Origin of the sequence: Pseudomonas sp. PDM21 (genome assembly GCF_014852505.2) — a bacterium.
GTDB lineage: Bacteria > Pseudomonadota > Gammaproteobacteria > Pseudomonadales > Pseudomonadaceae > Pseudomonas.
This window is the reverse complement of record NZ_CM181223.1, coordinates 840,417-896,425: the sequence shown is the minus strand read 5'-3', so window position 1 is coordinate 896,425 and position 56,009 is coordinate 840,417. Positions and strand designations below refer to the sequence as shown.

Below are 56,009 nucleotides of genomic sequence, written 5' to 3'. Positions count from 1 at the left end.
GGAGTCGGGGAATTGCCGTCACTGAAGGCTATTCCATCCCGTAAGGTGCATAACGCCGCAAGCGTTATCCGCCATGCCGGATAACGGCGGATAAAGCGCTCCGCTTTATCCGCCCTACGCGCTGGCCACCGCGCGGCGGCGCCACAGCGAAGTCGGCAGTACCGTCACGGCCAGGCCGACGAAGACCAGTACGCACGCCATCCAGTCCTGGGTGGTGAGGTCTTCGCCAAGGAACAGCCAACCCGACAGCAGGCCCGACACCGGTACCGCCAGGGCGAAAGGCGTGACCTGGCTGGCCGGATAGCGGCGCAGCAGGAAGCTCCACAGGCCGAAGCCGACGGTGGTGGCGAGGAAAGCGATGTAGAGCAGCGCTCCCGCGCCGGTCCAGTTGATGTTCAGCACGGCGTGCTCGATGGCTTCCTGGCCTTCAAATATCCACGAGAGGACCAGTAGCGGCAGTGGCGGGATCAGGCTGACCCAACTGATCAGGCGCAGCATGTCGCTGGCGCCGGATCGCTTGGTGGCGATGTTGGAGAAGGCCCAGGCCAGCGCGGCGGCAATCACCAGCAGGAAGGCTACCAGGCTGTCGCCCAGGGGGCGCTCCAGGCCGATCAGCAGCAGACCGCCGGCAGCCAGCGCCAGGCCGATCAGTGCGCGCGGGCTGGGACGCTCGCCGAGGAAGGCGGCGGCGATCAGCACGGTGAAGAACACCTGGCTCTGCAGCACCAGCGACGACAGGCCGGCGGGCATGCCGATGTGCATGCCGACAAACAGCAGGCCGAACTTGACCACACCCAGCAGCACGCCGATCTGCACGATACGCCAGAACGGTGCCGGCAGCGGGCCGCGCAGGAAGATCAGCGGCAGCGCCGCCAGGGCGAAGCGCAAGGCGCAGAACAGCAGCGGCGGGAAGTCGTGCAGGCCGACCTTGATCACGACGAAGTTGACGCCCCAGATCAGGGTGACCAGCAGGGCGAGGAGAACATGGCGGAGGGGCATGGCAGAGCGCTCGGGGTGGGATGAGGCAAAACTAACAGCCCACGTCTGAAATGTATGGATACAGTTGTGGGCTTACAGTTCTTTCGCAGGACCAGACGGGAATCCAGACAGTCCGTACCCAGCCCCAAGAAGGAACCGTGAGTAGGATGGTGTGGAGCGAAGCGATATCCATCAATCCCGGGAAACCATCAGCACGGGTATCGCTGCGCGCCACCCATCCTACGCAGAGCATGACGGCGATTTCGGCGAAAAGGCTTTACAGGGTCTCGATACGCAGCTTCGGCCAGCGCGCCGGCCAGTTCTTCGCGGCGAGACGCTCGCGGTAGAGGTGCGGTTTGGCGCGGAAATGCTCGGTCGGCCGGACCCGCAGCGCCCAGAGGTCATCGATCCCCAACGGCGCCAGCAGCTCCAGGGAATCCCCCCGCAGTCGCAGCGCTACCGCCGTGCAGACCTCCGGCCAGCGGCACATCGCATCGGCGCAATCCCTGTAGGGCGCATCGCCATTGCGCAGGTGCATGCGCGCCTGGTTGCGCACCGACCAGGGCTGGTCCGGGCAGGCCTCCAGCAGCCGGAGCTCCCAGGCGCAGTCCGCTTCGGGCTCCAGGTTGTCGGCCGCGAAGTACAACACATCGATATCGCTGAGCGGCGTGGGCTCGTCATAGCCCTGCAAGGCGTCCCACACCGCGTTGCGCACGAAACCGGCAGCGACCCAGGCGCCTTGCGGGCCGTGATCGCGCACCACGCGCAGCAGGTGCAGGCGTTCAGGTTGCCCGGCGATCAGTGCAAGCAGCTCAGATTCGCCGGGCAATGGGTTCAGGCCTGCTCCCACGGCGGAGGCGGAGGCTCGTCGCGTTGCTGCGGGGCATCCTGGGCGGCGCGGCCGGCTTCACGGCGCTCCTGCTCGCGCATGGCCTCGGCAATCTCACGCAGCACCGAATCCACGTCCGCCTCGTCTTCCGGATCGTCGAAGTGCCCGGTCAGCGGGGTGTCCGGCTGCAGCTTGCCGTCCTCGTAGAGGGCCCACATTTCCTTGGCGTAGTGGGTGTACTTGAGCTCCGGGGCGAAGCGGCCGAAGTAGGCGGCCATGTTGCCCACGTCGCGCTCGAGCATGCGGAAGGCGTGGTTGTTGCCGGCGGCGTCCACGGCCTGCGGCAGGTCGATGATCACCGGGCCGTCCGGGCCGACCAGCACGTTGAATTCCGACAGGTCGCCATGCACGAGGCCCGCGCAGAGCATCATGACGATCTGGCGGATGAGGAATTCGTGGAAGTCACGGGCCAGTTCAGGCTCCATCACCACGTCGTTCAGGCGCGGCGCGGCATCGCCCTCTTCGTCGGCGACCATCTCCATCAGCAGCACGCCGTCGAGGAAATCGTACGGCTTGGGGACGCGCACCCCGGCGTTGGCCAGGCGGAACAGCGCGGCCACCTCGGCGTTCTGCCAGGCGTCTTCCTGCTCCTTGCGGCCGTACTTGGTGCCCTTGGCCATGGCGCGGGCCTGGCGGCTGTTGCGCACCTTGCGGCCTTCCTGGTACTCGGCGGCCTGGCGGAAGCTGCGCTTGTTGGCTTCCTTGTAGACCTTGGCGCAGCGCAGCTCGGCGCCGCAGCGCACCACGTAGACCGCTGCTTCCTTGCCGCTCATCAGCGGGCGCAATACTTCATCGATCAGGCCGTCTTCGATCAACGGCTCCAGGCGTTTCGGGGTTTTCATCAGGCTTCCTGGCGTACCTCTCTGGGGCGCTGCGCTCCTTATACGGCAATCCTCGACAACCGCCCAGCGCGATCAGGGTTCAGGCGGCGTCAGCTCGATGCTTTCCACCACCGCGTCTTCCAGCCGCTGCAGCTCCAGCCCCAGCGCCTCGTCGCTGTCGGCGTAGCGCTGGGCGATGTTGGCGAAGCCTTCGGCGACCTCGCTGAAGGCCTCGGCCACGCGCGGGTCGAACTGCTTGCCGGCGCCCGCCTTGATGCGCCCGGCGGCTTCCTCCGGGGTCAGCGAGGTGCGGTAGGCGTGGCGGCAGGTGAGTTCGTCGTAGCAGTCGATCAGCGAGAGCATCCGCGCGCCCAGCGGAATCTGCTCGCCGGCCAGCCCCTCGGGGAAGCCGCTGCCGTCCCAGTGTTCATGATGGCTGTAAGCGATCTCCTTGGCGTACCGCAGGAATTCCGCCGGGGAGCCCAGCTTGCGCTCGGCCGCCTCGAGGGCGTCACGTCCGACGGTGGTGTGGCTTTCGAGGATCAGCCGGTCGGCCTCTTCCAGTTGGCCGGGGCTGTGCAGGATGCGGTCGGGCACGGCGACCTTGCCGATATCGTGCAGTTGCGCCGAGCGCACCAGCAACTCGATGTTCTCCACCGACAGTTCGGTGGAGTACTCGTGGTGCAGGGACAGCGAGCTGCCCAGCAGTCGCATGTAGTGTTCGATGCGCACCAGGTGGTTGCTGTGTGGGTTGTCGCGCAGGTCGCAGAGGGTCGCCATGGCTTCCAGGGTGGCGTCCTGGATGGCCTGCAGCTCGCGGGCGCGACGGCGCACCTCGAGTTCCAGGTACTCACTCTTGTCGCGCAGGAAGTCGGCGTTGGCCTTGAGGCTCAGGTGCGCGCGGATGCGCGCCAGGGTCACCGGCGGGCTGATCGGCTTGGTCAGGTAGTCCACCGCGCCCAGGTCCAGGCCCTTCTGCTCATCGGCGGCGCTGACCATGCCGGTGAGGAAGATCACCGGGATGTCGCGGGTCAGCGGGTCGGCCTTGAGCTGGCGGCAGACTTCGTAGCCGTCCATCTCCGGCATCATGATGTCGAGCAGCACCAGGTCCGGGCGCGGGTCGCTCTGCATCAGGCGCAGCGCCTTCGGCCCGCTGGAGGCGACGCGCACCTGATAGCGGTCCATGAGCAGCTCGCTCATGAGCATCAGGTTGTCGGGCTGATCGTCCACCACCAGGATCATCTCCTGCTCCGGCCGGTCCAGCATGCTATCCATCGCAACTCCTCGCATCGGTCAGATTCGTGACATGCCATGGGTGATCGGACCACGGCCCTGTCCGCGTGTTCCTGTCGCACCTTTCTTGTCTATCCGCCCCGTCAGATCCGGATGTCGCGCTCCCTCGCGAGATTCACCAGACTTTCCAGGGCCCGCTCGAATTCGAAACGCCGCACGCTCGTGGCAATGCCTTCGTAGCCCTCATTGAAGACGCTGCGCAGCAGGCTTGCACGTTCGCCGAGCAACCGTCCGGCGCGCGGGTCGTCCGCCGCCAGCAGGTGCGCCAGGCGCCGGCAGACCTGCTCGACTTCGGCGACATTGCCGCTCTCCAGCAGCGCCGGAGCAGCCGAGGCCGCCGGCAACATGGGCACCGGCAGCGGTTCGTGGCTGATGTTCTGCAGGCTCAGGCTGACCGAGTCGTCCACCCGGCCCATGGGCAGCCGGCACCAGAACAGGCTGCCGCGATTCGGCTCGCTTTCCACCCCGACGCTGCCGCCCATCGCCTCCGCCAGTTTCTTGCAGATCGCCAGGCCCAGGCCGGAGCCGCCATAACGGCGGGTGATCGAGCTGTCCGCCTGCTGGAAGGATTCGAACAGGCGCTCCTGCTGCGGCTCGGTGATGCCGATGCCGGTGTCGCGGAAGGCGAAGTAGAGCTGCAGGCTGTCTTCGTCCTCGTCTTCCAGGCGGACGATCAGCACCACCTCGCCCTGCTCGGTGAACTTCAGCGCGTTGTTGCCATAGTTCATCAGGATCTGCCGCAGGCGCAGCGAATCGCCCACCACCTGGGCGGGCACCCGTGGGTCGATCTCGCAGCGCACCGCCAGGCCCTTGCTCGCCGCACGGATGTTGAACAGGTCGAACAGTTCGCCGAGCAGGCGCTCAAGGTCGAAGCCGATGTGTTCGAACTCCAGCTTGCCGGCCTCCACACGGGACAGGTCGAGGATGTCGCTGATCAGCTCCAGCAGGTACTGGCCCGACCCCTGGATCTTGCCCAGGTAGTCCACCTGCTGCGGGTCCAGGGTGGTTTCCTGGAGCAGGTGCGCCAGGCCGATGATGATGTTCAGCGGCGTGCGGATCTCATGGCTCATGTTGGCCAGGAAGTCGCTCTTGAGCTGCGCGGCCTCTTCGGCCAGGTCACGGGCCTCCGCCAGTGCCAGCTCGGTGGACTTGCGCGCGGTAACGTCACGGCTGACGCCCACCAGCCCGAGCAACCGGCCCTGATCGTCATGAAAGGCGCTGCGCAGGGTATCGAAGAGCACCCGCCGGCCATCGGGATAGACCACCCAGCCTTCGCTGGCGTAGGGCTCGCGCTCGGTCAGCGCCTGGCGGTCGCGCTCCTGGCGTCCGGTGCCGGCGGCACGGCTGAACATTTGCTGGTCGCTGCGCCCGACTATGTCCTCCGGCGCGCGCCCCAGACAGTCGGCGAACGCCTGGTTGACTCCCAGGTAGCGGCCCTGGGTGTCCTTGAACCAGATCGGATCGGGGATCGAGTTGATCAGTGCCAGCAGCGTGCTGCGCTGGCGCCGCTCCTCCGCCTCGGCGCGGGCGCGCTCGGTCACCTGGATCGACAGCCGGCGGTTCCACACCAGAACGAAGGTCAGCAGGGCGAGGAAACCCACCACCCACGGCCAGGCGATCTGCAGCAGGTTCATCCAGTCGAAGACATCCAGCGACGGCAGCCAGCGCGCCTGGATCGCCTCCTGCTCGTTGCGGGTGATGTTGCCCAGCGCGCGGTCCAGCAGCGGCACCAGCGGCTCCAGCGCCTTGCGCGTGGCGAAGCGCACCTGGCTGTTGCCCAGCCCGCTGTCGCCGCGCACCTCCATGTTGGAAAGGCTGAGCTGCTCGATCAGGAAGGTGGTGGTGATGAGGTTGCCGACATAGGCATCGGCGCGCCCGGTGGAGACCGCCTTGAGCGCGCTGGGGGAGTCCTCCACCAGCACGAAGTCGATCCCCGGCACAGCCTTGGTCAGCAGTTCATGGACGGCATAGCCCTGCTCAACGGCCACGCGGCGGCCGGACAGGTCGTCCAGCGTACGGATGGTGCTGTCGCGCCGGGCAAAGATCAGGCTGCTGGTGGTGACGTAGGGCTGGGTGAAACTCAGGAAATGCTGGCGTTCCTCGGTAGCCGCCATGGACGGCAGCAGATCCACCTCGCCAGCCTTCACCGCTGCCAGCACCTCCTCCCAGGTGTTGTAGAGCACCGGCTGGACCTTCATCCCCAGGCGCTCGGACAGCAACTGCAGGTAATCGGCGCTGATGCCGTGGAACTGGTCGAACTCGTCGATCACCTCGAACGGCGGCCAGCCGGCGCGGAACAGGCCGACGCGGATCGGCTCGTGGGCTGAAATGAAGGCTCGCTCCTGCTCGCTCAGCGCCAGGCTCGCGGCACGGGCCTGGGCGCTCAGCGCGAGCAGCAGCAGAAGGCAGCACAGGCAGAATCGGCGCAAGGACATGGGGTCTTCTTCAGGGAATACCCAGCAAGCGTAGCCCCTGCCGCCGCGCTTCGAGTTTGAAAACGCGATGCGGATTGCTGCACTTCGTGTCGGGACGGACAATCGCCCCAACAGCCATTGCCCCGGAGAGCTGCCATGACGATCACCCGACTTGACCCCGAGCGCTGCTGGCAGGCGGTCTGCGAGCGCGATGAACGCTACGAGGGGCGCTTCGTCTTCAGCGTGCGCTCCACCGGTGTCTACTGTCGGCCGAACTGTCCGGCCCGCCGGCCATCAAGGGAAAACGTGGCCTTCCACGCCGCGCCCGAAGCGGCCGAGGCCGCCGGCTTCCGCCCCTGCAAGCGTTGTTCGCCACGCGGCCCGAGCCCGCGCGAACAACTGGATGCGCTGGTCGCCGCGGCCTGCGCGCTGCTCGACAAGGCCGAGAAGCCGCTGACGCTGGAGGAGCTCGCCGGGCGCATCGGCCTGTCCGCCTCGCACCTGGCCCGCGCCTTCAAGGCCCGCACCGGCCTCACGCCACGGGCCTGGGCGGAATCCCGCCGCGAGCAGCGCCTGGCCGCTGTCCTGCCGCAAGCGCGCTCGGTGCTCGACGCTGCACTTGAGGCCGGCTACTCCGGCACCCGCGCCCTGTATGAAAGCGCCACGCCGCTGAGCCCCGCGCAACGCCGTCAGAAAGGCGCCGGCGAGCGCCTGCGCTACGCCATCGCGCCCTGCGCGCTCGGGCTGGTGCTGCTGGCGGCCACCGACAAGGGCGTGTGCGCCCTGCTCTTCGCCGATGAGGCCGACGAACTGGAGCGCCAGCTGGCCGAGCGCTTCAGCGCCGCCGAACGCAGCCGCGACGACGCCGGCCTGGGCGACTGGTTGCGCGAGGTAATTACCCAGCTGGAGGAACCCGAACAGGCCGCGCACCTGCCGCTTGACCTGCACGGCAGCGCCTTCCAGCTGCGCGTCTGGCGCGCCCTCACGCGCATTCCCAGCGGCGAGACGCGGCGCTATGGCGAACTGGCCGAACAGTTGGGCACGCACCCACGCGCCATCGCCCGTGCCTGCGCCAGCAATAATGTCGGCCTGCTGGTGCCCTGCCACCGCGTGGTCGGCGGCGCCGGCGAAGGTGGTTATCGCTGGGGTCTGCCGCGCAAGCGCGAACTGCTGCGCCGCGAGGGTCACTCAGGCGACGCCGGCGAACTCCGCCACCGAGCCGATCACGATCAGCACCCAGAGTAGACCGCCGAGGATCAGGAATGGCAGGTTGTAGCGGGTGATCGAAGCATTGCCCTGGCCCAGCGGATCACCGCTGGCCTCATTGGCGCGGCGCTGGATGTTCGTCAGCGGAATGAGCGGCACCAGCCCCAGGACGATGAACGGCAGGCTGTAGTGGCTGAGCTCGGGAATGCGGCTGGTCAGTTTGTCGGCGACATTGGAGACGATCAGCAGCACGACCGCCCAGGTGGCATCGCTGCTGTAGCTCCAGCCCTTGCGCTGCTCTTCGGGCAAGGCCTCATGCACACGCCGGGCGAGGGAGTGGATATAGAAGATCATGAACAGGCTGCGCAGCGGCGGGTTGATCTTGCCCGGCATGTGCGGTTTCTGGATCGACCAGTGCTTGTACATCCAGTACAGGTTGAACAGCCCCAGCGTCGCCACGTAGAGCACGATCATCTTGGTGATGGAGATGACGAAGAATCGATTGGCCTGCTCGGCGCCGGCACGCTCCTCGACCAGCGGGGCTTCCGGGGCGCGGTAGGGGTTTTCCATTTCCATGGCAGGCATTCCTGAGGGCTGAGGGCTGAGGGCTGAGGGACACATTGTGGGCCAGCCCCCGGATAACGGCCAAGGGCTCATCCCGTCGCCTGGCGCCCAGTGACGGCGCCAGCCTGTGCTACCGTTGCCAACCTTCGCCCCCATCCGACGCCCCATGACCTTCTGGCCCCTGATCACCCGCCTCGGCGACAGCTCCCTGCTGGCGCCAGCCGCCGTGTTCGTCTTCTGCTGGCTGCTGTACCGCCGCGAGACCGCCAAGGCCGGGCTGTGGGCGCTGCTGTTCGGACTCTCGACCGCGCTGGTGGTGGGTTCGAAGCTGGCCTTCATGGGCTGGGGAATCGGAATTCCGAACCTGAATTTCACCGGCATCTCCGGTCACAGCATGATGGCTGGCGCGGTGCTGCCGACCCTGGCCGCGCAGCTGTTCAGCTCGCGGCGAGCCGGCCTCGCCGCTGCGGGGCTGGCGGCGTTGATTGCGGTGCTGGTGGGTCTCTCGCGGCTGGCGATCAACGTCCACTCGCCGGCCGAAGTCTACGCCGGCCTGGCGCTGGGCCTGGGCACCAGCGCAGCCTTCCTCGGCGCCACGCGCATCCACTTGCCGGCCTTCCAGCCCGCGCTTCTGCTGCTGATCATCGCGCTGGGGCTGGGCCAGGCGGTCACCGGCGTGCGCGCCCCGACGCACCAGTTACTGGAGCGCATCGCCGCGCACCTGGCCGATCGCGACCAGCCATATCGGCGCGGCCAGTGGGCCGGCCAGCCGGACGTCTGAACGGGCGACTCGTTCGGATTTCCGAACGAGAATTCCACGAATATCCGGATGACCGAACGAGGCGTTGCTTCACCACGCCCAAAGGAAAAAAATTAATCCTTATAATTCAATAAGTTACTAAAACAGGAAAAGCTTGGCACGGAGCCTGCTCTGCTCCACCTCGAACATGCGACCGGCCTGGAGTGAGCCTCGTCGGCGCAGGACTGAATAACAAACACAACCAGTCGAGGTAGTCTCCATGCGTTTCGCACCCCGTGCGTTGGGCGTCGCCATTGTCGCGGCCCTGCTCGCCACTCCCGTCGTCGCCGAAGAACTCACCGGTACCCTGAAGAAGATCAAGGACTCCGGCACCATCGTCCTCGGCCACCGTGACGCCTCCATTCCTTTCTCCTACCTCGGCAGCGATCCGCGTCAGCCGGAAGGTTATTCCCACGACCTGCAGATCAAGGTCGTCGAAGCCCTGAAGAAAGAGCTGAACGTTCCCGACCTCAAGGTCCGCTACAACCTGGTGACCTCCCAGACCCGTATCCCGCTGGTGCAGAACGGCACCGTGGACATCGAGTGCGGCTCCACCACCAACAACCTCGAACGCCAGAAGCAGGTCGACTTCTCCGTCGGCATCTTCGAGGTCGGTACCCGCCTGCTGACCAAGACCAGCTCGGGCATCAACGACTTCCCGGACCTCAAGGGCAAGAACGTGGTGACCACCGCCGGCACCACCTCCGAGCGCCTGCTCAAGCAGATGAACGCCGACCAGAAGATGGGCATGAACATCATCTCGGCCAAGGACCATGGCGAGTCCTTCCTGATGCTCGAGTCCGGCCGCGCCGTGGCCTTCATGATGGACGACGCGCTGCTCTACGGCGAAATGGCCAAGGCCAAGAAGCCCGACGACTGGCACGTGGTCGGCAAGCCGCAGTCCTACGAGATCTACGCGTGCATGGTTCGCAAGGGCGACGCACCGTTCAAGAAGGTGGTCGACAAGGCCATTTCCGACACCTTCGCCTCGGGTGAAGTGAACAAGATCTACGACAAGTGGTTCATGCAGCCCATCCCGCCGAAGAACCTGAACCTCAACTTCCCGATGAGTGATGAGCTCAAGAAGCTGATCGCCAATCCGACCGACAAGTCTGCCGAGCAGATGTAACGGTCGCGCGCGGCTGCGCCCACAAGGCGTAGCCACGCGGGGGATCGGGAGCGCAAGCCAGCGCTCCCGAGCCCACTACTCCTGATGACGATGCCGGAACACCCGCTACCCGCGGGTGGCGGGCGGCCTTGCGCCCGCGTCCGGCCCCGTAGCGTACCAAGCAACCGTGCAAAGCAATCGAGGGGAAACCCGTCATGGATTACAACTGGGACTGGGGCGTGTTCTTCAAGTCCACCGGGATTGGCGACGAACGCTACCTGGACTGGTACATCACCGGCCTTGGCTGGACCATCGCCGTCTCGCTCGCGGCCTGGGTCATCGCCCTGGCGCTCGGCTCGCTGCTGGGCGTGATGCGCACCCTGCCCAACCGCTGGTTGTCGGGCATTGCCACGGCCTACGTGGAGCTGTTCCGCAACGTGCCGCTGCTGGTGCAGCTGTTCCTCTGGTACTTCTTCGTACCCGACTACCTGCCGCAGCCGATCCAGGACTGGTTCAAGCTGGGCATCGCCCCGGAAACCTCGGCCTTCATCAGCGTCGTCGTGTGCCTGGGTCTGTTCACCGCCGCGCGGGTCTGCGAACAGGTGCGCACCGGCATCCAGGCGCTGCCCAAGGGCCAGCTCGCCGCCGCCAGCGCCGTGGGTTTCCGCCTGCCGTCGATCTACCGTCACGTGCTGTTGCCGCAGGCCTTCCGGATCATCATTCCGCCGCTGACCTCGGAATTCCTCAACGTCTTCAAGAACTCTTCGGTGGCCTCGCTGATCGGCCTGATGGAGCTGCTGGCGCAGACCAAGCAGACCGCCGAATTCAGCGCCAACCTGTTCGAGGCCTTCACCCTCGCCACCGCGATCTACTTCACCCTGAACATGAGCCTGATGCTGATCATGCGCTTCGTCGAGCGCAAGGTAGCGGTGCCGGGCCTGATCTCCGTGGGAGGTAAATGATGGACTTCAGTCAGATCGTCCCCGCCCTCCCCGGCCTCTGGGAAGGCATGCTCACCACCCTGCAGCTGATGGTGCTGGGTGTGCTGGGCGGCGTGGTGCTGGGCACCATCCTCGCGCTGATGCGGCTGTCCAACAGCAAGCTGCTGTCGAACATCGCCGGCTTCTACGTGAACTACTTCCGTTCGATCCCGCTGCTGCTGGTGATCACCTGGTTCTACTTCGCGGTGCCGTTCATCCTGCGCTGGATCACCGGTCAGGACACCCCCGTGGGCGCGTTCACCTCGTGCCTGGTGGCCTTCATGATGTTCGAGGCGGCGTACTACTGCGAGATCGTCCGCGCCGGCATCCAGGCCATCCCCAAGGGCCAGATCGGCGCGTCCTACGCGCTGGGCATGACCTACGGCCAGTCCATGCGCCTGATCATCCTGCCCCAGGCATTCCGCAAGATGACCCCGCTGCTGCTGCAGCAGAGCATCATCCTGTTCCAGGACACCTCGCTGGTCTACAGCGTCGGCCTGATGGACTTCCTCAACGCCGCCCGCTCCCGTGGCGACATCATCGGCCAACCCCATGAGTTCCTGATCTTCGCCGGACTCGTCTACTTCGTCATCAGCTTCGCCGCGTCCTTCGGCGTGAAGCGCCTGCAGAAAAGGTTAACCGTATGATCTCCATCGATAACGTCAGCAAGTGGTACGGCGACTTCCAGGTGCTCACCGACTGCAACACCAAGGTGTCCAAGGGTGAAGTGGTGGTGGTCTGCGGGCCGTCCGGCTCGGGCAAGTCGACCCTGATCAAGTGCGTCAATGCGCTGGAGCCCTTCCAGAAGGGCGATATCACCGTCGACGGCACCTCCATCGCCAACCCGAAGACCGACCTGCCGAAACTGCGTTCGCGGGTCGGCATGGTGTTCCAGCACTTCGAGCTGTTCCCGCACCTGACCATCACCGAGAACCTCACCATCGCCCAGCGCAAGGTACTGGGGCGGAGCAAGGAAGAGGCGATGGACAAGGGCATGAAGCTGCTCGACCGCGTCGGCCTCAAGGCTCACGCGCACAAACACCCCGGCCAGCTCTCCGGCGGCCAGCAGCAGCGCGTGGCGATCGCCCGCGCGCTGGCGATGGACCCGATCGTCATGCTGTTCGACGAACCGACCTCGGCGCTCGACCCGGAGATGGTCAACGAAGTGCTCGACGTGATGGTCCAGCTCGCCCAGGAAGGCATGACCATGATGTGCGTGACCCACGAGATGGGCTTCGCGCGCAAGGTCGCCGACCGGGTGATCTTCATGGACCGCGGGCAGATCGTCGAGGACTGCCCGAAGGAGGAATTCTTCGGCGACCTGCAGAACCGCGCCGAGCGCACCCAGCAGTTCCTCGCCAAGATCCTGCCGCACTGATCCAGCCGTTCTGATTCACCCGAAGGCCCCGGTACGCCGGGGCGTTCAACCTCACCGCAAGCACAAGAATAAATAAGGAAGTTCCATGCGCGTGTTCCACTTCAGCAAGATGCCCCTGGGCGTCGCGATCCTCGCGGCGAGTTCTTCGGTGTTCGCCGTCACTCTCGACGGCGGCGCGGTCGCATCCCCCGACCAGTACGGTGCGAAGGTCGCCGCCGAGATCCTCAAGAAAGGCGGCAATGCCGTCGACGCCGCGGTCGCCACCGCCTTCACCCTCGCGGTCACCTACCCCGAAGCCGGCAACATCGGCGGCGGCGGCTTCATGACCCTGTACGTCGACGGCAAGCCCTACTTCCTCGACTACCGCGAGATCGCCCCCAAGGCGGCGACCAAGACCATGTACCTGAACGACAAGGGCGAGGTGATCGAGAACCTCAGCCTGGTCGGCGCCAAGGCCGCCGGCGTGCCGGGTACCGTGATGGGCCTGTGGGAAGCGCACAAGCGCTTCGGCAAGCTGAAGTGGAGCGAGCTGCTGACCCCGGCCATCGGCTACGCGCAGAGCGGCTTCCGGGTCGCCGACCAGCAGTACCAGTACCGCCAGGACGCCATCGCGCTGTTCAACGGCAAGACCAACTTCGGCGACTACTTCGGCACCATGAAGCCGGGCGAGACCTTCAAGCAGCCCGAGCTCGCCAAGACCCTGGAGCGCATTGCCGACAAGGGCCCGGACGACTTCTACAAGGGCGAGACCGCCAAGCTGCTGATCGCACAGATGAAGCAGGACGGCGGCCTGATCAGCGCCGATGACCTCTCCAGCTACCAAGCCAAGTGGCGCGAACCGATGCGCATCGACTGGCAGGGCAACACCCTCTACACCGCGCCGCTGCCAAGCTCCGGCGGTATTGCCCTGGCCCAGCTGATCGGCATCAAGGAACAGCGCGCCGCCGACTTCAAGGGTGTGGAGCTGAACTCCGCCAAGTACATCCACCTGCTCGCGGAAATCGAGAAGCGCGTGTTCGCCGACCGCGCCGACTACCTGGGCGACCCGCAGTTCTCCAAGGTGCCGGTGGCCCAGCTGACCGACGCCAAGTACATCGCCAAGCGCGCCAAAGAAGTGAACCCGGACGCCATCTCGGCCACCGAGAAAGTCCGTCCCGGCCTGGAGCCGCACCAGACCACGCACTTCTCCATCGTCGACAAGGACGGCAACGCCGTCAGCAACACCTACACCCTCAACTGGGACTTCGGCAGCGGCGTGGTGGTCAAGGGCGCCGGCTTCCTGCTCAACGACGAGATGGATGACTTCAGCTCCAAGCCGGGCGTGGCCAACGCCTTCGGCGTAGTGGGCAGCGACGCCAACGCCATCGAGCCGGGCAAGCGCATGCTCTCCTCCATGAGCCCGAGCATCGTCACCCGCGACGGCCACGTCAGCCTGGTGCTGGGCACCCCCGGCGGCTCGCGGATCTTCACCTCGATCTTCCAGGTGCTGAACAACGTCTACGACTACAAGCTGCCCCTGGAAAAGGCAGTCGCCGCGCAGCGCGTGCATCACCAGCTGCTGCCCAAGGACACCATCTACTACGACGCATACGCGCCGCTCACCGGCAAGGTTGCCGACGAGCTCAAAGCCATGGGCTACACCCTGGAAGACCAGGGCTGGAACATGGGTGACATCCAGGCCATCCGTGTCAACGGCAAGGCTCTGGAAACCGCCTCCGATCCGCGCGGCCGCGGCATCGGCATGGTGGTCAAGCCCTAAGCCCCGGCGGACGCACCGTGTGGTACCCGAGCCAGTCCATCGCCGCCCCCCGGCGTTGGGCTGGTTCGGCCTCGGCGACTGTGCTGCAATGCGCTTCCAGCCCACTGCCGCCGCCGCTGACCGTGAAGCCACGCCTCGTGCGCAACTACCTGTTGCCCTTCCTCCTGCTCCTGCTCACCCTGGGCTTCGGCTATGGCGGCTACCTGATCAGCGAAGGCGCCGGCACCCGCACCCTGATCGAGACCGGCGAACGCCAGCTGGAACTGCACGCCCGTGGCGTGGAAAGCGAGATCAGCCGCTACACCTACCTGCCCAGCCTGCTGGAACTCGAAGGCAGCGTCAGCCGCCTGCTGGTGGACCCGACGCCGCTGCACCGCGACCGCGTCAACCATTACCTGGAAGGCCTCAACCGCCGCGCCGGCAGCCGCGCCGTGTACCTGCTGGACACCTCCGGCCGGGTGCTCGCCACCAGCAACTGGCAGGACGCCGACAGCTACCTGGGCGAAGACCTGTCCTTCCGCGCCTACTTCCAGGAAGCGGTGAGCGGCCGCCCCGGACGCTTCTACGGCATCGGCAGCACCACCGGCGAACCCGGTTACTACCTCGCCCATGGCCTCGTTCACGGCGGCAAGATCGTCGGCGTGGCGGTGGTCAAGGTGCGCATGGAATCCCTCGAAGAACGCTGGGAGAAGGCACGCCTGCAAGCCTTCGTCAGCGACGAGAACGGCATCATCATCCTCTCCAGCGACCCGGCCCTGCGCCTGAAGGCCGTGCGCCCGCTCAGCGACCAGGACAAGGAACGCCTCGCCCGCAGCCTGCAGTACTACTGGTGGGCGCTCAACGAATGGCAGCCGCTGGCGCGCAAACCTCTCGGTGAAGGCGTCGAGGAAATCAGCTTCCCGCCGGGCGAGCACGCCGACAGCCACAAGCCGCTCAGCTACCTGATGCAGACGCGCAGCTTGAGCGACACGCCGTGGAATTTCACCCTGCTCACCCCGCTGGCCGACCTGCGCCGCGAAGCACTGATGCACGGCGTGCTGGCCGCCGTCGGCTTCGCCCTGTTCGCCTTCCTGCTGATCGCCTGGAATGAGCGGCGCAAGGTCATCGCCACCCGCCTCGCCGCCCGTGAGGCACTGGAGCAGGCCAACAACGCCCTGGAGCGGCGTATCGCCGACCGCACCGCAGACCTGCGCGCCAGCAACCAGCACCTGCGCGAGCAGATCCGCGAACGCCGGCAGGCCGAGGACACCCTGCGCAAGGCCCAGGACCGCCTGGTCCAGGCCGGCAAGCTGGCGGTGATCGGGCAGATGTCCACCAGCATCGCCCATGAACTCAACCAGCCGCTGGCGGCGCTGCGCACCCTGTCGAGCAACAGCGTGCGCTTCCTCGAACGCGGCAAGCTGGACGTCGCCAGCAGCAACCTCGAAGCCATCGCGGAAATGGTCGACCGCATGGGCCGCATCACCGCCAGCCTGCGCGCCTTCGCCCGACGCGCCGACGACCACGGCCAGGCAACCCTGAGCAAGGCGGTGGACGCCGCCGTGATGGTGCTGCAGGGGCGGCTCTCCGAAGTGCCGGTGACCCTGCACCGCGACTACCCCGACGCGCAGCTGGCCATCGACCAGACGCGCCTGGAACAGATCCTGGTCAACCTGATCGCCAACGCCCTCGACGCCATGGGTCCGCAGGTCGACCGCCAGCTCTGGCTGGAAGGCCGCAGCGAAGGCGACGGCCACTACCGTCTGGTGGTCCGCGACAACGGCCCCGGCATCCCGCAGGATGCGCGCCAGCACCTGTTCGAACCCTTCTTCACCACCAAGCCCGGCGAACTCGGCCTGGGCCTGGGCCTGACCCTATCGGCCAGCCTCGCCACCGCCGCCGGCGGCAGCCTCGGCGTGGCCTACCCGGAGGCCGGCGGCACCGCCTTCGAGCTGAACCTGCCGCTGCTGCCCGCCATGGAGACACCCGCATGAGCGACCCTTCCCTGCGCGTATTGATCGTCGAGGACGACCCCCACGTGCGCCTCGGCTGCCAGCAGGCGCTGGCCCTGGAAGACATCGAGACCGACAGCGTGGGCAGTGCCGAGGAAGCGCTGAAGAAGGTCGGCGCCGACTTCCCCGGCATCGTCGTCAGCGACATCCGCATGCCCGGCATGGACGGCCTGCAATTGCTGGAGAAACTCAAGGAGCGCGACCCCAGCCTGCCGGTGGTGCTCATCACCGGCCACGGCGACATCGCCATGGCGGTCAAGGCCATGCGCGACGGCGCCTACGATTTCATGGAGAAACCCTTCTCCCCCGAGAAGCTGGTGGACACCGCGCGCCGCGCCCTCGCCCAGCGCGCCCTGACCCGCGAAGTCAGCCAGCTGCGGCGCCAGCTCGCCGGCAAACAGGCCCTGGAAAGCCGGCTGATCGGTCGCTCACCGGCCATGCAGGCGCTGCGCGAACTGATCGCCAACGTCGCCGACACCTCCGCCAACGTGCTCATCGAAGGCGAGACCGGCACCGGCAAGGAACTGGTCGCGCGCTGCCTGCACGACTCCAGCCGGCGCCAGCCCAAACCCTTCGTCGCGCTCAACTGCGGTGGCCTGCCGGAAAGCCTGATCGACAGCGAAATCTTCGGCCACGAGGCCCATGCCTTCACCGGCGCCGGTAAGCGGCGGATCGGCAAGATCGAGCACGCCGACGGCGGCAGCCTGTTCCTTGACGAGATCGAGAGCATGCCGCTGAACCTGCAGATCAAACTGCTGCGCGTGCTGCAGGAACAGCAGCTGGAACGCCTGGGCTCCAACGAACTGATCCGCGTGGACTGCCGGGTGATCGCCGCGACCAAATCCGACCTCGCCGCCATGGGCCGCGAAGGCAGCTTCCGCAGCGACCTCTACTACCGCCTCAACGTCATCACCCTGAACCTGCCGCCGCTGCGCGAGCGCCGCGAAGACATCCTGATGCTCTTCGAGCACTTCCTGCAGCAGTCCTCGCTGCGATTCGACCGCCCGGCGCCCCCCATCGACAACGCCACCGCCGCCACCCTGATGGCCCACGACTGGCCGGGCAACGTGCGCGAGTTGCGCAACGTCGCCGAACGCTTCGCCCTCGGCCTGCCGGTACTGGCCGGCGGCAACCTCGGCCCGGACGCCGGCGAGCCGCGCTTCGCCGAGGCCGTGGAAGCCTTCGAGAAGAGCCTGCTGTCCACCGCCCTCGAACGCCACGCCGGCAACCTCAGCCAGGCCGCGCACGCACTGGGCATGGCCAAGACCACGCTGTTCGACAAGGTGAAGAAGTACGGCCTGTGACGGCGCGCCTCGCACACGACTGACAGTCACTCGGAAAAGGATTGGCAATGACTGAAGACGCTCTGCTGCAAGACATCTGGAAGATTCTCGAACCCATCGAGATCGAGCACTTCGAAGTGGTGGCCGGCAAGGCCGAGCCCGCCGCCCTGGAGCGCTACGAAGCGGAATTGGGCTTCGCCCTGCCGGAGGCCTTCCGTCTGCTGACACTATCCAAACTTGGTGGCCTGTACATCACCGCACGGGAGGAGTCCTGGCCTGCGGCCAAGGCCTTCGACGTCGGTCCCGCCTGGACCTTCTGGTGCGGCCTGCTGGTGTTCGGGCTGGCCGAGGACATCCCTGAATGGCTGAGCCTGAGCGTGCAGCTGGCCGAAGTCCGCCGCCAGGGCATCGTGGACTTCGCGCCGGTGCTCAAGGTCCAGAGCGATCCGCGCTACTACGGCTTCCGCGCCGACGGCAGCCTCGCGCTGTACGACGGCTACGAGTTGGAAAGCTGCGAGCCGACCGATTTCCTCGACCTGCTCAAGCAGGAAGTCGACAGCCTGATCGAGCGCATGGACCAGATGCGCACCCGCATCAGCGCGCGCTGAGCGAATCGTGATGCGTCAGCACGACCTCGGTCGCGCTGACGCAGGGCGTTGATCTCTGCTCCGCCGTCCCGGACACTATCGGCCTTTGAACCGGCCGCACGAGCGGGAGCCATCATGTCCACCCAAGCCGAAACCCTCTGGAACCAGCTCTGCGCCGACGCCGGCGTCGACCCGCAGCAGCGCATGGCCTCGCGCCAGGCCATCCTCGCCGACAGCAGCGCGCTGGACGCCACCGTCTACCGCCCGGACGACAACGACCCGGACGCCGAAGAGCTGGACATGGGCGACGCCAAGGTGCTGTTCCTCGGCCCCTTCGAAGCGCCCATCGAGTGGGACGCCGCCGAGCGCGAAGACTTCTTCGACGACGCTGACCCGGCGCTGTTCTTCAGCGCCCGCATCGAGTGCGAAGCACAGCCCGGCACTTCCGCCTTCTTCGTCCCGGAAGTGGGCGACTACCTGGCGGTGATGGACGGCGGCAAGATCCAGATGTACTTCCTCCACGACTGGCGCGAAGACGAAGACGGCTGCACCTGCGTGTTGATCCGCGACGATATCCAGCTCTGAACCCACCCCTTGCCGGGCCGCGCCTGCCGCCGGCAGAGACGTAGGGCGCATAACCTGGAACAGGTTATCCGTCGAAGCCCCGCGGCGGATAACGCTGACGCGTCATGCGCCCTACGGGGCAGCACGACCGTCGGCACCGGCATCACCCTGTAGGAGCGGGCCATGCCCGCGATCACGCGCATGGCCCGCTCCTACAGGCTGCGCCGCACGCTGCCCGGTGAGACGCCGATAAAGCGCTTGAACGCCCGGCTGAACGCCGCCTCCGACTGGTAGCCGAGGCGCTCGGCCAGTTCGGCCACGGCAATCTCCCGTTCCTGCAACCAGCTCAGCGCCACATGCATGCGCCAGCGGGTGACGTAGTGCATGGCCGGCATGCCGACCTTTTCGGCGAAACGGGCGGCAAAGGCGGAGCGCGACATGGCCGCCGCGCCGGCCAGCGACGCGAGGCTCCAGTCCCGCGCCGGGTCGCGGTGGACCAGGCTCAGCGCGCGGCCCAGCTGGCGATCCTGCAAGGCGCCGAGCCAGCCGGTCTGGGCGGCCGGGTCCTGCTCGATCCAGGCGCGGATGGCCTGGATCACCAGGATGTCGGCCAGCCGGGTGATCACCGTTTCACCGCCGGGGCGCATGGCCCGTGCTTCGTTTTCCATCAACCTCAAGGTACTCATCAGCCAGTCGCGCTGGCCGGGGTCACGCACCTGCGCCTCCAGCACCCGCGGCAGCAGGCGCACCAGTTGCAGCGCGGCGGGATGATCGAAGCGCACCGCGCCACAGATCATCGCCGTCGGCGCCCCGCTTCCGCCCTGGCGCAGCACTTCGTAACGGTCGCTGGCGTAGACGCGCGGCAGGTCGAACAATGCCGTCGCCGCTTCCCCCGGCGCGCTCACCAGCCGGTGGCCCTCGCCGTGGGGCACCAGCACCAGGTCGCCCGGCGTCAGCCGGCGCGGCTCGTCGCCCTCGGCTTCAAGCCAGCATTCGCCGACAGTCAGCACATGGAACATCAGACACTGCGGCATGGCTGGCAGGTCCAGCCCCCAGGGTGCGGTGAATTCGGAGCGGCAATAGAAGGTGCCGCTCATGCGCAGGAAATGCAGGGCTTCGCCCAGAGGATCGTTGGAAACCCAGGCGTCGGTCGGGTCCTGAATGGCGGTAGGAGCGTTCATGGTCTTGAGACTGGTCCGGCAGTCCGGCGGCGTCCAGCACTCCTGGACGAATAAGCACGAAGAAGCGATTTCCAGGCATTAACCGTCCAGCTCTTTGGCAGGAAACTGAACCCGGGCCAACGAACCCACGGCGGGCGCCGCGGGACGGCCAACAGCGAGGACACCGCCATGATTACCGTAATGGGAGCCACCGGCCGCACCGGTTCGAGAATCTGCCAGACCCTGCTGGAAGCCGGCGTGCCCGTTCGCGCCCTGGGCCGCAATGCCGAACGCCTGGCGCCGCTGGCGGCCGCCGGTGCGCAGATCGCCGTGGGCGAGCCGCACGACGCCGCCTTCCTCAGCAAGGCCTTCCGCGGCTCGGAAGCGGTCTACACCCTGCTCGCCTACGGCCCGGACACCGAGGACTATCGCCAGCAGCAGGCTGCCCAGGGCGAGGCAATCCTCGCGGCGATCCGCGACAGCGGCGTGCGCCGCGTGGTGTTCCTGAGCAGCGTGGGCGCCGAGGTGCCCGCCGGCACCGGGCCGATCATCAGCATGCACGATCAGGAACAGCGCCTGCGCGAGCTGCCGCCGGAGGTGGACGTGTTGATGCTGCGTTCCGGTGCGCTGTTCGAGAACCTGTACGGCGCGCTGGAAATCGTCCGCGCCTACGACTGCTACAGCGATGCGGTGGCGCCGGATGTGCCGGTGCCGATGGTCGCCACCCAGGACGTCGCCGATGCCGCCAGTCGCGCCCTGCGGGACCGCGACTGGCAGGGCCACGTGACCCGCGAAGTGCTCGGCCAGCGCGACCTCAGCTACGCCCAGGCGACCCGGCTGCTGGGGGCGGCCATCGGCCGGCCGGACCTGCCTTATGTGCCGGTTTCGCCTCCGGAACTGGAGAGCGCACTGCGCGAAGCCGGTTGCTCCGCCAGCGTTGCCGCGTGCTACGCGGAACTGGGCGAGGCGATCAACAGCGGGCGGGTTCGGGCGCAGGAGGTGCGCTCGCCAGCCAATACCACGTCGACGCGCTTCGAAGACTTCGCCCAGGACTGGGCCGAGGCCTACCGGGCGCTGCCGTAAGACGGTGCCGTCAGTCAGCCAAAAATAAATTCCTACAAATATCCCGGAAGGTTCTGATGAATTTGGCGCTGGTCCGCTGTCTAGAGTACTCGCCCCTTTCCCAACGGCCGGACCACTGCCATGAACCTCGCTTCCGACAGTCTCTGGGTCGATGTGGAGACCTGGTCTCCCTACCGCCCGCAACGCATCCTCCACGGCCGCATCAGTCGCGAGGATTACCTCGCCCTGTGCGACGGCCGCGCGCCCTTCGAGGTGCGCCTGGGTGATTGCCAGAGCCGCCACTGCCCCACCGGCCCGGTGCAGGACCTGTTCCTCAGCGGCACGCACATCCTCAACGTCACCCCGGCCGACCGGGTCGCCTGATACGCCAGGGATAGTCCCACAGGCCATTCAGAACAACCTGACAGAGACCATTCAGGACGGACGTTAAGGTCTGCCACCTCTTTTCCCCGCCGTGGAGTGACGTGGCAATGGACAATCAGCTCAAGGTCGAAGTCGTGGTTCGCGCGCACAACCGCGAGTCCTCTGTGCTCCAGGGCTGGATCAGCCAGGGAGACTATTGCGCGCTGTGCGATGGCGAGGCGCCTTTCGTGGTGCGCATGAACGACTGTCAGTCGGACATGGGGCTGCTCCTGCGACCGGAAGACCTCTACGTGCGCAGCGCCTACATCCTCAGCATCGAGGTGCTCGACCGCCTGCCCGGGCGTCAGTCGGCCATGCCACGGTAGACGTAGGTCATCGGCCGCGGCCCCGGCAGGTAGTCCTGGATCAGTTCGCGCAGGTGGAAGCCGCCGGACTCGATCAGCGCCGGCATGTCGCGGTCCAGGTGGCAGCCGCCGGCCAGCGGCTTCCAGACCGGCGTCAGGCGGTGCTGCCAGGCCCGCACGCCGGCATCCGGCGCCAGACCATGTTCACAGAAGAGGAACTCGCCACCGGGCTTGAGTACCCGGCGCATTTCCTTCAGCGCCGCCACCGCATCGGGGATGCTGCACAGGGTGAAGGTGCAGACGATGCTGTCGAAGCTGCCGGCGTCGGCACGAATCTGCCCCAGCTCCAGCGCCACCATGTCCACCGGAATGCCGATCGCCTCGGCCCGGCTGCGGGCGAGCTTCTGCATCTGCGCCGCCGGGTCGACGCCGACAATTGTCGACACTTTCGCCGGATCGTAGAACGACAGGTTCAGGCCGGTGCCCATGCCGATCTCCAGTACCCGGCCGCGCGCACGGGGCACCAGCAGCGAGCGCTGCTTCATCACATCACCCATGCCGCAGGCGAAGTCGATCAGTCGGGGCAGCACATAGCGGTCATAGAGTTGCATGGGCAGTTCTTCCGGCGTTTCCCCCGATCCTAGCGGGCCTGCAGCGCGCCGGCACAGCAGCCGACGAGGGGATATCCGCCATTCTCGCGCATCATTCTCCCGTACAACGGCCCCCAGCGAGCCGCCCGCCTCGGCATAACCAAAGGTCCCCATTAGACGATTGTCGACAATTCATCAGATCTTGATTGACCGAAGGCTTTTCCGGGGGTAGCTTTCGCCGCACATCAAGAAGATTGTCGACACCATGAGCGATAGCCTGATTCTCCCCCCCCTGCCAGCGACGACGGCGAGACCCTGTCGGAACACGTGTTCCGCAAGATCCAGTCGGCCATCGTCAAGGGCGAGATCGCCCCCGGCAGCAAGATTTCCGAGCCGGAACTGGCGCGCACCTACGGCATCAGCCGCGGCCCGCTGCGCGAGGCAATCCACCGCCTGGAAGGCCAGAAGCTGCTGGTGCGCGTGCCGCACGTCGGTGCGCGGGTGGTTTCGCTCAGCCACGAGGAGCTGCTGGAGCTCTACGAGATCCGCGAATCCCTCGAAGGCATGGCCTGCCGCCTGGCCGCCGAGCGCATGAGCCAGGCCGAGATCGACGAGCTGCGCCGGGTGCTCGACACCCACGAGCGCGACGAGGCGTTCCAGGCCGGCCGCGGCTATTACCAGCAGGAAGGCGACTACGACTTCCACTACCGGATCATTCAGGGCAGCGGCAATCGCACCCTCACCCGCATGCTCTGCGGCGAGCTGTACCAGCTCGTGCGCATGTACCGCCTGCAGTTCTCGGCGACGCCCAACCGCCCGCGCCAGGCCTTCTCCGAGCACCACCGGATTCTCGATGCCATCGCCGATCGTGACGGCGAACTGGCCGAGTTGCTGATGCGCCGTCACATCGGCGCCTCGAAACGCAATATGGAGCGTCACTACCTGGACGCCCAAGCCAAGACAGCCAACGAACGAGGTGAACAATGAGCAACAAGACCGCCGGCCAACGTTTCCGTGAAGCCCTTGCCGAAGAAAAGCCGCTGCAGGTGATCGGCGCGATCAACGCCAACCACGCCCTGCTGGCCAAGCGCGCCGGCTTCAAGGCCATCTACCTCTCCGGTGGCGGCGTGGCGGCGGGTTCCCTCGGCCTGCCGGACCTGGGCATCAACACCCTGGACGACGTGCTCACCGACGTTCGCCGCATCACCGACGTCTGCGACCTGCCGCTGCTGGTGGACATCGACACCGGCTTCGGCCCCAGCGCCTTCAACATCGAGCGCACCGTCAAGAACCTGATCAAGGCCGGCGCCGCTGCCGCCCACATCGAAGACCAGGTTGGCGCCAAGCGCTGCGGTCACCGTCCGGGCAAGGAAATCGTCTCCGTCGAGGAAATGGCTGACCGCGTGAAGGCCGCCGCCGACGCCAAGACCGACCCGAACTTCTTCCTCATCGCCCGCACCGACGCCATCCAGGCCGAAGGCGTGGACGCCGCCATCGAGCGTTGCCTGCGCTACGTCGAGGCCGGCGCCGATGCGATCTTCGCCGAAGCCGCCTACGACCTGCCGACCTACAAGCGCTTCGTCGATGCGCTGAACGTGCCGATCCTGGCCAACATCACCGAGTTCGGCGCAACCCCGCTGTTCACCCGTGACGAGCTGGCCTCGGTCGGCGTGGCCATCCAGCTGTATCCGCTGTCCGCCTTCCGCGCCGCCAACAAGGCCGCCGAAGCCGTGTACACCGCGATCCGCCAGGAAGGTCACCAGCAGAACGTGATCGAACTGATGCAGACCCGTGCCGAGCTGTACGACCGCATCGGCTATCACGCCTTCGAGCAGAAGCTCGACGCCCTGTTTGCCGCTGGCAAGAAGTAATCCCGGCGACAACGGCGGATAACGCTTCGCGTTATTCGCCCTACTCCAGACCTGATGCACCGTAGGGCGCATAACGCCGCAGGCGTTATCCGCCAACCAGATTCGAACCGAAACCTCGGCCCATGCCGGGGGACAAGAACAAGCAACCGGATTTGATGAGGAGACACGCGATGAGCGCTACCGCAGAAACCACCACCGGCTTCAAGCCGAAGAAGTCCGTGGCCCTGAGTGGCACCGCCGCTGGCAACACCGCCCTGTGCACCGTCGGCCGTACCGGCAATGACCTGCACTACCGTGGCTATGACGTCCTGGATTTCGCCAACCGCTGCGACTTCGAGGAAATCGCCCACCTGCTGGTCCACGGCAAGCTGCCCAACGCTGCCGAACTGGCCGGCTACAAGGCCAAGCTGAAAGCCCTGCGCGGCCTGCCGGCCGGCGTCAAGGCCGCCCTGGAAACCCTGCCGCCCTCGGCCCACCCGATGGACGTGATGCGCACCGCCGTATCCGTGCTCGGTTGCCTGTCGCCGGAGAAGGACGACCACAACCACCCGGGCGCCCGCGACATCGCCGACAAGCTGATGGCTTCCCTGGGCTCCGCACTGCTCTACTGGTACCACTTCAGCCACAACGGCAAGCGCATCGACGTCGAGACCGACGACGACTCCATCGGCGGCCACTTCCTGCACCTGCTGCACGGTGAGAAGCCCCGCGAGTCGTGGGTGCGCGCCATGCACACCTCGCTCAACCTGTACGCCGAGCACGAGTTCAACGCCTCCACCTTCACCTCCCGCGTTATCGCCGGCACCGGTTCGGACATGTTCTCCTGCATCGCCGGCGCCATCGGCGCGCTGCGCGGCCCGAAACACGGCGGCGCCAACGAGGTGGCCTTCGAGATCCAGAAACGCTACGACAACCCGGACGAAGCCGAGGCCGATATCCGCGCCCGCGTCGAGAAGAAGGAAGTCGTGATCGGCTTCGGCCACCCGGTCTACACCGTGTCCGACCCGCGCAACAAGGTGATCAAGGAAGTCGCTCACCAGCTGTCGAACGAGCAGTCCAACACCAAGATGTATGACATCGCCGAGCGCCTGGAAACCATCATGTGGGACATCAAGAAGATGTTCCCCAACCTCGATTGGTTCAGCGCCGTGAGCTACCACATGATGGGCGTGCCCACCGCGATGTTCACCCCGCTGTTCGTCATCGCCCGCACCGCCGGCTGGTCCGCTCACGTCATCGAGCAACGCATCGACGGCAAGATCATCCGCCCGAGCGCCAACTACACAGGCCCTGAAGACCTGAAGTTCGTGCCGCTCAAGGACCGTAAATAACTATGAACGCCACCGTGAACAGCCAATTCCGCAAGCGCCTGCCCGGCACCGCGCTGGATTACTTCGACGCCCGCGAGGCCGTCGAAGCGATCCAGGCCGGCGCCTGGGACAAGCTCCCCTACACCTCCCGCGTGCTGGCCGAACAGCTGGTGCGCCGCTGCGAGCCGGCGGACCTGACCGCCTCCCTGGAGCAGCTGGTCTACCGCAAGCGCGACCTCGACTTCCCCTGGTACCCGGCGCGCGTGGTCTGCCACGACATCCTCGGCCAGACCGCACTGGTCGACCTCGCCGGCCTGCGTGACGCCATCGCCGAAAAAGGCGGCGACCCGTCCAAGGTCAACCCGGTGGTGCCGACCCAGCTGATCGTCGACCACTCGCTGGCCGTGGAAGCCGCAGGCTTCGACCCGGATGCGTTCGAGAAGAACCGCGCCATCGAGGACCGCCGCAACGAGGACCGCTTCCACTTCATCGACTGGACCAAGACCGCGTTCAAGAACGTCGATGTGATCCCGGCCGGCAACGGCATCATGCACCAGATCAACCTGGAGAAAATGAGCCCGGTGATCCAGGCGCGCGGTGGCGTGGCCTTCCCCGACACCTGCGTCGGCACCGACTCGCACACTCCGCACGTGGATGCCCTGGGCGTGATCGCCATCGGCGTCGGCGGCCTCGAGGCCGAGACCGTGATGCTCGGCCACCCGTCGATGATGCGCCTGCCCGACATCGTCGGCGTGAAGCTCACCGGCAAACGCAAGCCGGGCATCACCGCCACCGACATCGTCCTGGCGATCACCGAGTTCCTACGCAAGGAGCGCGTGGTCGGCGCCTACGTCGAGTTCTTCGGCGAGGGTGCGGACAGCCTCTCCATCGGCGACCGCGCGACCATCTCCAACATGTGCCCGGAATACGGCGCCACCGCCTCGATGTTCTACATCGACGGCCAGACCATCGACTACCTCAAGCTCACCGGCCGCGAGCCCGAGCAGGTAGAGCTGGTGGAGAACTACGCCAAGACCCTCGGCCTCTGGAGCACCGCTCTGGAAACCGCCGAGTACGAGCGCGTGCTGGAGTTCGACCTGGGTAGCGTCGTACGCAACATGGCCGGCCCGTCCAACCCGCACCGCCGCCTGCCGACTTCGGCACTGGCCGAGCGCGGCATCGCCGACGAAGCCAAGCTGCAGGAAGGCAAGGGGGAAGAAGCCCAGGGCCTGATGCCCGACGGCGCGGTGATCATCGCCGCCATCACCAGCTGCACCAACACCTCCAACCCGCGCAACGTCATCGCCGCCGGCCTGGTGGCGAAGAAGGCCAACGCGCTGGGCATGCTGCGCAAGCCGTGGGTGAAGACCTCCTTCGCGCCGGGTTCGAAAGTCGCCAAGCTGTACCTGGAAGAAGCCGGCCTGCTGCCAGAGCTGGAGAAGCTCGGCTTCGGCATCGTCGCCTATGCCTGCACTACCTGTAACGGCATGTCCGGCGCGCTGGACCCGGTGATCCAGAAGGAGATCATCGACCGCGACCTGTACGCCACCGCCGTGCTCTCGGGCAACCGCAACTTCGACGGGCGTATCCACCCGTACGCCAAGCAGGCCTTCCTCGCCTCGCCGCCGCTGGTGGTCGCCTACGCCATCGCCGGCACCGTGCGCTTCGATATCGAGCAGGACCCGCTGGGCACCGACAAGGACGGCAACCCCGTCACCCTGAAGGACCTCTGGCCCTCCGACGAAGAGATCGACGCCATCGTCGCCGCCAGCGTCAAGCCCGAGCAGTTCAAGCAGGTCTACATCCCGATGTTCGATCTGGGCAGCGTGCAGGAAGCGGAAAGCCCGCTGTACGACTGGCGCCCGATGTCCACCTACATACGCCGTCCGCCGTACTGGGAAGGCGCGCTGGCCGGCGAGCGCACGCTCAAGGGCATGCTGCCGCTGGCGATCCTGCCGGACAACATCACCACCGATCACCTGTCGCCGTCCAACGCCATCCTGCTGGACAGCGCGGCCGGCGAATACCTGGCGAAAATGGGCCTGCCTGAGGAAGACTTCAACTCCTACGCCACCCACCGCGGCGACCACCTGACCGCCCAGCGCGCCACCTTCGCCAACCCGCAACTGGTCAACGAAATGGCCGTGGTCAACGGTGAGGTGAAGAAGGGTTCGCTGGCCCGCGTCGAGCCCGAAGGCAAGGTGATGCGCATGTGGGAAGCCATCGAAACCTACATGAACCGCAAGCAGAACCTGATCATCGTCGCCGGTGCCGACTACGGCCAGGGCTCGTCCCGCGACTGGGCGGCCAAGGGCGTTCGCCTGGCGGGCGTGGAAGTGATCGTGGCCGAAGGCTTCGAGCGCATCCACCGCACCAACCTGGTGGGCATGGGCGTGCTGCCGGTGGAGTTCAAGCCGGGCACCACCCGCCTGACCCTGGGCCTGGACGGCACCGAGACCTACGACATCAAGGGCGACGTCTCGCCGCGCTGCGACCTGACCCTGGTGGTCAATCGCCGCAACGGTGAAGTGGTCGAAGTCCCGGTCACCTGCCGCCTGGACACCGCCGCCGAAGTGAAGGTGTACAACGCCGGCGGCGTGCTGCAGCGCTTCGCCAAGGACTTCCTCGAGTCGTCCGTGGCGTGATGTAACGGCCCCGGCTTGCCATGCGGCGGGCCGGGTTGAAAGCCCCTCTCCCCCAACCCTCTCCCTTCAGGGAGAGGGTTGGGGGAGAGGGCAGCCCACCACCGAACACCCACGGACCCGACCCATGCCCCACGTACCTCAAGTGAAGATCCCCGCCACCTACATCCGCGGCGGCACCAGCAAGGGCGTGTTCTTCCGCCTGCAGGACCTGCCCGAGCGCTGCCAGGTGCCCGGCCCAGCCCGCGACCAGCTGTTCATGCGCGTGATCGGCAGCCCCGATCCGTACAGCGCGCACATTGATGGCATGGGCGGCGCGACCTCCAGCACCAGCAAGTGCGTGATCCTGTCCAGGAGCAGCCAGCCGGACCACGACGTCGACTACCTCTACGGGCAGATTTCCATCGACAAGGCCTTCGTCGACTGGAGCGGCAACTGCGGCAACCTCTCCACCGCCGCCGGATCCTTCGCCATCCACGCCGGCCTGGTCGACCCGTCGCGCATCCCAGACAACGGCACCTGCGTGGTGCGTATCTGGCAAGCGAATATCCAGAAGACCATCATCGCCCACGTGCCCGTCACCAACGGCCAGGTGCAGGAGACCGGCGACTTCGAGCTGGACGGCGTGACCTTCCCCGCCGCCGAGATCGTGCTGGAGTTCCTCGACCCGTCCGACGACGGTGAAGACGGCGGCGCCATGTTCCCCACCGGCAACCTGGTGGACGATCTGGAAGTCCCCGGCATCGGCACCTTCAAGGCGACCATGATCACCGCCGGCATCCCGACCATCTTCGTCAACGCCCAGGACATCGGCTACACCGGCGCCGAACTGCGCGAAGCGATCAATGGCGACCCCGAGCAGCTGGCGCGTTTCGAGAAATTCCGCATCGCCGGGGCCCTGCGCATGGGCCTGATCAAGACCCCGGAAGAAGCCGCGACCCGCCAGCACACGCCGAAGATCGCCTTCGTCGCACCGGCGAAGAACTACGTCACCTCCAGCGGCAAGGAAGTCCAGGCCGGCGATGTCGACCTGCTGGTTCGCGCGCTGTCCATGGGCAAGCTGCACCACGCCATGATGGGCACCGCCGCCGTGGCCATCGGCACCGCAGCCGCCATCCCCGGCACCCTGGTGAACCTCGCCGCCGGCGGTGGCGAACGCAGCGCCGTGCGCTTCGGCCACCCCTCCGGCACCCTGCGCGTAGGCGCCGAGGCGAAACAGGTTAACGGTGAGTGGACCGTGACCAAGGCCATCATGAGCCGCAGCTCGCGCATCCTGATGGAAGGCTGGGTACGGGTGCCGGGCGATTCGTTCTGATCGCTGGATCTACCCGTGAAAGCACAAGGCCCGCGATTGCGGGCCTTGTCGTTTCTCATGGGGAAATCGTGCCTGGGCTCTTCCTCCCCCAGCGCGCCGATGTATCCCTGCAGGAGATGGCGTGTCAGGCAACGAAGTCGCCCTGCAACTGCTCCAGCAGCACCTGGATGCGCGCCAGGCGTACGGTGGGGTCGTCCATCTCCAGCAGCACCTGCTTCTGGTCGCGCTCGAAGGGCAGCAGGTAGGCGAGCTGGCAGGCCAGTGCCTGCTGGCCGTTGACCTCCCCGCCCATCTCCAGCGCGGAGACCATCGGGTGCATGGACAGCGCCTCGAGCAATGCCGCAAGGTCGTCGTGCTCCTTGGTCAGCGGCTGGTCGGGCTGCTCGTCCAGCCACTGCACTTCGGCCACCGTCAACTGGTCCGTCTGCACGTTGGCGGAGAGCACGCGGAAGCGCCGCCCACCTTCGACACGGATACCCAGCAAACCATTGGGCCGCTGCTGCCAGTCGCGGATATGCGCCTCGCAGCCGACCAGGCTGTAGCGCTCCGGCGCATCGCCGACTTCCTCGCCCTCGACGATGGCCACCACGCCGAACCCGCCGCTCTGCTTCATGCAGCGGCCGATCATGTCCAGGTAACGCGCCTCGAAGATCTGCAGGTCGAGGCGGCAGCCGGGAAACAGCACGGTGTTGAGGGGGAACAGCGGGAAACTCATGGACACTCCGTCGATTCGTCAGGCGATCAGCGCTACCGCCAACGGTAGCAGCACAGCGGTGGCCACGCCCATCAGGCTCATGGCCAGGGCGGCGAAGGCGCCGCACTCCTCGCCCTCCTGCAAGGCGCGGGAGGTGCCCACGGCGTGGGCGGTCATGCCCAGCGCCATGCCCTGCGCAGCGGGGTGATGCACGCCGAAGCGGCGCAGCAGTTCCGGGCCGAGGATGGCGCCGAGCACGCCGGTAATCAACACGAACACCGCCGCCAGCGCCGCTACGCCGCCGATCTGGCTGGCCACCAGCATGGCGATGGGCGAGGTCACCGACTTGGGCGCCAGGCTCATCAGCAATTCGTGGTCGACGCCGAACAGCCAGCCCAGGCCGATGCCCAGCGCGGTGGCGAACAGGCCGCCGACCAGCAGGGTGATCAGCGTCGGCCAGAACAGCTGGCGGATGCGCTTCAGGTTGAGGAACAGCGGCACCGCCAGCGCGACAGTAGCGGGGCCGAGGAGGATGGTCAGCACCTTGGCGCTGTTGCTGTATTCCGCGTAGTCGATGCCACAGGCCAGCAGCACCGCGATGACCATCAGCATCGACACCAGCACCGGCTGCAGGAACACCCAGCGCGTGCGCTCGTAGGCCGCCAGCGCCAGCTGGTAGGCGCCCAGGGTAACGCCGACGCAGAACAGCGGATGGTGGATGACGGAGTTCAGCGCGCCTTGCCAGTCGAACATCACGCGCCCTCCTTCTGCTTGCGCTGGCGGTCGATGAGCTTCTGCATCAGCCAGCCGGCGAACACGAAAGACACCAGCAGCGACAGCGCCAGGGCGCCGGCGATGGCCCAGAAGTCCGCGGCGATCTGCTTCGCGTAGGCCATCACGCCCACCGCCGCCGGTACCAGCAGCAACGGCAGGTAGCGCAGCAGCGAAGCGGCCGCCTCGTTCACCGGCTTGCTCACCTCGCCGTTCCACACCAGGAAGGCGAACAGCAGCACCAGCCCAATAATGGGGCCGGGAATCATGTGCAGGATGAGAGCATTCAGGCCCGTGCCGAGCAGTTGGAACAGCACCAGCCAGGTCAGGCCGCGTAGCAACATCAGGGAACATCTCCAGCGCAAGGAACCGCCATTATGCCCGCCCGGCACCCGCTATGGCTCGGCATTCGCCCAAAGCATGAATGCCACTGCGGCTTGACCGGCCGCGGACCCCATGCTGATCTGTTGGCGGACTCTCATGCAGGCCGCACTAGAAGAACAACGATATCCCCGGAGGAAACATGGCATTCGTACCCGTAAGCGCACTGAAGGACTACATCGGCAAGGACCTGGGTCATTCGCAGTGGATCACCGTCGATCAACAGCGCATCAACCAGTTCGCCGAGTGCACCGAGGACCACCAGTTCATCCACGTCGATCCGGAGAAGGCGAAGAAGACGCCCTTCGGCGGCACCATCGCCCACGGATTCCTGTCGCTGTCGCTGATCCCCAAACTCTGCGAGGGCCTGCTGGTCCTGCCGGAGAACCCCAAGATGGTGGTCAACTACGGCCTCGACAGCGTGCGCTTCATCCAGCCGGTACCGGTGGACTCGCGCGTGCGCCTGCAGGTGACCATCACCGACATCACCGAGAAGAACCCCGGCCAGTGGCTGATCAAGGCACGCTGCACCCTGGAGATCGAAGGCCTGCCCAAGCCGGCCTACATCGCCGAATCGCTGAGCCTGTGCTTCGTCTGACGGCTCTGGCACAGCGTTGAGAAAAAAGCCCGCGTCCGCGGGCTTTTTTACGTCACACTCACTCTGCGACCCACCGTCGATTCGAGAGTCCCGATGCCACGCCAACTCCTGCCCTTGAGCCTCGCCCTGCTCCTGACTGCCTGCGGCGAAGGCGAACCGCTGACACCCCCGGACGCCCGCCTGCCCGACGGCGCGCGCTACCGTGGCGAGCTGGTGAACGGCCAACTGCAGGGCCCGGGTCGGCTGGATTACAGCAATGGTTCCTGGTACGAGGGCGGCTTCGACAAGGGCCTGCAGAGCGGCCAGGGCAAGTGGAGCGACGGCAACGGCACGAGCTATGAAGGCGAGTTCCGCGACGGCCTGTTCGAAGGGCGTGGCCGCCTGCAGTACGCCGACGGCAGCTTCTACGAGGGCCAGTTCAAGCGCGGCGAGTTCGACGGCGAAGGGCGGATTTCCCAGGGCGGCACCACCTACAGCGGCGGCTTCCGCAAGGGTCGCTACGAGGGCCTGGGCAGCCTCGTACAAGCCGATGGCACCCACCACCAGGGAGCCTTCGCCCGAGGCGAAGCCAACGGCGAAGGCGCCCGCCGCGACAGCCTCGGCAACCAGTACAGCGGCCCGTTCAAGAACGGCGTGCTCGAAGGCAAGGGCATCTTCCGCGACGATGCGGGTGACCAGTACGCCGGCGAGTTCCGCAACGACCAGTTCGACGGCACCGGACGCTTCCAGAACGCCGACGGCGATGTCTGGTTCGGTCGCTTCAAGGCCGGCGCGCTGAGCGGGCCGGGCGAGTTCATCGGCACCGATGGCAGCCGCTACAAGGGCGACTTCCGCTTCTGGCGCTTCGACGGCCAGGGCACCCTGACCAAGGCCGACGGCCAGACCTACAGCGGTGGCTTCGCCCGTGGCGAGTACTCCGGTGCCGGCACCCTAACCCGCCATGACGGCACCGTGCAGAAAGGCACCTGGAGCGCCGGCCAGTTGCGCCAGGACGCCGCCGGCAAGCTGCTGCCCAACCCGCTGGAAGTCGGCTTGCTGGAACAGGGCGCCATGCTGGAGAAAGCCCTGTCCGCCATCCCGCAGTCCACCCCGGCAATCGAGCTCTACGGCGTCAGCCTGGGCGGCGACGGCAAGCAGAGCGTGTTCCTGCGAGAGGCCGACTACGTCGCCAACCTGCTCGGTGATCGCTTCGGCGCGCGCGGCGTGGTCCGTCTGGTGAACCACCGCGATCACCTCGCCGACCGTCCCATGGCCACCCGCGAAACCCTCGCCCGCACCCTGCGCACCATCGCCGAGCGCAGCGGCCCGGAAGACCTGGTGTTCATCTACCTGACCAGCCACGGCTCCCATGACCACCAGTTGGTGCTGGACATGCCGGGCCTGAAGCTCGACGACCTGCCGGCCAGCGAACTGGCCACGCTGCTCGCTCCGCTCAAGGACCGCACCAAGGTGCTGGTGATCTCCGCCTGCTACAGCGGCGGCTTCATCCCCGCGCTCAAGGACGACAAGACCCTGATCATGACCGCCGCGCGCAGCGACCGGGTGTCCTTCGGTTGCTCCGAGGAGGCTGACTTCACCTACTTCGGCGATGCGCTCTTTGCCAAGGCCTTCCAGCAGACCGACGACCTCAGGCAGGCGTTCAAGCTCGCCAGCGTCACCGTGGCCAAGCGCGAGAAGGAGGAAGAGTTCGAGCCATCGGAGCCGCAACTCTGGGCGCCGGATGCGGTCATTACTCGCTGGCAGGCCCTGCGTGCGCAACAGACGCACGGAGCCCTGGCGCTCGGCAGCAACGATGCGCAGGCAAAAGGACAGGGCGAGAACTAAGCTGGAAGGTGTGTCAGAGGGGAAACACAGATGTACTCGAAACCGACGAATATCCTGCTAGCTGGCGCCACCGGCCTGACCGGTGAGCATCTGCTCGACCGCATGCTCAACGAGCCCACGGTCAAGCGCGTCATTGCCCCGGCCCGAAGGAAGCTGGCGGAGCACCCACGCCTGGACAATCCCGTCGGCCCGCTGGCCGAACTCATCCCGCACCTGCTCCAGCCGGTGGACACGGTGTTCTGCTGCCTGGGCACCACGCTCAAGGAGGCCGGCTCCGAGGAGGCCTTCCGCAGTGTCGACTACGACCTGCCGCTGGCCCTGGGCGAGCGCGGCCTGGCCCTGGGCGCGCGGCACTACATCGTGGTCAGCGCGCTGGGTGCGGACAGCAAGTCATCGATCTTCTACAGCCGGACCAAGGGCGAGCTGGAAGATGCCCTGCGCCAGCAAGGCTGGCAGCAATTGACCATCGCCCGGCCGTCACTGCTGCTGGGGCAGCGCGAGGAAATCCGCCTCGCCGAACTGCTCGCCGCGCCCTTCTCGCGCATCCTGCCGGGCAAGCTCCACGGCATCGAAGCCATCGCCCTGGCCCGCGCGCTGTGGCGCCTGGCCCTGGAGCCGGGCAAGGGCGTGCGCGTCGTCGAATCGGACGAACTGCGCAAGCTGGGCAAATAACCCCCTCCACGCAAGCCTACGATCGCCGGGCGCTTTTGTAGGATGGTGTGGAGCGAAGCGTTACCCATCAATCGCAACAATGACCGCATGGGTATCGCTCCGCTCCACCCATCCTACGCAGGACCTCCCTGATCTTTCTTCAGGGGAATCAGCAGAAGCGGGTCAGTTCCCGCCCCACACCTGCAGGCCGATGCCCAGCTCCGCGGCGAGCGAGAGCGGCAGCAACAAGGTATCCAGCAGCGCGCTGCCGGGCAGGTCGAGGCCGGGGTAGGCCGGCGCGTCGGTGCCAAAGTGATCCTTCGGGCAGCAGCCGCCATTGAGCGAATACCAGTCCAGCCGGGTGCCGGCATAGATCAGCGGGTCGCCGGGCCGGCTGTCGTTAAGCGTCTTCACAGTGGCACAACCGCCCAGTTGCAACAGCAACAGGACGGCGAGGAGCTTATTCGTCGCTGACAAGATGGTGTTCGCCCCAGCGCGGCAGCATGTCCTGGGGAATACCCAGTTGGTTGAGGATGCGCGCGACGACGAAGTCGATCAGGTCGTCGACCGTCTGCGGCTGGTGATAGAAGCCCGGAGCGGCCGGCAGGATCACCGCGCCCATATTGGACAGCTTGAGCATGTTCTCCAGGTGGATGCTGGAGAACGGCGCCTCGCGCGGCACCAGGATCAACTGGCGGCGCTCCTTCAGCGCCACGTCGGCGGCACGTTCGATGAGGTTGTTGCAGGCGCCGGTGGCGATGGCCGAGAGCGTCCCCGTCGAGCAGGGCACCACCACCATCGCACTGGGAGCCCCGGAACCGGAGGCCACCGGGGCCATCCAGTCTTCCTTGCCGTAGACGCGAATCTGCCCCGGCGCGGCGCCGGTGTACTCGCTGAGGAAAGCCTGCATCGCCTGCGGCTTGCTCGGCAGGGTCACGTCGGTCTCGGTGGCCACCACCAGTTGCGCGGCCTTGGAGATCAGGAAGTGCACCTCGCGGTCTTCCTGCACCAGGCAGTCGAGCAGACGCAGGCCGTACTGGGCGCCCGAGGCGCCGGTCATGGCGAGGGTGACGCGTTCGGCTCCGGCCATGTTCAGCTCTCCAGCGCCTTGGCCAGCTTGCCGTGCAGGCCGCCAAACCCGCCGTTGCTCATGACCACCACCTGGGTGCCCGGTGTGGCGATGGCTTTCACGCCCTCGATGATGGCTTCCAGCGAATCGCACACTTGCGTCGGCACGGTCGAACTGGCGACGGTGGCGGCCAGGTCCCAGCCGAGGTTGGGCGGCGCGTACCAGAACACGCTGTCGGCCTGGACAACGGACTCCGGCAGGCCGTCGCGGTGGGCACCGAGCTTCATGGAGTTGGAGCGCGGTTCGACCACGGCGATCACCCTGGCATCGCCGACGCGCTTGCGCAGGCCGTCGAGGGTGGTGGCGATGGCGGTCGGGTGGTGGGCGAAGTCGTCATAGATAGTCACGCCCTGCACTTCCGCGACCTTCTCCATGCGCCGCTTGACGCTCTTGAAGGCCGACAGCGCGGCGCAACCCAGCTCCGGCACCACGCCGACATGACGGGCCGCTGCAAGGCAGGCCAAAGCGTTGGCGACGTTGTGCTGGCCGGTCAGTTCCCAGTCCACGGTGCCTTGCGGTTTTCCGTCGAACAGCACCTCGAAGTGCGAGCCGTCCTCGCTGAGCAGCCGCGCCTGCCACTGGCCGCCTTCGCCGGTGGTCTGCACCGGCGTCCAGCAGCCCATGTCGATCACGCGCTTGAGTGCGGTCTCGGACGTCGGGTGGATGACCAGGCCTTCGCCGGGGATGGTCCGCACCAGATGGTGGAACTGCCGCTCGATGGCCGCGAGGTCGGGGAAGATGTCCGCGTGGTCGAACTCCAGGTTGTTCAGGATCGCCGTGCGCGGGTGGTAGTGGACGAACTTGGAGCGCTTGTCGAAGAAGGCGCTGTCGTACTCGTCAGCCTCGACTACGAAGAACGGGGTGCCGCCCAGGCGTGCGGAGACGCCGAAGTTCTGCGGCACGCCGCCGATCAGGAAGCCCGGGCTCATGCCGGCGTGCTCCAGTACCCAGGCCAGCATGCTGCTGGTGGTGGTCTTGCCGTGGGTGCCGGCGGCCGCCAGGACCCAGCGCCCCTGCAGCACGTGGTCGGCCAGCCACTGTGGGCCGGAGACGTAAGGCAGGCCCTTGTTCAGCACGTATTCCACTGCCGGGTTGCCGCGCGACAGCGCGTTGCCGACCACTACCAGGTCCGGAGCCGGCTCCAGGTGCGCAGGGTCGTAGCCCTGCATCAGCTCGATACCCTGGGCTTGCAGCTGGGTGCTCATGGGCGGGTAGACGTTGGCGTCGGAGCCGGTCACGCGGTGGCCCAGTTCCTTGGCCAGGACGGCCAGCGACCCCATGAAGGTGCCGCAGATGCCGAGGATGTGGATATGCATGCAGACTCCTGCAATCAAGCCTTTGAAGGCACTTCGAATGGGCGGCAGAGTAGCACAGCGCGCCCCCGCGCGGCCCGCCGCCGGGGCATCAGACGACGAGGTGGGGAGGCGGTTCCCGCAGGCCGGGAAAAGTCGTCACGGGCGTGAACCGTAGGATGGGTGGAGCGAAGCGATACCCATGCTGACCCGGTGCCCGGTATCGATGGGTATCGCTTCGCTCCACGTCATCCTACGAGAGGCTCTTCCTGTTCAGACCGTGACGGTTGAGCTTGCGGTACAGGGTATTGCGGCTGATGCCCAGCTGTTGCGCGGCACGGCTGATGTGCCAGCGCTGCGCTTCGAGCACTTCCAGCAGCGCGTTGCGCTCGGCCACGCCGAGGGTGTCACCGCCCTCCCCGGCCAAGGCGACCGGAGCCGCAGCGGCAGCCGGCGCGCGACGCAGGTCCGGCGGCAGGTCGGCCATCTGGATGCGGCCGCCGTCGCACAGCGCACAGAGCGTGCGCAGCACGTTGCGCAACTGGCGCACGTTGCCCGGCCAGGGGAAGTCCAGCAGGTGCCGGCGCACATCGTCATCCAGGCGCACGCTGCGGCCCTTGCTCTCCTCGGCCAGCAAGTGGTCGAGCAGTGCGCCGCGGTCTTCACGCTCGCGCAGTGGCGGCAGCGCGACCACCAGGCCGTTGAGGCGGTAGTAGAGGTCTTCGCGAAACTGCCCGGCGGCTACCAGCGCTTCCAGGTCACGGTGGCTGGCGCTGATCAGGCGGATATCCACATCCTGCGGCTCACCACCGATGGGCACCACCTGGCGCTCTTCCAGCACACGCAGCAGGCGGGTCTGCAGCGCCAGCGGCATGTCGCCGATTTCGTCGAGGAACAGCGTGCCGCCGTCGGCCTGCTGCAGCTTGCCGCGCATGCCTTCCTTGCGCGCGCCGGTGAAGCTGCCACCACGATAGCCGAACAGTTCGCTCTCGATCAGGGTCTCGGGAATCGCCGCGCAGTTCAGCGCAACGAAGCTCTTGCCGACGCGCTCGCCACCCAGATGCACGGCGCGGGCGAAAGCCTCCTTGCCGGTGCCGGTCTCGCCCTGCAGCAGCAGTGGCACGTCGTGGGCGTAGACCTTCAGCGCACGGCGGAAATCGTGGGCCAGTTGCGGGTCGTCGATGCACAAGCCTTTCGCCAGAGGCGCGCGCGGCAGGACCGGCGCGGCGGCGATGGGCCGCTTGCCGCGCAGCAGCGCATACAGCGTGCGCCCGGCCTGGGTGCGCAGCGGCCAGCTGGCGTTGGGATGCGGGTCGGCGCGGCTGAACAGGTCGTCCAGCCGGCAATCGAAGCACTGTTCCAGCGAGCGGCCGATCAGGCTTTCCCGGCGGCTGCCGAGCAGGTTGATGGCGCTCTGGTTCGCCGCGCGGATGCGCCCATCGCCGCCGAAGGCCAGCATGCCTTCGCTGAACAACCCGAGGCCGTCGGGTTGCAGGTGGAAGCGCAGCAGCCACTGGTCCTCGAAATGGCGCAGGAAGTAGCAGCTCTCGATGGCCTTGGCCGACAGGTTGACCAGCGCCATGGTGTGGAACTGGCTCTGCCGCGACACGTCGCGGCGCGCGGAGGAAACGTCGAGCACCGCCAGCAGTTCGCCCTGCGGGTCGAACACCGGGCTGGCCGAGCAGGTCAGGCCTGTGTGGCGGCTGCGGAAATGTTCGTCCTGGTGAATGGTCAGCGCCTGGCGCTCCACCAGGCAGGTGCCGATGCCGTTGGTGCCTTCGCGGGCCTCGCTCCAGTCGGCGCCGAGCCAGAGTCCGGCCTGCTCGAAGGTACGCCGCTCGGCGGCTTCGCTGACGCAGTTGAGGATCACCCCACGGGAATCGGTGAGCAGCACCGCGTGTCCGGCGCCGGACAGCTGCTGGTGCAGGCTGTTCATCTCGTCGCTGGCGATCTCCAGCACCTGGCGGTGGCGCTCGCGGACCTCGAGCATGCGCGCGTGTTCGAGCACGGCGGGCGCCATGGGTTGCGCCGGGTCGAGGTGGTACTGCTCCAGGCAGCGCATCCAGGAGCGGGCGATCGATGGGTCCGCGCCGGGGGCACCGGCGGGGGCCTTGCCCTCGGCCACGGTCATGACCTGGCGGGCGTGGCGGCTCAAATCGTTGGCGCGCATTCTTGTTGTTCTCCGCTTGGGGACGGGGAGGCAGCCCCGAATTCCAACGAAGTCTTGTAGGACCTTTCTCTTCCTACAGAAAGCGATGGAACGCAGGACAGCATCCCCCACGCGCCAGCCCAATGCAACGCCTGGCCGACCGTCAGGTCACGACTGTCACGAAAACGGGACAAAGTGTCACGAGGCACTGTGCCAGAGGCGTAACAGCGCACTTTCCGGAGCATCACCAGCCACCCGCCCAGCCCATGCGCGGCGCGCCTTTCACTGGCATGGCCCGGCCCTTGCTCTACGCTTGTTCAACGTCCTCCCCAACAAGCACAAGACCCAGGAGATCCGACCATGCGTTATGCCCATCCCGGTAGCGAAGGCGCCATCGTTTCGTTCAAGGCGCGCTACGGCAACTACATCGGCGGCGAATTCGTCCCGCCGGTGAAGGGTCAGTACTTCACCAACACCTCGCCGGTGAACGGCCAGCCCATCGCCGAGTTCCCCCGCTCCACCGCCGAGGACATCGACAAGGCGCTGGACGCCGCCCACGCCGCCGCCGATGCCTGGGGCCGCACCTCGGTGCAGGACCGTTCGCTGGTGCTGCTGAAGATCGCCGACCGTATCGAACAGAACCTGGAACTGCTGGCCGTCACCGAGACCTGGGACAACGGCAAGCCGATCCGCGAAACCCTCAACGCCGACATCCCGCTGGCTGCCGACCACTTCCGCTACTTCGCCGGCTGCATCCGCGCGCAGGAAGGCAGCGCCGCCGAGATCAACGACAGCACTGTCGCGTACCACATCCACGAACCGCTGGGCGTGGTCGGGCAGATCATCCCGTGGAACTTCCCGCTGCTGATGGCGGCGTGGAAGCTCGCCCCGGCACTGGCCGCCGGCAACTGCATCGTGCTCAAGCCGGCCGAGCAGACCCCGCTGGGCATCTGCGTGCTGATGGAAGTAATCGGCGACCTGCTGCCCAAGGGCGTGCTCAACGTCGTCCAGGGCTTCGGCAAGGAAGCCGGTGAAGCGCTGGCCACCAGCAAGCGCATCGCCAAGATCGCCTTCACCGGCTCGACCCCGGTGGGCTCGCACATCCTCAAGTGCGCTGCCGAGAACATCATTCCGTCCACCGTGGAACTGGGCGGCAAGAGCCCGAACATCTACTTCGAAGACATCATGCAGGCCGAGCCGACCTTCATCGAGAAGGCCGCCGAGGGCCTGGTGCTGGCCTTCTTCAACCAGGGCGAGGTGTGCACCTGCCCCTCTCGCGCGCTGGTGCAGGAGTCCATCTACCCGCAGTTCATGGACGTGGTGATGAAGAAGGTGAAGGCCATCAAGCGCGGCGACCCGCTGGACACCGACACCATGGTCGGTGCCCAGGCCTCGCAGCAGCAGTACGAGAAGATCCTCTCCTACCTCGACATCGCCCAGCAGGAAGGCGCGCAGATCCTGGTCGGCGGCTCGGTCGAGAAGCTCGACGGCAACCTCTCCACCGGCTATTACATCCAGCCGACCCTGCTCAAGGGCAGCAACAAGATGCGCGTGTTCCAGGAGGAAATCTTCGGGCCGGTGGTGGGCGTCACCACCTTCAAGGATGAAGCCGAAGCGCTGGCGATCGCCAACGACACCGAGTACGGCCTGGGCGCGGGCGTCTGGACCCGCGACATCAACCGTGCATACCGCATGGGCCGTGGCATCAAGGCTGGCCGCGTGTGGACCAACTGCTACCACCTGTACCCGGCGCATGCTGCCTTCGGTGGCTACAAGAAATCCGGCGTGGGCCGCGAGACCCACAAGATGATGCTCGACCACTACCAGCAGACCAAGAACCTGCTGGTCAGCTACGACATCAACCCGCTGGGCTTCTTCTGAGTTTGTTCTGAGTCACCCGCCCGGCGCGAGCCGGGCACCTCCTCACATCGATCCTTGCGCGGCCCACGGGCCGCGCTTTTTTATGCCTGGGGGAAACTGGCCTCTCATGAAAGCCCGCGCCGGGGCTTCCCCTCTCCCCCGCCCTCTCCCTGAAGGGAGAGGGAGCAGATCGTGCCGGCTGACGATGTGGTTTCACCCAGCGCCGAACAGTCCCCTCTCCCTTCAGGGAGAGGGTTAGGGAGAGGGCAGCCCCTCGCGCAGGGTTTCATGTAGCGGGCCACACAATGGAAAGACTCAGCTGGCGTCGCTACGCCACTGCCGAGGGCTCACCCCGAACCACCGGCGGAAGGCGCGGGAAAACGCACTGGTCTCGGAATACCCCAGCAGCGGCGCCAACTCGGAGATCGGCCGCTGCGGCTGGCGCAGGTAGTGCAACGCCAGCTCACGGCGGGTGTTTTCCACCAGCTGACTGAAGCTCAGCCCGGCCTCGCGCAAGCGCCGCTGCAGGCCGGCGGTAGTGAGCTCCAGCTGCTCGGCAATGATCTCCAGCGACGGCTCGCCATCCGCCAACGCCAGGCGAATCTGCGTGCCGGCGTCCTCCACCAGATTGGGCGCACTGCCCTGCTCGCCCAGCCGACGGATGACGTCCTGCACCAGGAACAGCAAGTTGGCATCGCGCTCGGGCATCTGCCGGCCGTAGAGGTCGCGCTTGGGAATCAGCATCGAATTGCAGCCGCGCTGGAACAGCACCGGCGCATCGAACACCCGCCCGTGTTCCTGCCAGCCTTCCGGCCGAGCGTGCTCGAAGCTCACCGCACGCGGCGCCCACTCGGAGCCGAGCGCGTGGCGCATCAGGTTCAGCGCCATCCCTAAGGTCAGCTCGGCGTCCTGGCGGCGGTCAAGGATCGCGCCGTGGCGAACCTGGTAGTCGAAGCGATAGCACTCCCCGCAATCCACCAGGCGGATCAGGGTGTCGTGCTGGTGATAGGGGAAAGCGGCGGCGAAGTTCTTCAGCGCCTCTTCCAGCGTCTCCGAACACAGCCCGACGTAGCCCAGCAGGCCCAGCTCACGGGGGCGGAATTGCTCACCGTAGCGCAGCCCGAAGTTGTCGCAGCCCGACTGTCGCGCAGCCTCCTCCAGCACCTGGCAGTAGTTGGTCAGTGCCAGGCTCAGGGTCGGATGCAGCAGGCGCTCCGGGTCGATGCCGGCGCGACCGAAGACGCGGTCGATGTCGCCGCCCTGGTCGCCGATGAAGCGACCCAGGCCGCTGGCGGCAGCGGACAGCACGCCGATGTTGCTGGCCAGGGGCAGGCTCAGGCCGGACGGGGAAAACAGAGGCTGGCTCATGTCGGTTACCGATCTTGTTATGAGGTGCTCGGGGCACGTCGCACGCGGGAACAGGGAACGAGAAAACAAAGCAAATCCCATGCCTCGCCGATCCGTTACCAACGCCCCCCGACATGGCGCCACGCCTGGCCTGCAGCTGCCACAGCACGGGGCAGGCGGGCGATTTCCAGCACCAGAAGCGAGCACCGCGCGCACGGTGGGGCGATGGGTAACAACCAGTTGACTCTGCATGGCGAAAGCCGGTTCCAGCGGTCAAGTCTTGCGCGGCAGTGCGCCACTACCATCGAGTCTCAGGTATCCGTCCACGCCCCTGCGGCCCGCCCCACTTGCGGCCTATCCCTTGCGGAGAGAGGAATAACAACAATGAGCGCATCACAACTCAAACCAACGCTTGGCACCCTTCACCTCTGGGGGCTCGCCGTGGGCCTGGTGATCTCCGGCGAGTACTTCGGCTGGAGCTACGGCTGGGCCGCCGCCGGTACCCTGGGCTTCCTCGTCACCACGCTGATCGTCGCGGTGATGTACACCTGCTTCATCTTCAGCTACACCGAGCTGACCACCGCCATCCCCCACGCTGGCGGGCCCTTCGCCTATAGCCTGCGGGCGTTCGGCAAGACCGGCGGGATGATCGCCGGCATCGCCACCCTGATCGAGTTCGTCTTCGCCCCGCCGGCCATTGCCATGGCCATCGGCGCCTACCTCAACGTGCAGTTCCCCGGCCTCGATCCGAAGTGGGCGGCCACCGGCGCCTATGTGATCTTCATGACCCTGAACATCCTCGGCGTAAGCATCGCCGCCACCTTCGAACTGGTGGTGACCGTGCTGGCGGTGGCCGAGTTGCTGGTGTTCATGGGCGTGGTCGCACCGGGCTTCAGCTTCAGCAACTTCGTGCTCAATGGCTGGGCCGGCTCGGATGTATTCGGCTCCACCGCCATGGCCGGCATCTTCGCCGCAATCCCGTTCGCCATCTGGTTCTTCCTCGCCATCGAGGGCGCGGCCATGGCGGCCGAAGAGGCGAAAGACCCGAAACGCACCATTCCGCGCGCCTACATCGCCGGCATCCTGACCCTGGTGACCCTGGCCATCGGCGTGATGATCTTCGCCGGCGGCGTGGGTGACTGGCGCGCCCTGTCGAACATCAACGACCCGCTGCCGCAGGCGATGAAAGCCGTGGTGGGCAACAACTCCACCTGGATGCACATGCTGGTGTGGATCGGCCTGTTCGGCCTGGTGGCGAGCTTCCACGGCATCATCCTGGGTTACTCGCGGCAGTTCTTCGCGCTGGCCCGCGCCGGCTTCCTGCCGCGCAGCCTGGCCAAGCTGTCGCGCTTCCAGACTCCACACCGCGCCATCCTCGCCGGCGGCGCCGTAGGCATCGCGGCGATCTTCAGCGACGGCCTGATCAGCCTGCAGGGCATGACCCTGACGGCGGCGATGATCACCATGAGCGTGTTCGGCGCCATCGTCATGTACATCATGAGCATGTTCAGCCTGTTCAAGCTGCGCCGCAGCGAGCCGGACCTGGAGCGCAGCTTCCGCGCACCGGGCTACCCGGTGGTGCCGGCCATCGCGCTGGTCCTGGCGCTGGTCTGCCTGGCCGCCATGCTCTGGTTCAACAGCGTCATCGCCTCGGTGTTCCTGGTGCTGATGATCGGCGGCTGCTCCATCTGCAGCATCGTCATCAGCCTCAACCGCGGCACCGACGCATCGTTCGCCAGCCAGGGCTGAGGAGTAGCGCCATGTCCGGATTCGTCCACAGCGTCGGTGGCCAGACCTGGCGCTTCGACAGCCTGCGCGAGGTGATGGCCAAGGCCAGCCCGGCGCGCTCCGGCGACCGCCTCGCCGGGGTCGCCGCCGGCAGCGACGCCGAGCGCGTCGCCGCGCAGATGGCGCTGGCCGACATCCCGCTCAAGCACTTCCTCGACGAGGCGCTGATTCCCTACGAGAGCGACGAAGTCACCCGGCTGATCATCGACAGCCACGACCGCCAGGCCTTTGCGCCGGTCAGCCACCTCACGGTGGGCGGCCTGCGCGACTGGCTGCTCGGCGATGCCGCCGACGAAGCCAGCCTGCGCGCCCTGGCGCCCGGGCTGACACCGGAAATGGCAGCCGCGGTATCGAAGATCATGCGTGTGCAGGACCTGGTACTGGTCGCGCAGAAGATCCGCGTGGTCACCCGTTTCCGCAACACCATGGGGCTGCGCGGACGCATGTCCACACGGCTGCAGCCCAACCACCCGACGGACGATCCGGCCGGCATCGCCGCCAGCGTGCTCGACGGCCTGCTCTACGGCAACGGCGACGCCATGCTCGGCATCAACCCGGCCACCGACAGCCTGCAGTCGATCTGCACCCTGCTGGAGATGCTCGACGCGATCATCCAGCGCTACGAGATTCCCACCCAGTCCTGCGTGCTCACTCACGTCACCAGCTCCATCGAGGCGATCAATCGCGGCGCGCCGCTGGACCTGGTGTTCCAGTCCATCGCCGGCACCGAAGCGGCCAACGCCAGCTTCGGCGTGAGCCTGTCGATCCTCAAGGAAGGCTACGAGGCCGGTCTGTCGCAGAAGCGCGGGACGCTCGGCGACAACCTCATGTACTTCGAGACCGGCCAGGGCAGCGCGCTGTCGGCCAACGCCCACCACGGCGTCGACCAGCAGACCTGCGAGACCCGCGCCTACGCGGTGGCGCGGCATTTCAAGCCGTTCCTGGTGAACACCGTGGTCGGCTTCATCGGCCCGGAATACCTGTACAACGGCAAGCAGATCATCCGCGCCGGGCTGGAAGACCACTTCTGCGCCAAGCTGCTCGGCGTACCCATGGGTTGCGACATCTGCTACACCAACCACGCCGAGGCCGACCAGGACGACATGGACATGCTCCTGACCCTGCTGGGCGTGGCCGGCATCAATTTCATCATGGGCATCCCCGGCTCCGACGATGTGATGCTCAACTACCAGACCACCTCCTTCCACGACGCGCTCTACGCGCGCCAGACGCTGGGCCTGCGGCCAGCGCCGGAATTCGAAGCGTGGCTTGCGCGCATGGAAATCCTCCGCCAGCAGGATGGCCGCGTGCAGATGGCCGGCCAGCTTCCCGGCGCCTTCCGCCACGCGCTCGCGCAGCTGTCCTGAGTTGAGGAGTTTTCGATGAGCGACAGCTTCACCCCCAACCCCTGGCAGGAACTGCGTCGACTGACCGCCGCGCGCATCGCCCTGGGCCGCGCCGGCACCAGCCTGCCGACCGGCGCGCAACTGGACTTCCAGTTCGCCCATGCCCAGGCGCGCGACGCCGTGCACCTGCCCTTCGACCGCGAGGGCCTCGCCGCGCAACTGGCCGGACGCGGCCGCGCCACCTTGCTGCTGCACAGCGCTGCCGCCGACCGCGACACCTACCTGCAACGCCCTGACCTGGGCCGCCGGCTGAACGAGGAATCGGTGGAGACCCTGCGTCGCCACGCCGACCGCCACCCGCAGGGTTATGACCTGGCGGTGGTGATCGCCGACGGTCTCTCGTCGCTCGCGGTGCAACGTCACAGCCTGCCCCTGCTTCAGCGTATGGAGGAGCAGGCGCGCAACGAAGGCTGGAATCTTTCCCCGGTGGCGCTGGTGCAGCAGGGCCGGGTCGCCGTGGCCGACGAAGTCGCCGAGCTGCTGCGGGCGAAGATGGTGGTGATCCTGATCGGAGAGCGCCCCGGCCTGTCCTCGCCGGACAGCCTCGGCCTGTACTTCACCTGGGCGCCGAAGGTCGGCCTGAACGATGCCTACCGCAACTGCATCTCCAACGTGCGCCTGGAAGGCCTCAGCTACGGTCTCGCCACGCACCGGCTGCTGTATCTGATGCGCGAGGCCTGCCGCCGGCAGCTGTCGGGGGTGAACCTGAAGGACGAGGCGGAGTTGCCGACGCTGGAGGGCGGCGGGCCGGGGGCGAACTTCCTGCTGACCTGAAAGCAGCACGGGCGGCTCTTCGTAGGACCGAGGGGGCGCCTGGCCCTTGCTCGCGAACGGGTTTCCAGCAGCTCCGTCGCCGAGGCGGTTCGCGAGCAAGCTCGCTCCTACAGTCCGTCGCCCCCTGAACATTCCCCTGTCACCACCCCGCAAAACTTTCCAAGCAAGCTATCTCCTACAGCGTCTCAAGCCCCGTCTGCCAACCATTCCAGATCAAACGCTCGCTTGGATTGCGCTTTCAACAATTTCTAGTGCAGCATCGGACCAATGGCTATTCGCTGGCATAGCCCCTGCATCGCCATACCAGCCCACTCACCTCCCGCCGAGGCCCGCTTATGCGCATCGTGCAAGCCACGCTCGACCACCTCGATCTGCTCGCGCCGCTGTTCGTCAAATACCGTGAGTTCTACGGCATGCTCCCCTACCCCGAGTCTTCGCGGAAATTCCTCGAGAAGCGCCTGCGCCGCAAGGAATCGGTGATCTACCTGGCCCTGCCGGATGACGACGACAGCAAGCTGCTGGGCTTCTGCCAGCTCTACCCGAGCTACTCCTCGCTATCGCTCAAACGCGTATGGATCCTCAACGACATCTATGTCGCCGAAGAGGCTCGACGCCAGCTGGTCGCTGACCACCTGCTGCAGACCGCCCGGCAGATGGCCCGCGAGACCCAGGCCGTGCGCATGCGCGTGTCCACCAGCGTCAATAACGAAGTGGCGCAGAAGGTCTACGAGTCCATCGGTTTCCGCGAGGACAGCGAGTTCAAGAACTACATCCTGCCGATCAGCGACGATCTCAACTGAGGAGCTGATCCACGGTGCGGAGCGGCCCGCTGGCATCGGCGGGCCCGGCGCATTAGAGTGCAACCAGCGGAATCACCGCGGCCTCCGCATGAAGGGATCCCATGCGTATTTCCCTGCTTGTTCTGCGCACCGCCTGCCTCTGTCTCGCCTTCCTGGGCGCCAACGCCCAGGCCCAGACCCTGCGCATCGCCACCCTGGAATGGTCGCCCTACGTCGGCAGCGACCTGCCGGGCAACGGGCTGGCCAGCCGCATCCTGAACGAAGCCCTGGCGCTTAACGGCGACAAGGCAGAACTGGTCTTTCTGCCCTGGCAACGGGCCCTCAACGAATCCCGCGAGGGCCGTTTCGATGCACTGATGCCGGCCTACCTGTCGCCAGACCGCAGCCAGGACTTCTACACCTCGATGCCACTGCTGGACTCCCAGCTCGGCTTCTTCCGCCGCCGCGACCGCGCCCTGCCGATCAACCCGCGCGACCTCGACACTCTGCGACCCTACCGCATCGGCGTAGTGCGCGGTTACGTCAATCAAGAGCGCTTTGACGCCGCCGACTTCCTCAACAAGGACGTGGTGAGCAGCGACTGGCAGAACCTGGAAAAACTCCTGCGCGGGCGTATCGACCTGGCCGTGGTGGACCGCTACACCGGCTACCAGTTGCTCAGCCAGAACGCCCCGGCATTGCGCGAGCAACTCGAGTTCGTCGACCCTCCGCTGGAGATCAAGCCACTCTACGTGCTGGTGCCGAAGAAGCGCGCCGAAGGCGAAGCCCTGGCCGCCAGCCTCGATCGCGGCTTGCGCACCCTGCGCCGCAGCGGCCGTCTTCAGCAACTGATCGCCGAGGCACGTCTGGAAAGCGCGATGAACACCCGCGAAGTCGCTGCGCATCCGCTGGCCGAGCAGTTGCCGGCGACCAGCGACCAGCACGGGGCCACTCTGACTCCCCGGACGACAACGGACCTGCTGAGCTGGCAGGCGAGCCTGCTCTAGGGCCGTGCGCCGGGCATTTGTCACAAGGCATTGCCGCGTTCACAGCGACAGGATTTTCACGCAGAAGCTGTAATATCCTCCCGCGGACCTCCGTCGCAGGATTCGACGGAGCGCGCCCCCGGCAGCCCGGCCGCGCCTTATAATGGGCGGCCCGGCCGTTCACCTTGTTGTCAGACAGGCTTCTCATGGAATTCAACCCGATCGACCTGATTCTCCACCTCGACACCTACCTGTCGCTGGCGGTGGCCAACTATGGCACCTGGATCTACGCCATCCTCTTCCTGGTGATCTTCTGCGAGACCGGCCTGGTGGTGACACCCTTCCTGCCGGGCGACTCCCTGCTCTTCATCGCCGGCGCCATCTGCGCCGCGGGCGGCATGGACCCGTGGATGCTCGGCGGCCTGCTGCTGCTCGCGGCGATCAGCGGTGACAGCACCAACTACGTGATCGGCCGAACCCTGGGCAAACGCCTGTTCAGCAACCCGGACTCGAAAGTCTTCCGCCGCGACTACCTGGACCAGACCCACGCCTTCTACGAACGCCACGGCGGCAAGACCGTGACCCTGGCGCGCTTCCTGCCCATCGTGCGGACCTTCGCCCCCTTCGTCGCCGGCATGGCCTACATGCCCTATGCGCGCTTCCTGTTCTTCAGCGTGGCCGGCAGCATCGCCTGGGTCGGCGGCCTGGTCACCCTGGGCTTCTTCTTCGGCAATGTGCCGTTCATCAAGCAGAACCTCTCGGTGATGATCGTCGCCATCATCGCCTTCTCCCTGGTGCCCATGCTGATCGGTTTCATCCGCCACAAGATGCGCCCCTCGGCCAAGGCCCAGCCCGGCGAGCACTGATCCGCCCATGTGGTCGTTCAGCGCCTGGCGCCGCCGGCGCTTCCTCGCCCGCTATCCGCTTGACGCAGAGCTGTGGGCGCAGGTGCGCGGGCACCTGCCGATCCTCGACGGTCTGAGCGAAGAAGAGCTGCGCCGGCTCGGCGAGCGGGCGCTGCTGTTCCTGCGCGACAAGCGCCTCTCGCCACTGCCGGGCATCGAACTGGACGACTACCGCCGCCTGCTGCTGGCCACCCAGGCAGAATTACCACTGCTGCACCTGCCGGACCTGAACTGGTACGGCGGCTTCCATGAGCTGGTCCTGTATCCCGACGACTTCGTCAGCCCGCAGAAGCACCGCGACCCGGCGGGCGTCATGCACGAATTCGACGACGAGCGCGCCGGTGAGACCTCGTTGCAGGGCCCGGTGATTCTCGCCTGGCCCGGCGTGGAAAACGGCGGTGGCTGGGATGCCTATAACCTGGTGATCCACGAACTGGCCCACAAGCTCGACATGCTCAATGGCGATGCCAACGGCATGCCACCGCTGCACCGCGACATGCGCGTCGCCGACTGGGCCGCCGCCATGCAGACCGCCTACGACGACCTGAACCGCCAGCTCGACCACAATCCGCAGGCGCACACCGCCATCGACCCGTACGCGGCGGAAAATCCGGCCGAGTTCTTTGCCGTCACCAGCGAGTACTTCTTTACCGCTCCGGACCTCCTTTGGGCGGCCTATCCCAAAGTCTATGAACAGCTTTCGCTGTTCTACCGGCAAGATCCGCTCTCGCGCCTGCACAAGCTTCAGGCCGATCACCCCGAATATCAGGAAACTCAGGCGCACTAGGCGATGTCTGTGGCTTGGACACGGCAATCTGCCTATAATCCGCCGCACTTTTTCGGCCCGACCACTATCTGGAGTCGTCCATGAGCTACAGCAGCATCCCGGCTGGCAAAGACCTGCCGAACGACATTTACGTCGCCATCGAGATCCCGGCCAACCACGCGCCGATCAAGTACGAAATCGACAAGGACACCGACTGCCTGTTCGTCGACCGTTTCATGGCCACCCCGATGTTCTACCCGGCCAACTACGGTTTCATCCCGAACACCCTGGCCGACGACGGTGACCCCCTGGACGTGCTGGTCGTTACCCCGTACCCGGTCGCTCCGGGTTCCGTGATCCGCGCCCGTCCGGTTGGCGTGCTGAACATGAGCGACGAAGCCGGCGGCGACGCCAAGCTGATCGCCGTGCCGCACGACAAGCTGAGCGTGCTGTACCACGACGTGAAGGAATACACTGACCTGCCGGCCCTGCTGCTGGAGCAGATCAAGCACTTCTTCGAGAACTACAAGGATCTCGAGAAGGGCAAGTGGGTGAAGGTCGAAGGCTGGGGCGACACCGCCCAGGCTCACGACTACATCAACAAGGCCGTCGCTGCCTTCCAGGCCAAGTGATGGTGGCGCGGGTGACCGCGCCGTGAAGAGCCCCGCCCAGGCGGGGCTTTTTCATGACTGGGATTAGGCTTTTCGTCCCGACTTTGCTACCATCTTCGCCCCGCACGCAGCTCGCTGCGCTGCCACAGAATCAAGGCGGTCCGCCCTACCAGAAGTAAGGTTGGACCACCCCCTGAAAGCCGGCCACAAGCCGGCTTTTCTAATGCCTGTGATTTGCACTCGCGCAGCCTGCGCAATCCCCCGCCAGACCGCTCGCCGGCCAATGCGCCGCTGTCACGGGCCAGGCATAAGATCGGACTATTCCCCCGCCGGTCCGCTGTCATGAAACGCTCGCCGCCCCTGCTGCTCGCCCTGCTGCTGACTGCCCCCGCGCTTGCCCAGGCGCAGGCGGCGGACTGGAAGCTGGCCAAGGACCAGGACGGTGTGCAGGTCTACCTGAGCGACGTACCCGGCTCGCGCTACAAGAGCTTCCGTGGCGTGACGCTGGTGAGGGCCGACGTTGCCACCCTCGGTCACCTGCAGGAGAACCTGCGGGTCTCCTGCGCCTGGCTGTACTCCTGTGCGCAGATGCGCCTGCTCAAGTACAGCGACGAAGCCATCTGGGTCTACCTCGACACCAAGCTCCCCTGGCCCGCCGCTCCACGCGACCTGGTGTTGAGGGTGAGCACCGAGGAAACCCCGGACGGCGGCATGATCCGCCACCTGCAGGCCGCTCCGGACTATATCCCGCCGGTGAAGGACCGCATCCGTGTGCCCAGCGTCTCCGGCACCTGGCAAATGGTCCCCAAGGGCCCGAAGCTCACCGAGGTCACCTATGAAATGCGCGGAGAGCCCGGGGGCAGCGTGCCGTCCTGGCTGGCGAACCAGTTCGTGGTGGACGCTCCCTTCGAGTCGCTGCGCATGCTGAAAGTGGTGGCCGAGCACCAGGGCGTCCGCGACGGCGGCTACTAGAAAAGCAGTCCGAAAGTACCGCTGGCTGCACTTGCACCATCGCCGGCCGCCTGGCCGAAGATTTGCCCGCAAGGCCCGTCTCTGCTAGTGTCGCGAGGTTTCCGAATACCCCCGCCGAGATGTCCGCATGGCCCGCAAGAAAGCTTCCCTCGACTTCGAACAGTCCCTCGCCGAGCTGCAAACGCTGGTGGAGCGCCTGGAAAGCGGCGAGCTGTCGCTGGAGGACTCGCTGGGTGCCTTCGAGCAGGGCATCCGTCTGACCCGCGACTGCCAGGCAGCGCTGACGCAGGCGGAGCAGAAGGTGCAGATCCTGCTGGAACGCGACGGCGAGCTGAGCGAAGCGCCCTTCGATCCGGAAGGCGACGACGCATGATCGCTGCGTACCAGGCGCGCTGCACGGCGCGTGTCGATGCTGCGCTGGAAAAACTCTTCGTCGCCCCCCGTGAAGAACTCACCCGTATCTATGCCGCCATGCGCTACAGCGTGGTCAACGGCGGCAAGCGCGTGCGTCCGCTGCTGGCCTACGCGGCCTGTGAAGCCCTGGGTGGCGAGGCCGAACGCGCCGATGGCGCGGCCTGCGCGGTGGAGCTGATCCACGCCTATTCCCTCGTGCATGACGACCTGCCGGCCATGGACGACGATGACCTGCGCCGCGGCCAGCCGACCACCCACATCGCCTTCGACGAAGCCTGCGCGATCCTTGCCGGCGACGGCCTGCAGGCGCTGGCGTTCGAGGTGATAGGTAACGCACAACTCAATCCACAGGATGCCCAGACCCGTCTGGACATGCTGCTGGCCCTGACCCGCGCCGCCGGTTCCGCCGGCATGGTGGGCGGCCAGGCCATCGACCTGGAGTCCGTCGGCCGCAAGATCGACCAGGCAGCGCTGGAGACCATGCACCGGCACAAGACCGGCGCGCTGATCGAAGCCAGCGTGCAGCTTGGCGCCCTCGCCAGCGGCCGCGCCAACGCAGACTCCCTGGACGCGCTGCGCCGCTACGCCGAGGCCATCGGCCTCGCATTCCAGGTGCAGGACGACATCCTCGACGTGGAAAGCGACACCGCGACCCTCGGCAAGACCCAGGGCAAGGACCAGGCCCACGACAAGCCGACCTACCCCGCTCTGCTCGGTCTCGACGCTGCCAAGGCCTACGCCCTGGCCCTGCGCGACCAGGCGCTGGCCGCGCTGGAAGGTTTCGGCGACAACGCCGAGCCGCTGCGCGCCCTCGCCCGCTACATCGTCGAACGCCGCAACTGATCCCTCCGGCACGCGCATTGCGTGTGCAAATCCCCCGAGTCCCCCATTGCGATGACCGCTTGCCGGTGCTTCACTGCATCGTAGGGATTTCGTATACCATATCCGACAACAGCCACCTGACCGGACAGCATCGTGCCGCTACGCAACGCTCCCAACCTGGGTATCGTCCCCTCCGCCTCGGAGACCATCGCCAAGCACCTGCGCGAAGCGATCATTTCCGGCCAGATGGCGGAACACGAGCCGATCCGCCAGGACGACATCGCGCAGATCTTCAACGTCAGCAAGATCCCCGTGCGCGAGGCGCTCAAGCGCCTGGAAGCCGAAGGCCTGGTGGAGTTCCAGCGCAACAAGGGCGCGCTGGTGACGAAGATTTCCGAGCCGGAACTGGCACAGATGTTCGAGGTGCGCGTGGTGCTGGAAGTCCAGGCGCTGCGCCTGGCGATCCCCAATATGAGCGCGCAGACCTTCGCCCGCGCCGAGAGCATCTGTGCCGAGTTCGTCGGCGAGGATGACATCGGCCGCTGGGCCGAACTGAACTGGGAGCTGCATGCCTGCCTCTACGAACCGGCGCAACGGCCCTACCTGGTCGGACTGATCCGCTCGATCCACGACAAGGTGGAACGCTACCTGCGCCTGCAGATGAGCATGTCCGACGGCAAGGAACGCGCCGACCACGAGCACCACGACATCCTCGACGCCTGCCGCGCTGGCGACGCCGACCGCGCCGCACGTCTGCTGGAAGAGCACATCAACGGCGTCTGCCGCACGCTCTACGAGCACCTGCCGAACCGGCCGACCCCGAGCTGATCACCTAAAGGCACGCTGTGCCGATTTCATCATCGGCCCGGCGGAAAACCCTCAAGCTGTAATTCCCGCCCCGCGCCACCCTAGGGTCAACAACAAGACACCCCAGGGGGCAGCATGAAACGCATCCAGGTTCTCGATTCCCACACCGGCGGCGAACCCACGCGCCTGGTGCTCGAAGGCTTTCCCGATCTGGGCAAGGGCAGCATGGCCGAGCGCCGCGCGCTGCTGGCCGAGCAGCACGACAGCTGGCGCGCCGCGACCGTGCTGGAGCCGCGTGGCAGCGACGTGCTGGTCGGCGCGCTGCTCTGCGAGCCGGTAGACCCGAGCGCCTGCGCCGGGGTGATTTTCTTCAACAACACCGGCTACCTGGGCATGTGCGGCCACGGCACCATCGGCCTGGTGGTCTCGCTGGCGCACCTGGGGCGCATCGGCCCCGGCACGCACAGGATCGAGACGCCGGTGGGCACCGTCGAAGCGACCCTGCACGATGACCGCTCGGTGAGCGTGCGCAACGTTCCCGCCTACCGCTACCGCAAGCAGGTGCCGCTGCAAGTGCCCGGCCATGGGCTGGTGCACGGCGACATAGCCTGGGGCGGCAACTGGTTCTTCCTGATCTCCGATCACGGCCTGCGCGTCGCCGGCGACAACCTCGATGAGCTGACCGCCTACACCGTCGCCGTGCAGAAGGCGCTGGAAGACCAGGGCATCCGTGGCGAAGACGGCGGGCTGATCGACCACATCGAACTGTTCGCCGACGATCCCGAAGCGGACAGCCGCAACTACGTGCTCTGCCCCGGCAAGGCCTACGACCGCTCGCCCTGCGGTACCGGCACCAGCGCCAAGCTGGCGTGCCTGGCCGCCGACGGCAAGCTCGCCGCCGGCGACGCCTGGCGCCAGGCCAGCGTGATCGGCAGCCAGTTCGAAGGGCGCTTCGAGTGGATCGGAGAACCCTCCGAGGGCCGCATCATCCCGACCATCCGTGGGCGCGCCAACCTCAGCGCCGAGGCCACCCTGCTGCTGGAAGAGGACGACCCCTTCGCCTGGGGCATCCGCCCGTGAACGATGCCGATATCATCGTCATCGGCGCCGGCATAGTCGGCGCCGCCTGCGCCCACGCCCTCGCCCGTCGCGGGCTGGACGTGCTGGTGCTGGACGCGCGCCTGCCCGGCGCCACCGCCGTCGGCATGGGCCACCTGCTGGTCCTCGACGACAACGCCGCCGAACTGGCGCTGAGCAACTACTCGCTGCAACGCTGGCGCGAGTGGGGCCACGACATGCCCGCCGAATGCGCCTACCGCAGCAACGGCACGCTGTGGCTGGCCGCCAATGATGAAGAGATGGCCGAAGCGGAACGCAAGTTCGCCGTCCTGCGCGAGCACGGCGTCGCCGCCAGACTACTGAACAACGCCGAGCTGCAGCAGGACGAACCCGAGCTGCGCAAGGACCTGCACGGCGGGCTGGAGATCACTGGCGACGGCATCCTCTACGCACCGCGCGCCGCTGCCTGGCTGCTGGAATCGGCGCTGAAACCGATCCGTCAGCGCCAGGCGAAAGTGGTGGAAATCGACGAGCCCCGCGTGCGCCTCGACAACGGCCAGTGGCTGAGCGCCAAGGCCGTGGTGCTGGCCAACGGCATCCAGGCCGGCGAGCTGTGTCCCGGCCTGCCCATCGAGCCGAAGAAGGGCCACCTGCTGATCACCGACCGCTACCCCGGCAAAGTGCGCCGCACCCTGGTCGAGCTGGGCTACGTGACCAGCGCGCACAACGCCAGCGGCCCCTCGGTAGCCTGCAACATCCAGCCGCGCCCCACTGGCCAGCTGTTCATCGGCGCCTCGCGGCAGTTCGGCACCACCGACCCGCAGGTGGAAGGCTGGATGCTGGCGAAGATGCTGCGCCGCGCCGTCGACTACATGCCCGGCCTGGCCAACCTCAATGTGATTCGCAGCTGGGCCGGGTTCCGCGCCGCCAGCCCCGACGGCATGCCGCTGGTGGGCGAACACCCGCAGCGCCCCGGCCTGTGGCTGGCGGTCGGCCACGAAGGCCTGGGCGTGACCACCGCCCCCGGCACCGCTGACCTGCTCGCCGCGCAGCTGTGCGATGAGCCGCTGCCGCTGCCGGCCGAGCCCTATTCCCCGCGCCGCTTTCCTGGAGCCAACTCCCATGCCTGAGCTGATCCTCGACGGCCGCCCGCTGCGGGTCGCCGCCGGCACCACGGTCGCCGCCGCGCTCGCCCTGGGCGGTGACGGCACCACGCGCACTTCGGTCAGCGGCCAGCGTCGCGCGCCACTGTGCGGCATGGGCGTCTGCCAGGAATGCCGGGTGAGCATCGACGGCCAGCGCCGCCTGGCCTGCCAGACTCTGTGCCGAGACGGCATGCAGGTGGAGACCCGCCCATGAACGCTGCGGCCGATATCGTCATCATCGGCGCCGGCCCGGCCGGGCTGTCCGCCGCCCTCGCTGCCGCGCCCAGCGGCGCGAGCATCGTCATCCTCGACGACAACCCGCTGCCCGGTGGGCAGATCTGGCGCGACGGGCCCAATGCACACCTGCCGGGTACCGCCACCGAGCTACGCGAGCAAGTGGCTGCCTGCGCCAATATCAGGATTCACAACAACACGCGCGTGGTCGCGCTGGCCGGCGAGCGCGGCCTGCTGCTGGAGGATTTCGAGCGTGGCTGGCGGCTGGACTACCGCAAGCTGATCCTCTGCACCGGGGCGCGCGAATTGCTCCTGCCCTTCCCCGGCTGGACGCTGCCCGGCGTTACCGGCGCGGGCGGCCTGCAAGCGCTGGTCAAAGGCGGGCTACCGGTGGATGGGCAACGCGTGGTGATCGCAGGCAGCGGCCCGTTGCTGCTCGCCAGCGCCGCCACTGCCCGCGCCAACGGCGCAAAAATCCTGCGCATCGCCGAGCAGGCGTCCTGGCCCGCGCTCGCGCGTTTCGCCATGAAGCTGCCGCGCTGGCCGAACAAGC

55 protein-coding genes and 1 pseudogene (2 of these 56 cut by a window edge) are annotated in these 56,009 nt (G+C 66.7%); 40 read left to right on the top strand and 16 right to left on the bottom strand.

Going from position 1 to position 56,009, the window contains the following annotated elements; genetic code table 11:
• Positions 1–25 carry the 3' end of a Cu(I)-responsive transcriptional regulator gene (gene cueR, locus IB275_RS04385; RefSeq protein WP_192290269.1) on the top strand. Its footprint begins 377 nt before the window's first position, so only the last 25 of its 402 coding nucleotides appear in the window; the start codon falls outside the window, past its left edge; it ends in the stop codon at positions 23–25.
• Between the two features lie 88 nt (positions 26–113).
• Here cueR and IB275_RS04380 read toward each other — a convergent pair.
• From IB275_RS04380 to IB275_RS04360, 5 genes and pseudogenes are all read right to left on the bottom strand, one after another.
• A pseudogene (locus IB275_RS04380) lies at positions 114–999 on the bottom strand (EamA family transporter); the annotation flags it as partial.
• 256 nt (positions 1,000–1,255) lie between these two features.
• Positions 1,256–1,807: a nucleotidyltransferase family protein gene (locus IB275_RS04375; protein ID WP_192290273.1), complete on the bottom strand. Its 552-nt coding sequence runs from the start codon at positions 1,805–1,807 to the stop codon at positions 1,256–1,258.
• A gap of 5 nt (positions 1,808–1,812) precedes the next feature.
• On the bottom strand, positions 1,813–2,709 hold the full coding sequence (locus IB275_RS04370) for a PA4780 family RIO1-like protein kinase (protein ID WP_045217128.1): 897 nt from the start codon (positions 2,707–2,709) through the stop codon (positions 1,813–1,815).
• A 72-nt stretch (positions 2,710–2,781) separates the two neighbouring features.
• Positions 2,782–3,963 carry a two-component system response regulator gene (locus IB275_RS04365; RefSeq protein ID WP_192290275.1) on the bottom strand — a complete coding sequence of 394 codons (1,182 nt, stop codon included), beginning with the start codon at positions 3,961–3,963 and terminating at the stop codon, positions 2,782–2,784.
• 101 nt (positions 3,964–4,064) lie between these two features.
• Entirely contained in the window at positions 4,065–6,416 is a 2,352-nt protein-coding gene (locus IB275_RS04360; protein ID WP_192224629.1) for an ATP-binding protein, read from the bottom strand.
• A 135-nt stretch (positions 6,417–6,551) separates the two neighbouring features.
• On the opposite strand from IB275_RS04360, the gene ada reads away from it, so the two are divergent.
• A complete protein-coding gene (gene ada / locus IB275_RS04355; protein WP_192290277.1) occupies positions 6,552–7,640 on the top strand; it encodes a bifunctional DNA-binding transcriptional regulator/O6-methylguanine-DNA methyltransferase Ada in 1,089 nt (362 codons plus the stop codon).
• On the opposite strand, the gene IB275_RS04350 is transcribed toward ada, so the two are convergent.
• Complete coding sequence (locus IB275_RS04350; RefSeq protein ID WP_192290279.1) at positions 7,584–8,177, bottom strand: MFS transporter permease; 594 nt, start codon at positions 8,175–8,177, stop codon at positions 7,584–7,586. The genes ada and IB275_RS04350 overlap by 57 nt on opposite strands.
• 154 nt (positions 8,178–8,331) lie before the next feature.
• Here IB275_RS04350 and IB275_RS04345 point away from each other — a divergent pair, with 154 nt between their 5' ends.
• The 10 genes from IB275_RS04345 to IB275_RS04300 all read left to right on the top strand — a co-directional run bounded on the left by IB275_RS04345 (position 8,332) and on the right by IB275_RS04300 (position 18,635).
• Complete coding sequence (locus IB275_RS04345; protein WP_192290281.1) at positions 8,332–8,946, top strand: phosphatase PAP2 family protein; 615 nt, start codon at positions 8,332–8,334, stop codon at positions 8,944–8,946.
• 238 nt (positions 8,947–9,184) lie between these two features.
• Positions 9,185–10,093 (top strand): glutamate/aspartate ABC transporter substrate-binding protein, encoded by a 909-nt coding sequence (locus tag IB275_RS04340; protein ID WP_045217115.1) that lies wholly within the window; start codon positions 9,185–9,187, stop codon positions 10,091–10,093.
• 194 nt (positions 10,094–10,287) lie between these two features.
• Positions 10,288–11,034, top strand: coding sequence for an amino acid ABC transporter permease (locus IB275_RS04335; protein WP_081517282.1), 747 nt, complete (start codon positions 10,288–10,290; stop codon positions 11,032–11,034).
• Positions 11,031–11,699 (top strand): amino acid ABC transporter permease, encoded by a 669-nt coding sequence (locus IB275_RS04330; protein ID WP_138520248.1) that lies wholly within the window; start codon positions 11,031–11,033, stop codon positions 11,697–11,699. The genes IB275_RS04335 and IB275_RS04330 overlap by 4 nt, the downstream gene beginning before the upstream one ends.
• Positions 11,696–12,430 (top strand): amino acid ABC transporter ATP-binding protein, encoded by a 735-nt coding sequence (locus IB275_RS04325; protein WP_081517280.1) that lies wholly within the window; start codon positions 11,696–11,698, stop codon positions 12,428–12,430. Before IB275_RS04330 ends, IB275_RS04325 begins: the two co-directional genes overlap by 4 nt.
• Positions 12,431–12,515: 85 nt before the next feature.
• Entirely contained in the window at positions 12,516–14,189 is a 1,674-nt protein-coding gene (ggt, locus tag IB275_RS04320) for a gamma-glutamyltransferase (protein WP_192290283.1), read from the top strand.
• Positions 14,190–14,269: 80 nt separating this feature from the next.
• Positions 14,270–16,162 (top strand): sensor histidine kinase, encoded by a 1,893-nt coding sequence (locus IB275_RS04315; RefSeq protein ID WP_192290657.1) that lies wholly within the window; start codon positions 14,270–14,272, stop codon positions 16,160–16,162.
• Positions 16,159–17,484: a two-component response regulator AauR gene (gene aauR / locus IB275_RS04310; RefSeq protein WP_192290285.1), complete on the top strand. Its 1,326-nt coding sequence runs from the start codon at positions 16,159–16,161 to the stop codon at positions 17,482–17,484. The genes IB275_RS04315 and aauR overlap by 4 nt, the downstream gene beginning before the upstream one ends.
• Positions 17,485–17,531: 47 nt before the next feature.
• The gene (locus IB275_RS04305) at positions 17,532–18,071 is read left to right on the top strand and encodes an SMI1/KNR4 family protein (RefSeq protein WP_192290287.1); all 540 of its coding nucleotides are present in this window, start codon (positions 17,532–17,534) and stop codon (positions 18,069–18,071) included.
• Positions 18,072–18,185: 114 nt separating this feature from the next.
• Positions 18,186–18,635 (top strand): hypothetical protein, encoded by a 450-nt coding sequence (locus tag IB275_RS04300; RefSeq protein ID WP_192290289.1) that lies wholly within the window; start codon positions 18,186–18,188, stop codon positions 18,633–18,635.
• Between the two features lie 191 nt (positions 18,636–18,826).
• Here the strand turns inward: IB275_RS04300 and IB275_RS04295 are convergent, their stop codons facing one another.
• The gene (locus IB275_RS04295) at positions 18,827–19,795 is read right to left on the bottom strand and encodes an AraC family transcriptional regulator (protein ID WP_192290291.1); all 969 of its coding nucleotides are present in this window, start codon (positions 19,793–19,795) and stop codon (positions 18,827–18,829) included.
• 168 nt (positions 19,796–19,963) lie between these two features.
• Here IB275_RS04295 and IB275_RS04290 point away from each other — a divergent pair, with 168 nt between their 5' ends.
• The 3 genes from IB275_RS04290 (at position 19,964) to IB275_RS04280 (ending at position 21,585) form a co-directional block, all read left to right on the top strand.
• Positions 19,964–20,857, top strand: a complete 894-nt coding sequence (locus IB275_RS04290; protein WP_192290293.1) for an NmrA family NAD(P)-binding protein — start codon at positions 19,964–19,966, stop codon at positions 20,855–20,857.
• Positions 20,858–20,977: 120 nt separating this feature from the next.
• A complete protein-coding gene (locus IB275_RS04285; protein WP_192290295.1) occupies positions 20,978–21,220 on the top strand; it encodes a hypothetical protein in 243 nt (80 codons plus the stop codon).
• Positions 21,221–21,327: 107 nt separating this feature from the next.
• The gene (locus IB275_RS04280) at positions 21,328–21,585 is read left to right on the top strand and encodes a hypothetical protein (protein ID WP_192290297.1); all 258 of its coding nucleotides are present in this window, start codon (positions 21,328–21,330) and stop codon (positions 21,583–21,585) included.
• Here the strand turns inward: IB275_RS04280 and IB275_RS04275 are convergent.
• On the bottom strand, positions 21,564–22,175 hold the full coding sequence (locus IB275_RS04275) for a class I SAM-dependent methyltransferase (RefSeq protein WP_081517270.1): 612 nt from the start codon (positions 22,173–22,175) through the stop codon (positions 21,564–21,566). The two genes, IB275_RS04280 and IB275_RS04275, sit on opposite strands and share 22 nt — an antisense overlap.
• 294 nt (positions 22,176–22,469) lie before the next feature.
• On the opposite strand from IB275_RS04275, the gene IB275_RS04270 reads away from it, so the two are divergent.
• The 5 genes from IB275_RS04270 to prpF all read left to right on the top strand — a co-directional run bounded on the left by IB275_RS04270 (position 22,470) and on the right by prpF (position 29,292).
• Entirely contained in the window at positions 22,470–23,141 is a 672-nt protein-coding gene (locus IB275_RS04270) for an FCD domain-containing protein (RefSeq protein ID WP_494514434.1), read from the top strand.
• Positions 23,138–24,025: a methylisocitrate lyase gene (prpB, locus tag IB275_RS04265; protein ID WP_138212114.1), complete on the top strand. Its 888-nt coding sequence runs from the start codon at positions 23,138–23,140 to the stop codon at positions 24,023–24,025. Before IB275_RS04270 ends, prpB begins: the two co-directional genes overlap by 4 nt.
• 170 nt (positions 24,026–24,195) lie before the next feature.
• The gene (gene prpC / locus IB275_RS04260; protein ID WP_081517267.1) at positions 24,196–25,356 is read left to right on the top strand and encodes a bifunctional 2-methylcitrate synthase/citrate synthase; all 1,161 of its coding nucleotides are present in this window, start codon (positions 24,196–24,198) and stop codon (positions 25,354–25,356) included.
• Positions 25,357–25,370: 14 nt separating this feature from the next.
• On the top strand, positions 25,371–27,980 hold the full coding sequence (gene acnD, locus IB275_RS04255) for a Fe/S-dependent 2-methylisocitrate dehydratase AcnD (RefSeq protein ID WP_192290300.1): 2,610 nt from the start codon (positions 25,371–25,373) through the stop codon (positions 27,978–27,980).
• A 124-nt stretch (positions 27,981–28,104) separates the two neighbouring features.
• Entirely contained in the window at positions 28,105–29,292 is a 1,188-nt protein-coding gene (gene prpF / locus IB275_RS04250; protein ID WP_192290302.1) for a 2-methylaconitate cis-trans isomerase PrpF, read from the top strand.
• 124 nt (positions 29,293–29,416) lie between these two features.
• Here prpF and IB275_RS04245 read toward each other — a convergent pair whose 3' ends face one another.
• From IB275_RS04245 to IB275_RS04235, 3 genes are read right to left on the bottom strand one after another with little or no spacing between them, the layout of a single operon-like run.
• Entirely contained in the window at positions 29,417–30,007 is a 591-nt protein-coding gene (locus IB275_RS04245; RefSeq protein WP_192290304.1) for an LON peptidase substrate-binding domain-containing protein, read from the bottom strand.
• Positions 30,008–30,025: 18 nt separating this feature from the next.
• The gene (locus tag IB275_RS04240) at positions 30,026–30,739 is read right to left on the bottom strand and encodes an LrgB family protein (RefSeq protein WP_138212109.1); all 714 of its coding nucleotides are present in this window, start codon (positions 30,737–30,739) and stop codon (positions 30,026–30,028) included.
• On the bottom strand, positions 30,739–31,101 hold the full coding sequence (locus IB275_RS04235) for a CidA/LrgA family protein (RefSeq protein WP_045217069.1): 363 nt from the start codon (positions 31,099–31,101) through the stop codon (positions 30,739–30,741). Before IB275_RS04235 ends, IB275_RS04240 begins: the two co-directional genes overlap by 1 nt.
• Before the next feature lie 179 nt (positions 31,102–31,280).
• On the opposite strand from IB275_RS04235, the gene IB275_RS04230 reads away from it, so the two are divergent.
• The 3 genes from IB275_RS04230 to IB275_RS04220 all read left to right on the top strand — a co-directional run bounded on the left by IB275_RS04230 (position 31,281) and on the right by IB275_RS04220 (position 34,232).
• Entirely contained in the window at positions 31,281–31,736 is a 456-nt protein-coding gene (locus IB275_RS04230; RefSeq protein WP_045217066.1) for a MaoC family dehydratase, read from the top strand.
• A gap of 93 nt (positions 31,737–31,829) precedes the next feature.
• Positions 31,830–33,560 carry a C13 family peptidase gene (locus IB275_RS04225; protein ID WP_192290306.1) on the top strand — a complete coding sequence of 577 codons (1,731 nt, stop codon included), beginning with the start codon at positions 31,830–31,832 and terminating at the stop codon, positions 33,558–33,560.
• 30 nt (positions 33,561–33,590) lie between these two features.
• Entirely contained in the window at positions 33,591–34,232 is a 642-nt protein-coding gene (locus tag IB275_RS04220) for an oxidoreductase (RefSeq protein WP_192290308.1), read from the top strand.
• Positions 34,233–34,394: 162 nt separating this feature from the next.
• On the opposite strand, the gene IB275_RS04215 is transcribed toward IB275_RS04220, so the two are convergent.
• The 4 genes from IB275_RS04215 to IB275_RS04200 form a co-directional block, all read right to left on the bottom strand.
• Positions 34,395–34,688, bottom strand: coding sequence for a YceK/YidQ family lipoprotein (locus IB275_RS04215; protein WP_192290310.1), 294 nt, complete (start codon positions 34,686–34,688; stop codon positions 34,395–34,397).
• Positions 34,672–35,301 carry a flavin prenyltransferase UbiX gene (gene ubiX / locus IB275_RS04210; RefSeq protein ID WP_017521701.1) on the bottom strand — a complete coding sequence of 210 codons (630 nt, stop codon included), beginning with the start codon at positions 35,299–35,301 and terminating at the stop codon, positions 34,672–34,674. Before ubiX ends, IB275_RS04215 begins: the two co-directional genes overlap by 17 nt.
• Positions 35,302–35,303: 2 nt before the next feature.
• Complete coding sequence (mpl, locus tag IB275_RS04205) at positions 35,304–36,656, bottom strand: UDP-N-acetylmuramate:L-alanyl-gamma-D-glutamyl-meso-diaminopimelate ligase (RefSeq protein WP_192290312.1); 1,353 nt, start codon at positions 36,654–36,656, stop codon at positions 35,304–35,306.
• A gap of 229 nt (positions 36,657–36,885) precedes the next feature.
• Entirely contained in the window at positions 36,886–38,802 is a 1,917-nt protein-coding gene (locus IB275_RS04200) for a sigma-54-dependent Fis family transcriptional regulator (RefSeq protein WP_192290314.1), read from the bottom strand.
• A gap of 339 nt (positions 38,803–39,141) precedes the next feature.
• Here IB275_RS04200 and exaC point away from each other — a divergent pair, with 339 nt between their 5' ends.
• On the top strand, positions 39,142–40,662 hold the full coding sequence (gene exaC / locus IB275_RS04195; protein WP_081517256.1) for an acetaldehyde dehydrogenase ExaC: 1,521 nt from the start codon (positions 39,142–39,144) through the stop codon (positions 40,660–40,662).
• 294 nt (positions 40,663–40,956) lie between these two features.
• On the opposite strand, the gene qhpR is transcribed toward exaC, so the two are convergent.
• Positions 40,957–42,009 (bottom strand): AraC-like transcriptional regulator QhpR, encoded by a 1,053-nt coding sequence (qhpR, locus tag IB275_RS04190; RefSeq protein ID WP_192290316.1) that lies wholly within the window; start codon positions 42,007–42,009, stop codon positions 40,957–40,959.
• Between the two features lie 363 nt (positions 42,010–42,372).
• Here qhpR and eat point away from each other — a divergent pair, with 363 nt between their 5' ends.
• From eat to IB275_RS04110, 16 genes are all read left to right on the top strand, one after another.
• A complete protein-coding gene (gene eat, locus IB275_RS04185; protein ID WP_081517254.1) occupies positions 42,373–43,737 on the top strand; it encodes an ethanolamine permease in 1,365 nt (454 codons plus the stop codon).
• Between the two features lie 11 nt (positions 43,738–43,748).
• Positions 43,749–45,143 (top strand): ethanolamine ammonia-lyase subunit EutB, encoded by a 1,395-nt coding sequence (locus IB275_RS04180; RefSeq protein WP_192290318.1) that lies wholly within the window; start codon positions 43,749–43,751, stop codon positions 45,141–45,143.
• A gap of 15 nt (positions 45,144–45,158) precedes the next feature.
• A complete protein-coding gene (eutC, locus tag IB275_RS04175) occupies positions 45,159–45,956 on the top strand; it encodes an ethanolamine ammonia-lyase subunit EutC (protein WP_192290320.1) in 798 nt (265 codons plus the stop codon).
• A gap of 335 nt (positions 45,957–46,291) precedes the next feature.
• Complete coding sequence (locus IB275_RS04170; protein WP_081517245.1) at positions 46,292–46,756, top strand: GNAT family N-acetyltransferase; 465 nt, start codon at positions 46,292–46,294, stop codon at positions 46,754–46,756.
• Between the two features lie 101 nt (positions 46,757–46,857).
• Positions 46,858–47,742: a substrate-binding periplasmic protein gene (locus IB275_RS04165; protein WP_192290322.1), complete on the top strand. Its 885-nt coding sequence runs from the start codon at positions 46,858–46,860 to the stop codon at positions 47,740–47,742.
• 185 nt (positions 47,743–47,927) lie between these two features.
• A complete protein-coding gene (locus IB275_RS04160) occupies positions 47,928–48,587 on the top strand; it encodes a DedA family protein (RefSeq protein WP_192290324.1) in 660 nt (219 codons plus the stop codon).
• Between the two features lie 7 nt (positions 48,588–48,594).
• Positions 48,595–49,413 (top strand): M90 family metallopeptidase, encoded by an 819-nt coding sequence (locus IB275_RS04155; RefSeq protein WP_192290326.1) that lies wholly within the window; start codon positions 48,595–48,597, stop codon positions 49,411–49,413.
• An 80-nt stretch (positions 49,414–49,493) separates the two neighbouring features.
• Entirely contained in the window at positions 49,494–50,024 is a 531-nt protein-coding gene (ppa, locus tag IB275_RS04150) for an inorganic diphosphatase (RefSeq protein WP_081517241.1), read from the top strand.
• 321 nt (positions 50,025–50,345) lie between these two features.
• Positions 50,346–50,975 (top strand): START domain-containing protein, encoded by a 630-nt coding sequence (locus IB275_RS04145; protein WP_192290328.1) that lies wholly within the window; start codon positions 50,346–50,348, stop codon positions 50,973–50,975.
• 127 nt (positions 50,976–51,102) lie between these two features.
• Positions 51,103–51,348, top strand: a complete 246-nt coding sequence (locus tag IB275_RS04140) for an exodeoxyribonuclease VII small subunit (RefSeq protein WP_081517239.1) — start codon at positions 51,103–51,105, stop codon at positions 51,346–51,348.
• Complete coding sequence (gene ispA / locus IB275_RS04135) at positions 51,345–52,232, top strand: (2E,6E)-farnesyl diphosphate synthase (protein ID WP_192290330.1); 888 nt, start codon at positions 51,345–51,347, stop codon at positions 52,230–52,232. Before IB275_RS04140 ends, ispA begins: the two co-directional genes overlap by 4 nt.
• A gap of 132 nt (positions 52,233–52,364) precedes the next feature.
• Positions 52,365–53,039, top strand: a complete 675-nt coding sequence (locus IB275_RS04130; protein WP_081517237.1) for a GntR family transcriptional regulator — start codon at positions 52,365–52,367, stop codon at positions 53,037–53,039.
• A 114-nt stretch (positions 53,040–53,153) separates the two neighbouring features.
• Positions 53,154–54,098 (top strand): 4-hydroxyproline epimerase, encoded by a 945-nt coding sequence (locus IB275_RS04125; protein ID WP_192290332.1) that lies wholly within the window; start codon positions 53,154–53,156, stop codon positions 54,096–54,098.
• Positions 54,095–55,207: an NAD(P)/FAD-dependent oxidoreductase gene (locus tag IB275_RS04120; protein WP_192290334.1), complete on the top strand. Its 1,113-nt coding sequence runs from the start codon at positions 54,095–54,097 to the stop codon at positions 55,205–55,207. The genes IB275_RS04125 and IB275_RS04120 overlap by 4 nt, the downstream gene beginning before the upstream one ends.
• Positions 55,200–55,436, top strand: a complete 237-nt coding sequence (locus IB275_RS04115; RefSeq protein ID WP_081517234.1) for a 2Fe-2S iron-sulfur cluster-binding protein — start codon at positions 55,200–55,202, stop codon at positions 55,434–55,436. The genes IB275_RS04120 and IB275_RS04115 overlap by 8 nt, the downstream gene beginning before the upstream one ends.
• A protein-coding gene (locus IB275_RS04110) for an NAD(P)/FAD-dependent oxidoreductase (protein ID WP_192290335.1) crosses the window boundary here: on the top strand, positions 55,433–56,009 show its start. The gene runs 671 nt beyond the window's last position; 577 of the gene's 1,248 nt are visible here — the first part of the coding sequence; the start codon lies at positions 55,433–55,435; the stop codon falls past the right edge of the window. The genes IB275_RS04115 and IB275_RS04110 overlap by 4 nt, the downstream gene beginning before the upstream one ends.

Coding starts and splice junctions, on each gene's coding strand:
- IB275_RS04240 (WP_138212109.1), bottom strand. CDS start 30,739: ATGTTCGACTGGCAAGGCGCGCTGAACTCCGTCATCCACCATCCGCTG.
- IB275_RS04300 (WP_192290289.1), top strand. CDS start 18,186: ATGTCCACCCAAGCCGAAACCCTCTGGAACCAGCTCTGCGCCGACGCC.
- IB275_RS04200 (WP_192290314.1), bottom strand. CDS start 38,802: ATGCGCGCCAACGATTTGAGCCGCCACGCCCGCCAGGTCATGACCGTG.
- IB275_RS04160 (WP_192290324.1), top strand. CDS start 47,928: ATGGAATTCAACCCGATCGACCTGATTCTCCACCTCGACACCTACCTG.
- IB275_RS04225 (WP_192290306.1), top strand. CDS start 31,830: ATGCCACGCCAACTCCTGCCCTTGAGCCTCGCCCTGCTCCTGACTGCC.
- IB275_RS04330 (WP_138520248.1), top strand. CDS start 11,031: ATGATGGACTTCAGTCAGATCGTCCCCGCCCTCCCCGGCCTCTGGGAA.
- eat (WP_081517254.1), top strand. CDS start 42,373: ATGAGCGCATCACAACTCAAACCAACGCTTGGCACCCTTCACCTCTGG.
- IB275_RS04335 (WP_081517282.1), top strand. CDS start 10,288: ATGGATTACAACTGGGACTGGGGCGTGTTCTTCAAGTCCACCGGGATT.
- IB275_RS04295 (WP_192290291.1), bottom strand. CDS start 19,795: ATGAACGCTCCTACCGCCATTCAGGACCCGACCGACGCCTGGGTTTCC.
- IB275_RS04350 (WP_192290279.1), bottom strand. CDS start 8,177: ATGGAAATGGAAAACCCCTACCGCGCCCCGGAAGCCCCGCTGGTCGAG.
- ppa (WP_081517241.1), top strand. CDS start 49,494: ATGAGCTACAGCAGCATCCCGGCTGGCAAAGACCTGCCGAACGACATT.
- IB275_RS04345 (WP_192290281.1), top strand. CDS start 8,332: ATGACCTTCTGGCCCCTGATCACCCGCCTCGGCGACAGCTCCCTGCTG.
- aauR (WP_192290285.1), top strand. CDS start 16,159: ATGAGCGACCCTTCCCTGCGCGTATTGATCGTCGAGGACGACCCCCAC.
- IB275_RS04280 (WP_192290297.1), top strand. CDS start 21,328: ATGGACAATCAGCTCAAGGTCGAAGTCGTGGTTCGCGCGCACAACCGC.
- prpC (WP_081517267.1), top strand. CDS start 24,196: ATGAGCGCTACCGCAGAAACCACCACCGGCTTCAAGCCGAAGAAGTCC.
- IB275_RS04305 (WP_192290287.1), top strand. CDS start 17,532: ATGACTGAAGACGCTCTGCTGCAAGACATCTGGAAGATTCTCGAACCC.
- IB275_RS04370 (WP_045217128.1), bottom strand. CDS start 2,709: ATGAAAACCCCGAAACGCCTGGAGCCGTTGATCGAAGACGGCCTGATC.
- IB275_RS04325 (WP_081517280.1), top strand. CDS start 11,696: ATGATCTCCATCGATAACGTCAGCAAGTGGTACGGCGACTTCCAGGTG.
- IB275_RS04230 (WP_045217066.1), top strand. CDS start 31,281: ATGGCATTCGTACCCGTAAGCGCACTGAAGGACTACATCGGCAAGGAC.
- eutC (WP_192290320.1), top strand. CDS start 45,159: ATGAGCGACAGCTTCACCCCCAACCCCTGGCAGGAACTGCGTCGACTG.
- IB275_RS04275 (WP_081517270.1), bottom strand. CDS start 22,175: ATGCAACTCTATGACCGCTATGTGCTGCCCCGACTGATCGACTTCGCC.
- prpB (WP_138212114.1), top strand. CDS start 23,138: ATGAGCAACAAGACCGCCGGCCAACGTTTCCGTGAAGCCCTTGCCGAA.
- IB275_RS04365 (WP_192290275.1), bottom strand. CDS start 3,963: ATGGATAGCATGCTGGACCGGCCGGAGCAGGAGATGATCCTGGTGGTG.
- IB275_RS04170 (WP_081517245.1), top strand. CDS start 46,292: ATGCGCATCGTGCAAGCCACGCTCGACCACCTCGATCTGCTCGCGCCG.
- IB275_RS04290 (WP_192290293.1), top strand. CDS start 19,964: ATGATTACCGTAATGGGAGCCACCGGCCGCACCGGTTCGAGAATCTGC.
- IB275_RS04115 (WP_081517234.1), top strand. CDS start 55,200: ATGCCTGAGCTGATCCTCGACGGCCGCCCGCTGCGGGTCGCCGCCGGC.
- IB275_RS04145 (WP_192290328.1), top strand. CDS start 50,346: ATGAAACGCTCGCCGCCCCTGCTGCTCGCCCTGCTGCTGACTGCCCCC.
- IB275_RS04140 (WP_081517239.1), top strand. CDS start 51,103: ATGGCCCGCAAGAAAGCTTCCCTCGACTTCGAACAGTCCCTCGCCGAG.
- IB275_RS04360 (WP_192224629.1), bottom strand. CDS start 6,416: ATGTCCTTGCGCCGATTCTGCCTGTGCTGCCTTCTGCTGCTGCTCGCG.
- IB275_RS04220 (WP_192290308.1), top strand. CDS start 33,591: ATGTACTCGAAACCGACGAATATCCTGCTAGCTGGCGCCACCGGCCTG.
- IB275_RS04340 (WP_045217115.1), top strand. CDS start 9,185: ATGCGTTTCGCACCCCGTGCGTTGGGCGTCGCCATTGTCGCGGCCCTG.
- IB275_RS04165 (WP_192290322.1), top strand. CDS start 46,858: ATGCGTATTTCCCTGCTTGTTCTGCGCACCGCCTGCCTCTGTCTCGCC.
- ubiX (WP_017521701.1), bottom strand. CDS start 35,301: ATGGCCGGAGCCGAACGCGTCACCCTCGCCATGACCGGCGCCTCGGGC.
- ispA (WP_192290330.1), top strand. CDS start 51,345: ATGATCGCTGCGTACCAGGCGCGCTGCACGGCGCGTGTCGATGCTGCG.
- IB275_RS04285 (WP_192290295.1), top strand. CDS start 20,978: ATGAACCTCGCTTCCGACAGTCTCTGGGTCGATGTGGAGACCTGGTCT.
- IB275_RS04245 (WP_192290304.1), bottom strand. CDS start 30,007: ATGAGTTTCCCGCTGTTCCCCCTCAACACCGTGCTGTTTCCCGGCTGC.
- ggt (WP_192290283.1), top strand. CDS start 12,516: ATGCGCGTGTTCCACTTCAGCAAGATGCCCCTGGGCGTCGCGATCCTC.
- ada (WP_192290277.1), top strand. CDS start 6,552: ATGACGATCACCCGACTTGACCCCGAGCGCTGCTGGCAGGCGGTCTGC.
- IB275_RS04155 (WP_192290326.1), top strand. CDS start 48,595: ATGTGGTCGTTCAGCGCCTGGCGCCGCCGGCGCTTCCTCGCCCGCTAT.
- IB275_RS04125 (WP_192290332.1), top strand. CDS start 53,154: ATGAAACGCATCCAGGTTCTCGATTCCCACACCGGCGGCGAACCCACG.
- exaC (WP_081517256.1), top strand. CDS start 39,142: ATGCGTTATGCCCATCCCGGTAGCGAAGGCGCCATCGTTTCGTTCAAG.
- prpF (WP_192290302.1), top strand. CDS start 28,105: ATGCCCCACGTACCTCAAGTGAAGATCCCCGCCACCTACATCCGCGGC.
- IB275_RS04235 (WP_045217069.1), bottom strand. CDS start 31,101: ATGTTGCTACGCGGCCTGACCTGGCTGGTGCTGTTCCAACTGCTCGGC.
- IB275_RS04180 (WP_192290318.1), top strand. CDS start 43,749: ATGTCCGGATTCGTCCACAGCGTCGGTGGCCAGACCTGGCGCTTCGAC.
- mpl (WP_192290312.1), bottom strand. CDS start 36,656: ATGCATATCCACATCCTCGGCATCTGCGGCACCTTCATGGGGTCGCTG.
- qhpR (WP_192290316.1), bottom strand. CDS start 42,009: ATGAGCCAGCCTCTGTTTTCCCCGTCCGGCCTGAGCCTGCCCCTGGCC.